Genomic DNA, 57,671 nt, shown 5'->3' on the forward strand with positions numbered 1-57,671 from the left:
GAGCCTTTATTTCCGCTGCAGAGTTTTTAAATTTCTGAGCAATAACGAAGTCGCAGCCAATTTCTTTGAGAGCAAATAGGTTCTCAGCGCAATTCAAACCACGGTCAGCAACCACAATCAGCTGTTTGAGATGATAGGTATTTTTTATTTTCTTAATCAACGGCACCATCGTCTCGAATTCACTGGTGTTGCCTGCAAAGAGTTCATAGTCAATGGGGATGCCGTTCTCATCCATAACAAGTCCAAGCACGACCTGAACCTCGTTAACCTTATGATCTTTGCTTAGACCGAAATCCTTGTATTCAGAGACACTGCGGCTCTCAAAACTGTAGGTGGTCACATCGTAAAAGGCAGCCGTGACAGTCCTTTTTGTTCTTTTCTGGATTTCTTTATTTAAATGTCTGACGATGGTTTTCTTATCTTCTTGAAGCACATCGAGAACTTTATACAAATCTTCAAGATGATCGACTTGGCCGTGATCAATGATGCTATGAGCACGGTTATTAAAGCTTTTCAACTTACTTGAGGGATTTAAGAACCTCTGCTCAGTCAGAAGGTAAGCAGTCTGGTCATAGGGATATTGGATTTTTCTGCCTTTTTGAAGATGGCGGAACATCTCCGGCATTTTTAAATCTAACCACACCTTCCTTATAAGAGCCGAGCCAACATTGAGGCTCTTGAAATTGCCCGGTTTCTCGTTAAGACCTTTAGCAGAATCAGCCAACTTATCCATTCTTCTTTTGGCTTGATTTTCAAGTTCCAGAGATTTGTTCTGAGCTTCTAGAGCATTCTCCTTAGCAATGCGTTCTTTGAGTCTTTCCACATACTGAGGATCTTTTTCTAAAGCGGCATCAAGTCTGCCGTGGTTTTCAATTATTCGAGAACGAGGTTGTCCTTTTTCATTTCGATAACTCGAATAGACACGGATGTATTGATGATTTTTAACTTTAACCACTGAAACATGCAAAGGCATTTTTCCGACTCCGACTACTGTAAGGATATTATACCTGAATTTTTTAAAACACGCTACTTTTACGCTACAAAGACGGTAAATTTTTTGCAGAGGAACCCAGAGCGCGTCTGGTCTCATCTGCAAAAATAGGTGTCAAACTCGGGAAAAAGCAAAATTTTTGCCCGATGATGTCCCAGACTTCTTAAGAAGCCTGAGTGTGATAGATGTCACAAGCCGGAAATCAGAAAACAATCAATTCTTTTATTGGTAAGGTTCCCATGGCTCGATAAGAGCCGTGGATTTTCCGGCATTAGCTCTCTGCTTGCAATTGTTTGTAGGTAGACGGAAGCCATGGCTTGAGGTCGTAATCTTCCAGTCCGTGCTTGAAGTCCAAGGAACCTATCTTCTTGGTTTTATCGTGTCCGTCTTTTAACGCTTCCGTCCAAGCCTTATCGAGGACGTGACCATAGACGCTCCGACAGTACTTTTTCAAATATTCCACTGGGGCTATGCCGTTGAGTTCGAGCGTCTTAAAGATAGAGTAGATGTCGCACATATCCACCGCATACTCAACCGATTGTTTATACCAAATGTTTTTCCTCAGAACTGTCACCGGCCTCAAGCGGCTTTCTACCAGATTAGAGTCAGTCGGTACTTTGAAGTCATCGATAAAGACCTTAAATTCATTGCGCAAATTCATATAGTAAGCGCATGCCGCTGAGTACAACCCGCCTCCGACTCCTTTCTTATATAAACCCGATTGAGTTTTTATACAGATTTTGTCGGCTTGATAGGACATTATTTTGTCTACCGCCGTTAATAAAGAGTCCTGGCGCCTGCGGTATTCCTCCTGCTTCCTCTGCGAGACTTCCTTCGATATTGCCTCTTGCAGGTTATACAGCTTTGATAGTGCCTCAACACAGATAAGCACGCAGCTGCCCGGCTCAGCCTGTTGGACTCTTATCTTCATCTGCTTGAGCTTTTCTTTTTCACCGAGCGCTGATTGATGAAGTTCTTTTAAAAGACTGCTGCTTAACAGAGCACTGAGAAGTTTGCGCCGGTAGTGGATTAAACAGCTTTGATGCTTTCTTTCCCCGCCTAGTGCCTGAAGAACTGTTTCATAGGCGCTATAGCCATCGGTTACTAAAGTATTGAACTGGAAGTCTGATGTGATTTGTGAGCCAATTGCTTGAGCGCTTCGGCTTGGTAAATACTTAAGGATAAATATTTGTTCAGGCGCTGAAGCTGCTGTTGTCAGAGCCAGAAGATAATTCTGTTTGCGCAGCTTAGACTCATTCATGCGCTCCTTGGCACACTTTCCTCTTCCCTGAGCTTCAAGCACCGGAAATACAGTTTCATCTGCGATTAGTACATCGGCTTTCTTTAAAGAGGATTCATAAAGCAGAGCAAGAGGATGCAGGTAAAAGCGGGCTAAATCATGCAAGTTGTACGAGACGGTGTCATGGCCCAAGCAAAGCTTTTGCTGCAGCTCCTTAATCTGTCTGTGCAGCGGTATTCCGCTGTAAAGTCCCATAGCTAGCTCAACTAGCATCGATGTACCGACTGTGCGTGCGCAGTTAACCGGATGCTCTGCATCGACCGGGAGCCTGACATGTGCTTGTCCGCATTTGGGACATACATAAACATCTTGCCGCTGAGAGAGCGCCTCAAGATTATCCAGTTTCGGCAGTGTCTTTCTTCTTATTGTTTCTACAAAGCTAGAGAGCTTTATCATCTCTTCCGTGCAGCCTTTACAGTGAGGAACTTTGTCGGAAGCAGGAACAACGGTGCGCTTCCTTACCTTTGGATTTACCTTTTGGCGCCCAAGGCTCGGTTTCTTTTCTAAAGCGGCAATCGAAGCAGCAGGCTCATTGACGATGCTTTTAAATTCTCCGGCTAACGGAGTGTTTTCCGGCAACGATTTAACGACTTGATCGACGATGCGTGTGGCCTCTATCAGTTCTTTGCTGCCGTTAACCCACGAGCCTTTGTTTTCTTTGAGTTCTTTATCAACCTCAGCCCTGCCAATTTTTTCCGATCCTTTTCCCAGTAACGCTTGAAATTGACTCGAACTATTTTCAGCCAAGACTCTGAGCGATTCAAGCATATGGCTGATCTGCTGTTCAATGGCTAGCCCCATCCATTTATCTTCGGCAATCAGATATTTGTCGGCTAATAAGGCCACTTCTTTACAGTTGTGAAATGCGTTGATGACAATTGTGGAGAGCCCGCGAAATCGCGCCTGTATTTCTTCTTTTTCTTTTTCCGTTTTAAGCACAAGCTCAATGAGTTCTTCTTGTGACAAATTTTTGAGCTGCTTCTTGTTGAACACTTTGCTCTCCGGTTGGGAATGCCGAACACTGTTCAATTATGAAGCAACTGAAAGCAGATTAAAACCGGCCTTCGCAGTCCCCTCCAAAGCTCTCAAATACCATGGCTAAAAGCCTTGGTGATCAAGGTTTATAGGATGGATTTTTTTAACGCTGGTTATCAAACAAAGTGTTACAACTTATTGTTCCTTAAAGTAGTTTTTGCGGGCTCCTTCAATGCGTTTTCCATTTAAAAAGGATACGAGCTGTTCAGCTGTTAGGCTTCTTTTAGCCGGGCTGTCAAGAAGACTCATTAGCTGTTGGAAGCTCCCATGATGCAGCCGTCTGGTTATCAAAGTCATTCCCGACTGGTCAGCTGCGATAATCTTGGCCAGCGCCCGTGTACGAGATAAAAACACAACACAATGATTGCCCGAGCAGATGTCTATATTAAGAGTGCTTCTAGCAAAGGCTTCCAGTCTAAAGTAACCGGCTCGTAGATCAGTGGCAGTGGTGACGACCGTAATCTTGCAGCCTTTAAAGTTCAGAAAACTCATGACTGCACTCCGAGAAGCATCTTTATCAAACCTCTGGCTTCAAGGCTAGGATCCGCCGTTTCATAGCTCACAGTAACCTCCGATCTTACAGAAACGGTAATTTGCTTCGAGGCTGGTCCTAATTCTGCCGGCTTTTCTACTGCGGCCGGCTCGATTTCAAATATCTCAACCTCGTCTTCTTGCATATCTTGCTCGGCTGCCTCAAGTTCGTCGGGGACAACTGTTGGGCTCGGATTGGCTTCCACTGTAACGGATGGAAAGGAAAGAACGTAGTCGGCTTGGCTCATGTAAAACTCCTCTCGGTTGTTCAATAAGCCAATTTTTCACCTTCGCTAGAAAATATTCATCACAGTCATGGGAACCTTACTTTTATTGGGACTTAATTCCAAAGAAAATAAGATTAACTTTGGAAGCCATAGGAATTAAAGAACCTCCCTGGTTTATCACCTAGGAGGTCCGGAATTCAGGTTCCAAGCCCTGACCAATATAGAAAAGCTGAGATAAATCAAAAATTTTTTTGGTCTAAATACTTACAAGTACAACAATTTGTCGAAAAAGATTTTCATCTCTAATCAATAAAGAATTTCTTAGGTACGGCGAAATCCGGTGCTGACTGCCCATCCATTGCTGAGAGGAAGTGCATTTGCTTTCCTCCTTTGTCAATATGGAAAAAATTCTTTGTCTGATTAAAGTGCCTCTGACGGCAAATTCCTCCAAAATGCGTCTGGAGCATCCTTGTGGGTACATTTCAAGCTATTGGCGGGTAAGGTGGACAGCACTACGTTCTCTATCGTGAAGAAGAGATGTTTTGCTTAGACTGTACCTTTGTTCTCTGTGAATGTATTTTCAGAAGCAACACCTGCTCGGCCAACAATGCTATCTATTTCTCTCTTTCCAGTGACTATCACCGGAAAGAGAGCTTTTTAGAGCTGACAAAACCCCAAAGACGGCAGCTTATGTGACGCTTATTTTTAGAATGTATATTTGACGCCGACTTTACCAAAAACTTCCTTGTAGTTATCGTTTCCTCTAGCTCCACCAAAAGATAAGCCGACACTCAAGTTGTCTTTAGATACTTCCAGGCCCACACGACCTCGGCCAACGTTCTTAGACCAGACATCCAGGTTAGTAGCCATCTTAGCTGCCCCTACGCCTGTATCCGTCCTAACGTTGGTGTCCCCAAAGGTGCGGACGTAAGCAACATCAGCAACGGGCTTAACTTGCCAGCCGGATGTTGTTGCAATATTTCCTTTTACTGCAACGCCAATTGGAAGATTGCCAAGATTTTGGCTAACCTTATCAACCTTGAAGCCCTTCTTCGTTGAATAACCGTCTGTGTGAACACGTAAGTAGTTCATGCCAACATAAGGAATGACTGTCACATTGTCTGACACAGCAAGGCCCATTTCACCTCGACCTCCTACTGTGAAGACATTAACGTCCATCTTGGCTGAATCTCCCATGTAGTGTTTCACATCATTCTTGGATAACATCCAACCGGCTTGACCAACAAGATTGAACATACCGAGACGTTTCGCGGCATAAGCTTGCAAGCCGTAGAAATCGACATTGTTTTTAACTCCGGCGTTATTACCGTGACCTTTGACATTACCGGTGCCAAGATTCAGGAGCCCACCAAATGTCCAATCATTTGTGGTGTACTCACCGCCGGCAGCCAAACCGCCAAGTTTGGTCTTTGTCTCTGCCATTCCCGAACCGCTCCCAAGCTCAATCTGAGTGCCGGTAATTTCTGCAAAGCCGGTCCAGCCGTCAACAAAAGTATTTGTCAGAGCTGCCCGTTTAGATACTTGTTCCAGACCAAGCATAATTCCTTCGATACCCGCTGTCTGTGCTCCTCCGGCTGTAGCCAGATTAAATGCTGCATTCAACTGAGCGTGACGATGAGCACTACTGCTAATCATCGGATTCTGCTGGTCAAGCAGTGACTGAATATGTTTCGAAGCTTCATCGTTTTGGAACTCAATAAGGTCGAAGGCATACGGATTAAAACCATCTACACCCAAATCTTTAAGCTTGGACTCATCCTTAATATGAGCAAACGTAAACGTATTGTCATTGTTGATTGCTTCGTAACGGACGTTGTCAACAGCGATGTTATTGTCTAAGTCAAACCCATTAAGACTGTCCGATCCAAACACAACCTTCTTGTTGTCTTTGCTTGCATCAGCAACATTAATAAAATACAGACCGCTTGTTTTGGTTCCGGAGATAGATCCGTTTGTCACCGCTGTATCTGCTCCGGCATCGGCCATCACTGACCCGTTGCTGCCAATCACTACACCTGATATCTCATTAGCTGCGCGGGTCACAACATTAGCTTCTGGAGCATTTCCAATCACTGCATTGACGTTAGTTAAGTCAACGTTTCCGGCCAGATACAAACCGGGGATGGCATTAAAGGTAGAGAGCTTCTGAGCGGATGATTTAGCGTTGGCCTTATCTCCTAACGCCAGGACTCCATTAGCAGCATGGAACATAATGTCAGCAGCGGGGGCTTTAGTAAGGGCAACGATCCCGGAATCAGCAATCGTCAGCTTAGAAGGAGTTTGAGCTTTTAATTCTGCAATATCGAAAACACCAGCAAATGTAGCCTCATTCTTTTCGCCAAAATCAAATGTTAGATTATCTACGTGACCAGCCGTCTCAACTTTATTAAAACCTTTAACAGTAACGTTGCTTAAATCGAACTCCTCAGCCCCAAGAGTAAGAATCGCATCTCCAACGACTCCGGCGGCATCAATGTTCTTGCCTTTGAATACGTCGTCCTTCAATAAAGTCACATGGGAGGTTTCGACGATCGAAGAAGCCTCATTCCGATTAATATCTTTTTCCGAACTAATAACTCTTCCGCCTGCATAGATGTCTCCATTTACCGTACCGCTGGCGATAACAATATTGACTGAACCAACTTTTGACTGAGCGTTATTGTAATAAGGAGCATTACGATACATACCATCTAATGCAATACCACCCCCATAGATATCGCCGTTGATGACGGGCCCTTCAGAAGAATTGTCCCCAATTTGAATATTTACGGTTCCTACTGTAGACAGTGCGCCTTCAGTCGCAAGGCCTCCGCCATAAATATTCGCGCGGTAATTGTCATCATCTGCACCGACTACAGTATTACCGGCTATCGTAATATTGACTGTATTGACATGAGATCCGCCCTGAGGTTCGGCCTCATTACGCAGACCCGAAGCGATGCCACCGCCGATAATACCAGCCTGCCCGTTGATCATGGCATAGGTCATCGAATCGAGATAATCTCTAAAGCCAGGCTGAGTTTTCTCGAATGGTGGCATTTGATTATTGCCAAAAGCTACATCAAACGCTAAGCGCCCGACTTTTCCGGAAGTTGCTGTAATGTTGATGGTATCTACTATCGAGCTAGCGTTCTTGGCTGCCTGCGGTTGATTGTTGACTACCGGATTTGTATCGTCGACGGAATAACCTCCACCAATAATTCCATCAACAGAACCGCCTTGAACATTCAAGTTAACCGTACCGACGTTGGCGACGGCACTAGTACCGAAATTCATATCACCGCTGCCAGTCGCAACCGCAATTCCGCCACCCATCGCTCCAATAGTCTCACCGCCCTTGAAATTAACTGTTAGGGTCCTTACCTCTGTTTTAGCCAACTCTGCTTTGGGTTTCTCTGCGACAGAACCAGCCGCATCTCCAGAAGCAGCTGCAAAACCGCCTCCAAAAATTCCAACTGTATAACCGCTCAGCACATCAATAGTAACGTCGCCCGTCGCGGCAGTTGCGTTAGGAGCAGAAACTGCAGTCGATTCTCCCGACACCTTGTTACGAGACCAAGCCAGAGCCATTCCTCCGCCTAAGACACCGACATTAACCCCTGGTTCAGAGGCCAACGTTGTGATTAGATGTTGAGCGGTAGCTTCTGCTTTATCTTTAAAATTATCTTTGTTTAGGGCCTGTAGACTCGTTATAGATTCTTTGAGACCTTTGAGATATTTGGCTTTATCTCCGTTAGAAGGAAAAACAGGCTCGGCACCTTCTTCTCCGATCAAAATGTTAACGTTGCCGGTCTTAGCAGTAGCACTCGTAGGTTCAGTTGCATCGTCATACTGATATGCTGCAGCAAAACCTCCACCAAAGACTAAAGCATTCGATGTGTTCTTAGCTAAATTTAATTGAATGTTTTGAGATGTGGCTGTTGCAGTTCCACCTTTTTGAAAAGCGTCCTTATTAAGCTCGATATTGTCTTTGTAAGAATCTGGAATTAAACCTTCAACATTTTCCTTCGGAAACTGAACTGAAGCAGCCAACCCTCCGCCAAACACAGCTAAATTCACACCAGATTTGACGTCCACGAGAGTATCTTTACCAATCTCAGAAGTGCCGATTCCGCCAAAGGCGCTAACAGCCAATCCGCCGCCCATCGCACCCACAGTGACGCCTTCAAAACCCTCCTCCTTTGTTATTGTGTTGACTAACAACTTAGTTTGTCCGGTTATTGTAGATGCAGCACTTCCACCTAAGGCTATAGCCGAGCCTCCTGCCATTGTCCCAATAGATGAAGAAGAACCTAATAAACTAACGGAGGAGTTACCATCGAGATTGACAGAAGTAAGATCGGCAGAGATCGAAACTTGGAGAAAGCCTGCTTTAGCTTTTGCGATATCTCCAACATTTATAGCCGAACTACCGCCAGTCATAAGAAGGCTATTTCCTGAATTCATCACAATAGATGAATTTCCTTTTCGAATAACGGTTCTTTTCACCCCTTCTGAAGAAGCGAGGCCTAAATTTACTAATCTATCACCACCAACGGAGGAGAGAATGAGAGGATTTGCAGAGGTCCCTCCGACTGTTATCGCTGTATCTTTTTCAAGTAAAAGAGCTTCTTCCGACTTAACAGCCGTAAATTGTTTTTTGATTATTTCTGAGATTGGTTTAATGGCGGGTTTAACATATGCAGCAAGGGAAAGGAGGCTCTGAGTGCTCCCATCTATAAAATTCGTTCCCCCAGCAAGACCAACCATCGTTGCGTTCTTGCCGTCGTATCCAAGAGCTGAGCGAATATTTCCGAGATCTTTGCTGAGTAACGCCTTTAGGAGATTTCTTGCGCTACCGTTTGTTTGAGCGTTTACAATCTGTCCATTACCAGAATGGAATTTTGTTGTGCCTATTTGGGCGAGGTTGTCATTATTAATATCAAATGTTGATTCTAAGTCAGCCGCAAATAGTTTACCCCCCCCCTAATGTACAGGCCAGAATGCCCGCTAAGCTAATTACCAACATTTTCTTAGAAGCTTTCGTAGATTTTCCGCGACTCATCTTAGTCTCTGAGGAAACAACGAAAGTTCTTCTTGCATCATTCCAAAGAACTTTAAAAGCTTTATTCATACTTATTACTCCACGGGATATACATCAAGCAATTTAACTCCCAGCGCAAGTTTATCATCAAATTCTTAAAATGCATACCCTCCGCAACGTTAATAACCATATCTGGCTAGCCACCTAAGGGATATTTCTAAGAGTCTTTTAACTAAGATTTTTCGTTCGTTTGCTTTTTAAGTCAAAACATTTTTTGTGATGTCGTTAGTTAATTATATTTTGCCTTATCCTCTTCAAGGTAAAAAAATCACAAATAATCAATGCGATACACGGACGGTTCTATCCTAACTCTGTGTCATCCCTAATTAACAACAGACCGAAAACTCTTCGCATCATTCAAGCGAACAAGGTTTCTTCAGAGATACTCCATCAATATCTCTGAGATCTATATATTCGGGTCGTTTTTTTAAATTGGAAGATTTTTCCGTCTTTAGTAACTTTTGATAAATTTTGGTTACATCACTGAAAAAGACTTCAAGTTTGGTAGACAACGCCTATCTGCGAAACTAATATCAAACACAGGACGATCTCAGAATCTGGATATTTTTTCAATGTCACCACAATGGCATGAAATTCCCCCGTTCTCCTCCTCTTCTCTCTACTATTTCAGAAGAAATAAGAATGAAAGAGAGTGGAAGGTACCGCCGTGTTCATGGAGTTATTCACCAATGTAGATTTGTTTTTGAGCCATATGCACGAGACCTATGGCCTGTGGTTGTATGTGGTTCTTGGTCTTATCTTCTTCTTAGAATCGGGTGTGTTTTTTACCGGTCCTTTCCTTCCAGGAGATTCTCTGCTATTCGTCGCCGGTGCAACAGCCGCTGCCGGCGTTCTTGATCCCTGGGCTGTCATTCTCGGCTCAACGGTAGGTGCGCTTTTTGGAAATATTGTCGGATTTCTCTTTGGAGCTTGGATTGGTAAAAGACTTTTCACCCACGAATCCAGCAAATGGTTTAATCAAGAAAATCTTCAAAAGGCCAAGCTCTTTTTTGACAAGCACGGCGGCAATGCAGTAGCCCTCGCTCGCTTCATTCCTCTTATTCGCTCTCTTATCCCTGTCGTAGCCGGTTCCTCAAAGATGAACTTTATGCTTTTTAACATTTACAGCGCTTTGAGTGCCTTGGCATGGACCTGTATTTCAACCGCTCTCGGCTACTGGCTCGGCTCAATTCCTTTTATCAAGGACAATCTTTCCTGGTTGGTAGTCGGAAGCATTCTGATTGTTATTGTAGGGATTCTTGGGTCTGCCGTTTACAAGAAAAGGAAAGAGAAATAGACCAAACACCTTACGGAAAAGCCCGGCATGACACCGGGCTTTTCAATGACTTGAAAAAACTAAAGATTAGTTCTTAGAGCGGTCGATGTGCTTGTGAGCGGAGATGAAAGGCATCATCTTGCGCAGACGGCTGCCGACCTGTTCGAGCTGGTGAGCAGCTGTTTGATTGCGAATAGCACCAAGCTTCGGAGCACCAACCTTGTTTTCCAACAAGAATTCCTTAGCGTATGTACCGTCTTGGATCTCTTTAAGAGCCTTTCTCATAGCGTTGCGGGCAACGTCAGTAATGACCTTAGGTCCTGTTACATATCCGCCGAATTCAGCGTTGTTGGAAATAGAGTAGTTCATATCAGCCAAGCCGCCTTCGTAGATCAAGTCAACGATAAGCTTGAGCTCATGGCAGCATTCGAAGTAAGCCATTTCAGGAGCGTAACCGGCTTCAACCAATGTTTCGAAACCAGTCTTGATAAGTTCGGCCAAACCGCCGCAAAGAACGCACTGTTCACCGAACAAGTCAGTTTCTGTTTCTTCTTTGAAAGTTGTCTGAATAATGCCTGCTTTACCTGCGCCGTTAGCTGCAGCATAAGACATAGCAACGTCACGTGCTTTGCCGGACTTATCGGCATAAACAGCGATCAACTGAGGAACGCCTGAACCTTCTGTGTAAGTTCTGCGGACTGTGTGGCCCGGAGCCTTTGGAGCTACCATCCAAACATCCAAATCAGCACGCGGTTTAACTTGGCCATAGTGAACGTTAAAGCCGTGAGCGAAGGCCAAAGCAGCACCTTCTTTGAGGTTCGGTTCAATCTGCTTCTTATAAACTTCAGCAATGTGTTCGTCCGGAAGAAGGATCATGACAACGTCAGCGCCTTTTGTTGCGTCTTCGATAGAAGCAACTTTCAAGCCTGCTGCTTCAGCTTTTTTCCAAGAAGCTCCGCCTTCTCTTACGCCGACAACAACATCCACGCCGGAATCATGAAGGTTCAAAGCGTGTGCATGGCCTTGGGAACCATAACCGATGATCGCAACCTTTTTGCCTTTGATCAAAGAGAGGTCAGCGTCTTTATCGTAATAAACTTGCATTTAATAATTCCTTTTTAATAAAAGTAGTTATAAGAAACAAAAAATTAAACTCTTAACACGCGGTCGCCGCGGCTGATGCCGCACGCACCGGTCCTCACCATTTCAAGTACGCTTGCCGGATCAATGGCTTTGAGGAATGCGTCAAGCTTGCCTGTGTCCCCGGTTAGCTCAATGGTGTATGTTTTATCTGTAACGTCAATGATTCGTCCGCGGAAAATATCGCTTAAGCGCTTCATTTCTTCTCTTTCTTTTCCGACGGCGTGAACCTTGACGAGCATTAATTCTCTTTCGGAATGTTCGCCTTCGGTCAGATCGACCACCTTAATGACTTCAATCAGACGATTCAGATGCTTAGTAATCTGTTCAATAAGTTCATCATTACCGAGGCTGATAATCGTCATTCTTGAAATGGACGGATCTTCTGTAGGAGCAACGGTCAAAGACTCGATGTTATAGCCGCGGGCAGAAAATAAGCCCACAACACGAGAGAGCGCTCCTGGTTCATTCTCTAAAAGAACGGAAATCACATGTCTATTCATTTAAATTTTCTCCGAGCCAAGAAGCATCTCTGTAAGACCTTTGCCGGCCTTAACCATCGGCCAAACATTTTCAGTAGGATCGACGCAAATGTCGAGAAGCACTAATTCATCCTTGTATTTTCCGAAAGCATCTTTCAACGCCCCTTCCAATTCACTTGGATGTTCAACAACGATTCCGACATGACCGTAAGCCTCAGCCAATACTTTGAAATCCGGAGTCGGTGTCATGTGAGAGTGAGAATAGCGCCCGGAATACTCGAGTTCCTGCCACTGACGAACCATTCCTAAGTAATTATTATTGAGAATAATAATCTTCGGATTGATGCCTAACTGCTTAGCAGTTGCCAGCTCTTGAATATTCATTTGAATAGAGCCGTCTCCGGTAATGCAGACAACTTGCTTATCGGGATTTGCAACGCAGGCCCCGATTGCATAAGGCAGACCGACTCCCATGGTGCCAAGACCGCCCGAACTCAGCCAATGTCTTGGTTTAGTGAAGTTCAGGAACTGAGCGCACCACATCTGATGCTGACCGACATCACTAGCCACGATTAAATCTGGGCCGGCAACTTCTTGTAATTTCTCCAGCACTTCCTGCGGCTTAATAACCTTGTCGCTCTTCTCATAATGCAGACAGTCAATTTTGCGCCATTCATCGATCTTGTTCTGCCATGCAGCCATCTTTTCAGCATCCGGACGTTCCGGAATTTCATCAAGAAGGTTCAGCATGTCTGCCAAAACGACTTTCACATCTCCGACGATTGGAATATCAACTTTCACACGCTTAGAGATTGTTGACGGATCCACGTCGATATGAATAATCTTTCTGCCGGGCTGAGCAAAATTACTCGGCAAACCGACAACTCTATCGTCAAATCGTGCGCCGATAGCAACCAAGCAATCGCAGTTCTGCATTGCCATATTGGCTTCATATGTTCCGTGCATTCCAACCATGCCGAGGAATTTTTTGTCACCGGACTTAATAGAGCCTAAGCCCATCAAAGTGGAATTGACCGGAACACCAAGTTCACTGGCAAAGCGCTGGAGCAGTTCGCTGGCATTTGCAGAGATTACGCCGCCCCCAACAAGAATAAGCGGTCTTTCTGCATTGATTAATTGTTGAAGAGCTTTCTTAATTTGCCCTAAGTGGCCTTTTGAAATCGGTCTGTAAGAGCGAATATCAATGTCTTTTGGATAAGAGTATTCGCATTTTGCGGCTGTAATATCCTTCGGAAGATCAATCACAACAGGACCGGGACGGCCGCTCTTGGCGATATAGAAAGCCTTTTTAATTGTTTCGGCGAGATTTCGAACATCCTTAACCAAGAAATTGTGCTTAACACAAGGTCTGGTAATGCCGATGGTATCCACTTCTTGGAAAGCGTCTTGACCAATTGCACCAGTATTGACCTGACCTGTAAAGACGACAAGCGGAATGCTGTCAGCATAAGCCGTGGCAATTCCCGTGATGGCATTCGTTGCTCCCGGACCGCTGGTTACTAGAGCAACGCCGACTTTGTTGCTGGAACGTGAATAGGCATCTGCTGCGTGGACGGCACCTTGTTCGTGCCTGACAAGGATGTGCTTGAATTTATCTTGTTTGAAAATAGCGTCAAAGACGTTTAAGACGCTCCCACCCGGATAGCCGAAGACGTGCTTTACACCCTCTTCAGCTAAAGCTCGGACCAGTATTTCTGATCCGTTTAATACTTCTGCGTTTTTTTCCGCACCGTTCTGATTCATTAAAAATCCTTTCAAAGTCCTTGGGAAATTGATCGGACGGCTCACTATCTTTTTTTGAAAGACGACGAGCTATTCGATTAGTGCTTCGATCCATCTAATTTTGGTAAAAACTCAGACTGTCGAATTGGGCCTTTTTGGTTAAAAGAGTGCATTTAGAATAGCTCAAATCTAACCTTTGTCAGAAAAAACAGAATAGTATTTGTACTAAGTGTGCTTCGTATTCAAAAGCCTTGAAATAGCTTTATTGATTTCGTTCGGTGAAACAGGTTTTTGAAGAATTGTCGGCAAATCAGTTAGGTCAGTACCGTATTCGCTGAAATTTAAACCTTCCGTCTCTTCTTCATAATGTCTCATGACCTCCTCTCTCGGAGTCGCACTCATGACAATGGCAGGAATCCTCTTACCGACAGCGCTTCTTATACGCAGTGTTGCCTGAAGCCCTGTCAAATGTCCGGGCCCTAAGTTAAAGTCAGTCAATATCAGATCCAATGGATTAGAAACCACGATTTCCGCTGCAAGCTGAGCATCATAGTGTTCCGCAACTTTAACCTTTGCACCCCAAGCTTCTAATAAAGCCTGAACACTCCGGCGGATTAAAGGATCATCTTCGATAATCAATATTCTCTTGCCTTTCAGCGAGAAGAAAGATTTAGAGTGCTCCGGTTTATTAAGTAATTTGACCTGATGCAAATCTCTCGAAAGAGGCACAACGACACGGAAGACTGTACCTGAACCTTTCTTGGACCGGAAAGAAATAGAGAAGTCCAGCAAATCACAAATCTTTTTGACAATAGAAAGTCCTAAGCCATAACCCTCTTTTGCCTGGTATCCGGATTTTCCTCGGTAATATTCTTTGAAGAGATCCTGCTTTTCAGACTTATCGATGCCATTGCCGGTATCAGCAACGATAATAACCAAAGTATCTTTCAACCCGCATCTTGCTCTTAAAACCACTTTTCCCGATGAGGTGTATCTGAAAGCGTTCGAAAGCAAATTTCTAATAACTCGTTCAAGAAGCTGGGCATCGGTGCAGATAGTCGCAGAAATGGGATCAAGAACAAATTGGATCCCCTTGGTTTCAGCGACGGATGAGAACTCGATCTTCATTTCCTCAAACACTTCATCCAAAGAGAAGGTTGTGGGATTGATTTTGATGCTTCTGGAATCCAATTTTGAGAGGATCAAAATTTGATCCACCAAAGTTGCTACCTGATTACATGCTTGGGATAGATTATCGACCAAAGGCTTACTGTCAGGCGGGACTTGAGCTTCCAGCACAGAAATAAAAATGCCCATGGCCTGCAAAGGCTGTCTTAAGTCATGATTGGCCGCAGCAAAAAACTTAGTTTTAGACACAATGGCCATTTCTGCGGCTTCTTTTGCCAGTTCAGCGGCCTGGCGCTGCTGGACTAACTCTTCTACCAGATACTCTTTCTCAAAATTTCTGAATAGAGACAGAGAGTAAATCTCATTGAGGCGCGTTGAGAAGTACCAGAGGATAAGAAGGATAATTCCAACCCAAAAGGCAGCCACTCCAAAAGAGATGTTATAAATCATCGCCAGCTTGACCATCGTCGGCAGCAGTACTGTCGGGAGGAACGCCCAGAATGCAGGAAGCCAACATGCATAAAGAGACATGCTTCCGAAAGAAACACCAATAATTAAGGCGATAACAAGCATTTGAACTTCAGTATTGCCCGGAATCATGAAATAGAAACCGGCAAAACCGAATGACAATCCGGAAACAAAAACCATTTGAAGAGAACGGTTTTTCCAGAACTTGAACTGCTTCTCAACGTCGGGGCACTCAAAAAAATCATCTGTCGATTTAATCCCGGCAAGACTGTGCATCAGTACAAAGCCAACCCATAGTGCCATTACTCCCCCGCCTATCGAATCCCAAGTCAGACATGCGAAGAGCACACAAAAAATAAACCGGGTAAGAATTGAAGCGGAGGAATGATGCTTCATTTGCGCTAATTGGCTTAATTGAAGCTTCTTTTTAAGGTCGGGCGCAGTCAGGCCCAAGTCTCGAGGATCATAACTTCTAGGACCTGGTTCGAAAATAGTTCGAAATTTCTTGTAAAGATCTTTTAAATTCATAACTAGAAGTTCGGAGCATCCGGAATCGTTAATGTGCAATGTCTAGAGTTTACGCTAAGACAGCACGGAGCCCCAATCACTAGTGTGCAAAGATCATCAACATGCCCGAAAGGGAGCCCTTCGATTACCGGAACCTTGATTGTCTTTCGCAAGATTTCTTTTGCATCCTCGATGGAGTATCCAAAGTCGTGTGCAGAATTTCTTATATGAGAGAAGTGTCCCAAAACGATTGCTTGCTGCTTTTGTAGAACTCCCGCTTGAGCTAATTGAAGTAAATTTCTTTCGATTTTGTAGGCAGGTTCAGCCAAATCCTCCAGAAACAAAACTCCTCCCTCAATATCGGGAAAATACGGTGTCCCTAGAGCCGAGACAAGGACGGATAAATTTCCTCCCCAAAGAGTGCCTGAAACCTTTAAATTTGCAGCATCTGTTTCAAACTCAATGGCATATTGTTTTGAAGATAAAGCCGTCCGAAAAGATTCAATACTAAAGGCAGAAACGGAAGATTTTCCTAACACACTTGCTGTCGGACAATGCAAACTTTTGCCTTGATACTTAGCAAGATATGCCAAAGAAAACAACGTGATATCCGAGAACCCTCCGACCCACACTCCTCTCTTATGAATCTCTTCAAAATCAATTGTGGGAAGGATGCGGTTTAAACCGTAACCTCCCCGCGCGGCTAGAACAAAATCACACTTGCCGCATAGCCGATTGAAATCTTCGGCACGCGCCTCGTCACTGACACCTCCGAATCGTTGAAAAGAAGTCAGGACAGACTTACCGAGCTTCACTTCCCAACCGTCTTCTTCTAAAAGCTTAGCAGCTTTCTTTACGTCTTCAAGATTTAATACATTACCGCTAGGGGCTGCAATGCCTGCAATTTTCTTCTTCAATTGCTGCTCTCCTTTTTTCTCTTCTTTTCGAAGAAATCTCGCAGCAATTTAAGGCAGTCTTGACTGCAAATCCCGGATGTAGTCTTTGTATGATGGTTAAGTGTAGGGTAACTGAAGAGTTTGCACACATTATCAACGACACCCGCCTTTTCATCGGAGGCTCCGTAGACCAAACGGCTAAAGCGAGAATTCATAATAGCGCCGGCACACATTGGGCACGGTTCAAGCGTCACATAAAGCGTGCAATTTTCCAGACGGTAATTCTTTTTGACTTTTGCGGCTTGTCTAATGGCCATGATTTCCGCATGGGCGGTAGGATCGGCGTCTCCGATTACTTTATTAAATCCTCGGCCGATAATTACACCTTTCTCGTCAACCACTACTGCACCCACAGGGACTTCACCGCTCTCTTCTGCTGCCCGTGCACAATCCATGGCTTCCTTCATGTACTTAATATCATCATCTTTGTTGATTTTTTTCTCTTCATTTTCTTTTTCTTTTTGAAGAGCAAAAAGTCTTCTTTTTTCCCGCTCGTCCTTTCTGCGTTTCTCAACTCTTTCGAAAAGATGATTCAAGTTGATATGAGCAAAAAGCGGCGGCCGAACCAAATTAGCGGCCTGCACCAACTCATCCGGAGTCAGGCTCAACCAGCTTCCGGCTGTCTGCAAAAAGATCTGAGCCTCAAATACAGTAGGACTTAAAGGATTTTTTGAGGTCGCCTGAAAGATCATCAAAACGCATGACAAGTTTTCAGGAACTTTGCTAAGAGCTTCAATTGTGGATCCGACACGAATCGAAAGATTCACAAACTTATCAACTATATCCATCCACCCTCCTCCTCATGGAAATGAAACCATGCTGATTTTTGAATTTGTGATTACTCTCCTCTTACTTTACGGCAGATGAGTTGCTTAATCAAGAGTCCATCCTTCAACTCCTTTAATCACCGAGTCTTCAAACAATTTTCGACAAGACGGATTGTCTACAGATCTCGTGAGAAATAGCATCAAGGCAAAAGAAGACAAAATAATAGAGATAGCATTTTGGAACTCTTAATACAAATTTGTCCAAGCGTACTCATTCTTTAAAGTCGCCAGCAACTATGAAAAGACAGATCCTTGTACTTTTTAGAGGACCTATGAGACTCTGTTTGAAGCCGGATGAATTCTTGACAATTCCAATTACAGAACTTCTCTGCCGGAACTTTTTCATTTTATTAGGAAAAATCCTGATTAATTAAAAGCAATTATGAGATTAATATTTGCATATTAACTAAACCGGCTAGACGGTATAGTTTATGAGAAAGAAAATGCTAGTTACTTACTGCGCTCTTGATGTGTTGTCGTCAAATCTCCACAAGGAAAACGCGCATAGCTAACTTGGCTAACGCTTTACCAAAGCGTCTGAATGTCCTTCTCAAGTACTCTTATAAACCTCTGCAACTCAAACTAAGGAGATTTTGCAATGATCAAAAAACTTCTTCCTGCCGCCCTTCTGGCCGCATTGTCGTTCAATGCAATGGCAGCCTCTAATGTCACGCTCTACGGAGTAATTGACGAAGCAGTCACCGTCACCAAACACAAAGGTGAGAGTGCCGTCGTGAAATTGGATAATGGTATTTACGCCGGAAGCAGATTCGGCTTGAGAGGCGTCGAGGATCTGGGCAACGGCAACTCCGTCGGCTTTATTCTCGAACAAGGATTCAACGCTGATGACGGAAGCGAAGCTTATGGAGGCAAAGCATTCAGCCGCGAAGCTCTTTTGCAGGTTAAAGGCAACTGGGGCGAATTCGCTTTTGGCCGAGCCGGCGGTTTGTCGTCTGACTGCGGCACCTACACTATTCTGCACGGCGGTGCTCTTTGGACGTCTTACTACACAGACGGCAATATGGCAAGTGCTTTTATCAATACAGACCGCATGGACAATCTTGTAATCTACAAGAGCCCTTCCTTTAGCGGCGCAACAATCACTGCTATGTACTCCAACGGTACCGGTTTAAACACCACAGGTGAAGACGACAAGAAATGGTCTAAGAATTCTCACTATTACGGTATCGGCTTAGATTATGCCCATAACGACACTGTGTTTAGTGCAATGTGGGAAATGCTCGACAACAAAGACATTGCTGCAAAATCAACTCAGCTCTTCACCTTGGGCGGTCAGCAAGGCTTTGGCAATTGGACGGTTTGGGCTGCCTACCAGTATGCACATAACAGCCAGATGCTTCCCGGATGGAATTATGCAAATCAAGGAACTAAAGGCGTATCTCAGCATGCTGTCACTGCAGCTATTGGCTATAAGATCGCCAGTGGGGAATGGAAACTTGAAGGCAACTACGCCCACGGAAAGTCTAATTCCACAAACGAAAAATACAACATTTGGTCCGCCGGAACTGCATATGAGTATCCTTTGAGCAACCGTACCTTAGTTTATCTCTACGGTGGTTATGGCAAAGCCAACAAACTTCTCAATACCGGCTCTTATCACTCAACATTTAACTCATGGACTCTGTGCAGCGGTATTAGCCACAGTTTCTAATAAACCAACGGCTGGAATGATTCATCTTTAATAAGCTGAAAATCATCTTTCCATTAGGTTTTCCGAGGCGCACTTCTAACGAAGGCGCCTCTTTTGCTGTACTAGAAATCTGCAGATCGCAGCTCTTAGTCCCTCCGCTCGAAGACTAAGCGAACTGAGAGGTGTACGCAGCGACAGTAATATGAAAATCTGCCCAGAAAAGTTTTCCTTAACCAATTGAAACCGACTCATAGGTAATTTCTTGGCACGTGTGTAAGTTAGCTCGTAGTCGTCTTGACAACATTCAGGCAAATCATCAGAAATCTCGTTGACCAATCTGAAAATTCAACAGGACCTCTCCTCTTTACCGGCTAAAAGCGCCAGTGAGCTTCAAGCCGCAAGGTATGGTCAGCCTTGCCTTTGGAACCTCCTGTAAAACCGTACAGAAATCCGAGGGGGGCACCACCTTTATCAGCTTGAACACCCAAATTCACATTCGTCCCGAAGTTTCCTGCAAATTCACCGCTTATGCGATCAGAAATGCCGTTTACATCTGTCAATGTTGTCCGCTGATTAGAGCTTCCTGCCTGCGGAATGAAAGTGAGGTCAGCTTGCGGACAAATATTCCAGCCGTTACCGGTCGCGATATCGCCGCGAAGTGCAACACCAGTCGGGAACTGAATGGCGTGATTTGCTTTGGTCTTGTTTGACCAGATCTTCTTTCCATCAACCTTGGTATCGTACTTCCCGCTCTTAGCGTACACATAGGGAATTCCTGCATGAGGAACAACACTTGAACTTCTAGCTTTCAAGGTTGTTTCCACACGAATGCCTGCTGCAAGCAAATTGGTCTTGACATCAGCATCGGCATTTCCAAAACCTGCGGCATTTATATACTGGGTAATATCAGAGGAACTTCTAAGATAGGTCAACGTTCCGACAACGTTTAAGTTAGAACTAGGACTGTAAGCACCGTAGGCGTGAATTCCGTAAGAATTGTATTTATTTTTCGTTTTAGACAGATCTCCGGTTGAATCCTGCGAGCCTCGGTTGAAACTGGAAGCCGCACCTACAATTGAAGTTACTGTCATCTTGTCGTCAAAGCCCAGGGTAAAACTGAACGCGCCAGTCTTATAGCCTGCTTTACCGATTCCCGTTGCTGCAAACCTCTTGTATTTCTGTTTTTCGCTAATCAAATCAATCCACAGATTGTTTCCATGCGGCCAATCACGCATCAAGCCTTCTTCTGTGAAAGATTCACCTTTCATTGAAACTTGATTCTCTACGGAATCCAAAGCAGTTGTAAGATCATTGAAGCCTACAGAAAGAGTGCCACCAGCAAAACTTATATTTGCCGCAGAATTAACAATTGCTGTCTTCTCAGCTGCAGACAAGTCCTTGCGCCTTAAAACGCCGTATGTGAAAGCATCTTTCTGAGCATGACGAAGTTCATCATTGGCAATGTTTGGAACCGCAATATCCGGATACATAGAAAGAACATCATTAAGGATGGCACTTACCCACACCCTGGATGCATCGTTATGCAGTTCCAGTTCCCAATTAATGCCGGTTCCGTCTTGGGCTAAAGCATAAAGCTTGTCTCCTATCCAACCACCCCTCCAGCCATTGCCGAAAACGTTGTCTGCAGTATCAAAGCCTCTCACAACGGTATAGTCACCGGCTTCATCGATATTTCCAAGAATAAGAGTTGCCGTTGGTGCTACCGTCAATGATGCGTCTTGCCCATTAGTAGAGAAGGCGCCCGTACCATCTTTGAGAAGTGAGCAATCTACTAACGTCGTTGTTCCATCCCCGAAAACGAGGCTTGTTGTACCGGATGCATCTTGCGCAGCCGGATGGGTATTATCCGAACTCTCCCAGACAAAATCTCCATCTTATCGGGCAGGTTGTTTCAAGCGTCGATACCTTCTCCGGGAAAAGCAACTTTAATCTTTAAAAGAAATATTTCAAATCCCTAAAACCAATCCAGCTCGTTAGAACTGCTTAATTGAGTGATTTAAAACCTTGATTTTCGCATCTGTGATGTCTAGCAGTTTAGCCTTCATGGGAGAAATAGGAACCATGATAAGAACAAGAACCATGACCTAAAAAGTCATGGTTTCTAAAATTTTAACTTAAAAAACCATGAAATAAACCATGAATTTGAATATGGTACATGGCTAAACAGTGAGAAACATCAGTAAACGTTTAGAAAATCTAAGTACGTCTAATTTGTTGATTTTTAACATTAAAAAAGGGTGTTTTTTGAAACACCCTAGAACATTGATAAACGTACTAAAACGCTATATTGCTATTCCCACTCGATTGTTGCTGGTGGCTTACCAGACACATCGTAGCAAACTCTATTGATACCCTTGACTTCATTAATGATACGGTTGGAAACCTTACCAAGAAGCTCATACGGCAAGTGAGCCCACTTGGCAGTCATAAAGTCAGATGTCTGAACCGCTCTTAAAGAAACAACCCAGTCATAAGTTCTGCCATCGCCCATTACGCCTACGCTCTTAACAGGAAGGAATACAACGAAAGCCTGACTGACCTTATCGTACCAATCAGCATTTCTAAGTTCTTCGATAAAGATTGCATCCGCTTGACGGAGAAGGTTTGCATACTCTTTCTTAACTTCCCCAAGAATTCTGACGCCTAAACCTGGACCTGGGAATGGATGTCTGTAAACCATTTCAGCCGGCAAACCTAATTCACATCCAAGCTCTCTGACTTCATCCTTGAAGAGTTCACGAAGTGGTTCCAAGAGTTTGAGGTGAAGTGTTTCAGGTAATCCCCCAACGTTATGATGAGACTTAATTGTCTTAGCTTTCTTTGTATTAGCGGCAGCGCTTTCGATAACGTCAGGATAAATCGTGCCCTGAGCAAGCCACTTAGCATTAGGAAGCTTGGCGGCTTCTTCTTGGAAAACTTCAACAAACAAACGGCCGATAATTTTTCTCTTAGCTTCAGGATCAGTAACGCCTTTGAGTTCGTGCATAAAGCGTTCGCTTGCATCAACGACTACAAGCTTCATTCCCATATTCTTGCGGAAAGTTTCTTCAACTTGTTTGCGTTCATGCAAACGCAAAAGGCCGTTGTCAACGAAAACACATGTCAGCTGGTCACCGATAGCTTTATGAATCAAAGCAGCGGCTACTGAGGAATCAACACCGCCGGAAAGTCCGAGAATAACTTCATCTTTGCCGACTTGTTCTTTGATCTTCTGAACGGATTCCTCAGCAAAGCTACCCATAATCCAGTCAGGTTTGGCTTTACAGATGTCCAACACAAAAGTATTGAGGATTTCTTTACCCTTCACCGTATGAGTAACTTCCGGGTGAAACTGAACGGCATAGAAACCTCTCTTTTCGTCAGCCATACCGGCGATCGGACAACTCGGTGTAGAGCACATGAGTTTGAAGCCTTCAGGCATCTTGGTGACCTTGTCACCATGGCTCATCCAAACTTTTAAGAAGCTCTGACCATCTTCATTTGTAAAATCAGAGATTTTCTCTAACAATTTTGTATGGCCGTGTTCACGGACTTCAGCGTAACCAAATTCTCTCTGGGCTCCGCTTTCAACCTTACCTCCGAGCTGTTCTGCCATGGTCTGCATACCGTAACAGATGCCGAGAACAGGAACTCCGAGTTCAAAAACGGCTGCTGGTGCAACATCAGTAGATTCTTCATAGGCACTCATATGAGATCCGGAAAGAATGATGCCTTTCGGATTGAAATCTCTGATGAAGTCATTAGTCACCTCACAGGAATGTACTTCGCAGTAAACATGAGCTTCCCGCACTCTGCGGGCGATCAGCTGAGTGACCTGGCTTCCAAAATCCAGAATTAAAATTCGATCGTGTTTCATTAGCTTTACTCTTCAAATAACAAAAGGGACCGTTTTGGTAATCCGCCACGGTCCTTCGTCTACCTCATGTGAGTTTAATGCTCTAAACGATAATTTGGAGCTTCTTTTGTAATCTTCACATCGTGGACATGAGATTCTCTCATACCTGCTGAAGTAATTTCAACGAACTGAGCTCTTGTTCTCATTTCATCGATTGTTGCGCATCCGCAGTAGCCCATTGAAGATCTCAGACCGCCAGCCATTTGATAGATGATAGCTAAGACGCTGCCTTTATAAGGGACCATACCTTCGATACCTTCTGGTACAAATTTGTCAACGTTTCCGTTGTTATTGTCCTGGAAGTAACGATCGGCTGAACCTCTCTTCATAGCACCGAGGGAACCCATGCCGCGGTAGCTCTTGTAGGAACGGCCCTGGTAAAGAATGATTTCGCCCGGAGCCTCGTCAGTACCTGCAAACATACCGCCCATCATTACGCAGTTAGCACCGGCAGCAATGGCTTTAGCAAGGTCGCCGGAGAAACGGATACCGCCATCGGCAATTAATGGAACGCCGGAATTTGCAAGAGCTTCGGCAACATTGGAAATAGCTGTGATTTGAGGAACACCAACACCGGCAACAACGCGAGTTGTACAAATAGAGCCTGGTCCGATACCGACTTTAACAGCATCTGCACCGTACTCAACGAGAGCTAACGCAGCAGCGGCTGTTGCAACGTTGCCGCCAATTACCTGAATCTGCGGATAGTGCTTCTTCACCCAAGCAACTCTGTCCAAAACTCCCTGAGAATGTCCGTGAGCTGTATCAACACAGATAACGTCCACACCGGCTTCAACTAGAAGCTCGACTCTTTCTTCTGTACCTGCTCCAACACCAACAGCAGCGCCGACTAAAAGTTTGCCGTGAGAATCTTTGGCTGCGTATGGATGTTCTGTAGCTTTAGTAATGTCTTTAACTGTCATCAAACCTTTAAGGTTAAAGTCGTCGTCAACAACTAAAACTCTTTCCAGTCTGTGTTTGTGCATGAGGTTTTTGGCTTCTTCGAGAGTGCCGCCTTCTTTGATGGTGACAAGTCTCTCGGCAGGAGTCATGATTTCACTGATCTTGGCGTCCAGTCTTTCTTCAAATCTTAAGTCACGGTTGGTAACCATACCTAAAACTTTACCTTCTAAGACGACCGGAAGGCCGGAAATGTGATGTTCTCTTGTCAGTCTGAGAACGTCTGCAACAATCATGTCAGGGCCAATTGTAATTGGATCAGCAACCATGCCTGCTTCATGTCTCTTGACCTTGGCAACTTCAGCAGCTTGTGCCTTAGCGGTCATATTTTTGTGAATAATACCGATGCCGCCTTCTTGAGCAAGTGCGATAGCCAACTTGGATTCAGTAACTGTATCCATAGCCGCAGAGCAAAGCGGAAGATTTAATCGGATATTACGTGTGAACTGAGTAGAAAGGACGGTTTCTCTTGGAAGAACGTTTGAGTAAGCCGGAACGAGAAGCACGTCATCAAAAGTGAGTGCCTTTTGAAGGAGTCGCATACTATACCTCTAAACACAAAAAGCGATTATACCTAGACAGAGAACTCAAAATCGAAATTCACTTTTCTAACAAGTTATGGTTTACGATTACCGGCATGCCTTCTTTTACTGACATGGGACTGTCTTTTGATTTCGGCCCTCTTCATTCTTGCAATCTTTGGATCCACAAGAAGCGGGCCGCAGACTTCTACCCTATCGCCGTCCTTTAACTCGTAACCGTCACTGCGGTTTTCGTCCCAGACGCTGACATTCCATCCTTCCTTTAATGGAGAAATGTACTGTTCCTTGAATTCGGAAAGATGAAGTCTGTCCGGACAAACAGTTTCTTTTTTTATTAATCCGTTGTCTGATTGATTAACTAAGAAAATGCGCACGAATACCTCGGAAAGAAAAGTAATTGGAAGAAATATCTTGTGCAAAACTTTTGATATTTCCAATAGTCGCTTTGGATTTTAGCTCATTCTCCGAAAAGCCTCCGCCCAAAAGAACGGGCAAATGTAGTTGCCTTTCGAAAGTGTGTTCCGATCTGATTACTATGAACTAGAGGTGAGCATACGATTCTGCCGGCGATTTAAACATTTTCAAGTTGATTTATTACACCGCCACTGCCCACCTTTGCTAATTAGCCTAGGATAAGTTCTCGATTTTGTTAAAATTCGACTGTAATTTTTCGACATGAGGCACAATTTTGCGCCGTCATGGATTCATAAGAGGTTTAAAAGTGGCACTTATTCAAAATAAAAAAGCTCGCTTTGATTACACCATTGAAGATAAGTATGAAGCAGGACTTGTGCTTCAAGGTTGGGAAGTCAAATCCATTAGAGAGGGTCGAGCACAAATCACAGAGGCTCATATCTTCGTTCGCGAAGGTGAACTTTTTCTTTTAAATGCTCAGGTAGTTCCCCTTGGTACTGCCAGTACACATGAAAAACCCCAGCCGACACGCACAAGAAAACTGCTGATGCATAAAAAAGAAATCATGCGCATTATCGGCTTGATTGAAAGATCCGGCTACACCTTGGTTCCTTTAGACATGCACTTCAAGGGCGGTAAAGTTAAATTAACTATCGGGCTGGCCAAGGGCAAGAGAAAGTTCGAGAAAAGAGCTGAGGAAAGCAAACGCGACTGGAAGCGCGAACAACAAAGATTAATGAAAAAGAAGATGAGAAATTAAAAGCCTGCGAGCTTTGAACTGCGCAGGCCTCTCTCAAGATTATAGAAATTAACGCATTAACTCAAAAATCTTGAGAATGTCTTCGGAATGAAGTTTCTTGAAGTTACCTAAGGTTCCGGGAATCTTGACTGCTTTCTCTGCTAATTCCTGAGGATCCAGCTTTTCAGCATGGAGCTCTGCTAATGTTACCGGAGCTCCCATTTCTTTGAAGAAGTTCTTTAACGCTGCAATGCCGGCCAATACCGTCTTTTCTTCAGTATCTTCTTTAACTCCCATTACATTCTGAGCGAACTGGACAAAGCGGGACGGATTCTCCTTCCAAACATATGTCATCCAAGCTGGTGTCACTACAGCCAGTCCTTCGCCGTGCGTAATTGTTTCGTCCCAAGCACTGATCTCATGCTCAATTCCGTGGCATGCCCAGTCTTCCTTCTGTCCCAAGCCGTAGAAACCATTATGCGCAAAGGAACCCGCTAAACCGATCTGGCTCCAAGCCTCGTAATTTTGAGAATCTTTTCTCACAATAAGGCCGTTCTTCATGATGCTTCTCAAGGCAGCTTCCGCTTGTCCGGAAATAAAATCCGTATTAGGAGTTTGAGTGAAGTATCTTTCCATGATATGGCTCATCATGTCTATAACGCCGGCTCTAACCTGTTTTGGAGGCAATGTAAAGAAGAACTCAGGATTGATAATGCTGGCAAAAGGTCTGACAATGTCACTGCCGGTTCCGAGCTTTCTACCTTGGTGAGAAATAACAATGCGCTTGCTCTGTTCGCTGCCGGCTGCCGGAAGTGTCAAGACACAAGCCACTGGAAGTGCTTTTTTAGGAACAACTCCTTTTTCAAAGAAATCCCAACCCTCGCCTTCGTATGGAACACAAATTGCAATGGCTTTAGCGGTATCAATAACACTGCCTCCTCCGACAGCTACGATTGCTTGAATGTTCTTTTCACGAGCCAGAACTACGCCTTCTTTTACTTTTTCATAAGTCGGATTGGGACGCACGTCGCCGAGCTCGACAAAGTTGATTCCGCTCGCTTTCAAACTGGAAGTGACTTTATCAAGAAGTCCGCTCTTTTTTGCGCTTTGACCGCCGTAAACAACTAAAACCTGTGAGTCAGTTCCAACTTTTTCAACTAAAAGAGAACCGATTCTTGTTTCTTGACCACGGCCGAAAAACAATTTTGTTGGGTTATAGAACTCAAAATTTTCCATTTTCTTCTCTTTAAAAGTTATAAAGGAGCGCCGGTGTAAAGCATTGCCCATGCCTCAATAAACTGAGAGGCATAAGGCGGGAGCTCCTCGGGATAGGTAGAAAAATTTCCTTCGGCTAAAAAGCCGGAAATAGCGCCTTGAGCTTGATCTTTAAACAACTTGGAAATGCTGTAGATAACTTCTTCATCATCTCCGATAAGCAAGTCCTTGGCTTGAGGGAGGTGTGCTAAGTTTTCTCTTAAAAATGCCGCCAGACCGTTCGGATTCCAATTTTCAGGACCAATTTCAAAGTGAGGGTTCTTTCCGGTAAATGTATCTCCGAGCCACTGTGCTAAAAAAGCATCTTTTTCCAGCATTTTCTCAGTATCGAGTTCCCCCTGGGCATTGGAAATATGCCGTCTCATCATGTTAATGACGGCTTGGCTGAAAATTGATCTGACAACCTCCAGGTTTACTAAAGAAGGACTTTGAGGAGCCTTTGAACTATGGTCGGGTCTGCATGATCCGCATGTGCCGCATCCTGCCATTTACTGTCTCTCCAAAATAGAACTCCAGCGTTCTAAAAGATCATTCAGAGCTTTAGCTCCATTGGTTTCAATATTGTCCGGATCTTTGGACAATTCATTGATTAATTGGTGTACTTCATTGGTGAAAATATAGCTGGCAATTTGGAACAAAGCCGTCCTATCTTCCAGGTCTTTCTCACTAAATCCGGTCTTTTTAAGTTCATCAGCCAATCCGCCACGGATATTTCTTTCAAACTTTTCGGGAGTGTTGACGACAGGCTTTTCAAACGCGGGGTTCAGCCCCAATAATGTTGAGGCCATTAATGCCGCTGCCTTCTTATCAATTTCTACAACCTCACTGCGCGCAACATTTTTCCTCTGCGCTTCACTCAATCTATTGGCAATAGCATGCGCCTGTGATTGAAAAAGGGCTTTTAATGTCTTTGAGTCATCCAAGCTAGGCAAACTCGCCTGCTCGGGAGAAAGTTTTTCTTCCATAGCTACGCTCTAATTAGAACAAGACGGTTAGGTAATATCTTCCATATCTTGTATTGACCGGGAGTTAGAGATTCTCCCGAGGTATATGCAATTTCTGCTTCCCAAACTTTGCCGTCAAACTGCACTTTAGCAAAGCGGTTATCCATCCACTCATGAACCACAACTTTCTTGCCAATCTGCCGCTTTAATCGTTCTGAAGCCGGAACCTCATTTCTATCTAAGGAGTTAACTGTCAGCAGAATTGCAAAGAAAAGGCCTGAGGACAAAATCAGGATGGCCAATTGGACGAAGACGGAGGTAAAAAACAGACTTGAGAAACCTGCAATGAAACAGGATGCAGAAATAATCAAAAACAGGATGTTAACGAAATAGAGATCCAACATTCCAATAATCGCTGCTGCAACAAACCAAAAAAATGTCAGACTCATAAATCTCTTCTCATATGCTAAACGGCTGCCGAGCATTCGCTGACAGCCGTTTAAGTATATCTAAATTAGCTTAACTAGAAATATTATTTCTTAGCGGCAGCTAACTTTCTCCAGGTGTTGACCACTGTGTCAGGGTTCAAGGAGATAGATTCAATGCCTTCTTCCATAAGCCACTGAGCCAAATCCGGATGGTCGGAAGGACCTTGACCGCAAATACCTACGTAAGCACCTTTTTCACGGCAAGCTTTGATTGCCATCGAAAGAAGCTTCTTAACGGCAGGATCGCGTTCATCAAAGAAGTGAGCAATCAAGCCAGAGTCGCGGTCCAAGCCAAGTGTAAGCTGAGTTAAGTCGTTGGAGCCGATGGAGAATCCATCGAAGTATTCCAAGAACTGATCAGCCAAAACAGCGTTGCTTGGGATTTCACACATCATGTTCAGACGCAAACCGTTCTTACCGCGCTTAAGTCCGTGCTCTTCCAATCTGTCGTTAACTTCTTTAGCTTCTCTGAGAGTTCTGACAAACGGGATCATGATTTCAACATTAGTCAGACCCATTTCATCGCGAACCTTCTTCAATGCTTCGCATTCCATTGCGAAACATTCTTTGAAGTCGTCAGAAACATAACGGCTTGCACCGCGGAAGCCAAGCATTGGGTTTTCTTCTTCCGGTTCATACTGCTTGCCGCCGACTAACTTACGGTATTCATTGCTCTTGAAGTCAGACATTCTGACGATGACTTTCTTCGGCCAGAATGCAGCTCCGATAGTAGCAACACCTTCAGCAAGTTTTTCCTTGAAGAATTCACGCGGACTTGCATAGCCTGCGCTGGCTTCTTCCACTGCTTTCTTCAAGTCTTCAGGAAGATTCGGATAATCTAAACAGGCCTTCGGGTGAATTCCGATATTGTTATTGATGATGAACTCTAAACGAGCCAAACCGACGCCCTTGTTAGGAATGCTCTGGAATTCGAAAGCAAGCTGTGGATTACCCACGTTCATCATGATCTTGACAGGACATTCCGGCAGTTCGCCCTGCTTAACTTCTTTAATTTCGTACGGAACCAAACCGTTGTAGATGTAACCGGTGTCGCCTTCTGCGCAAGAAACGGTAACTTCTTGTTCATCTTTCAGAATTTCAGTGGCGTTGCCGCATCCGACTACGGCTGCGATACCCAATTCACGAGCAATAATAGCTGCGTGGCAAGTACGGCCCCCGCGGTTTGTAACGATAGCAGAAGCCTTCTTCATGACCGGTTCCCAGTTAGGGTCAGTCATGTCAGTAACAAGGATGTCTCCCTCTTGAACCAAATGCATCTGTTCAGGACCGTCAACAATCTTGACTTTGCCGGAGCCAATCTTCTGACCAATAGCACGTCCGGTTACTAAGACTTCGCCTTTTCCAAGGAGGACAAATTTTTCCTGAACGTCTTGGGATTTCTGACGGGACTTAACTGTTTCCGGGCGCGCTTGAAGAATATAGAGTTTGCCGTCGATGCCGTCTTTGCCCCATTCGATATCCATCGGGCGTCCATAATGCTTTTCAATGATTCTTGCGTACTTGGCAAGTTCAATGATTTCGCTGTCATTCAAAGCAAACTTCTTGCGTTCGGCTTCGGGAACGTCAACGACTTTAACGGATCTTCCGGAGGCTTTATCTGTATCGAAGACCATTTCAATCTTCTTGCTTCCAAGTACCTTACGGATAATCGGGAAATTGCCTTGTTCAAGCATCGGCTTATGAACAAAGTATTCGTCCGGATTAACGGCACCCTGAACCACTGTTTCGCCTAAACCGTAGCTAGCGGTAATAAAGACAACCTGATCAAAGCCGCTTTCTGTATCCATTGTGAACATAACGCCGGCGCAGCCTTTGTCAGAGCGGACCATTCTTTGAACGCCTGCGGACAATGCAACTACGGAGTGATCAAAACCTTTGTGAACACGATATGAAATAGCTCTGTCGTTATAAAGAGAAGCAAAAACTTCTTTCATACGGGCAAAGACTTGGTCGATTCCGACGACGTTGAGGAATGTTTCCTGCTGACCGGCAAAAGAAGCATCCGGCAAGTCCTCAGCTGTAGCGGAGGAACGAACGGCAACGGAAATCTGTTCTTGATCGCCTTTGAGCCATTCATAATGTTCACGAATTTCTTTCTCTAACTGTGCAGGGAAAGGAGCCTCTTCAATCCATTGGCGGATTTCAGCGCCGGCTTTTGCCAATTCCTTGACATCATCAACATCTAAAGTCTTTAATCTTTCTTCGATTCGCTTATCTAATCCGCCTTCTTTAAGAAATACTCTGAAAGCCTCAGCTGTGGTAGCAAAACCATCAGGAACACGAATACCTGCCTCTGTAAGCTGACTTAAAAGTTCGCCTAAAGACGCATTCTTTCCACCGACGATTTCAACGTCGGACATACGTAATTTGCTAAAGGGGATGACAAAACGTCCTTGTTGCATTTTTACCTCTAAAAGGTTTAGGAAAATTTGGTAAATTTTAACTTTATTTCCTTATCTTTGTGGAAATTCCTTGTAAACACAAATTGGGCTGAAAATGACAACCGAAGAAACACCTTCTCAAAATAGTGAGCACATTAGAACCGTCTTTTTTGTTTCAGACGCTACGGCTATTACGGCAGAAACTTTAGCTAATTCCGTCTTAGCTCAGTTTCACGGTTTGAAATATTCCCGTTACCGCATGCCCTTTATCAATACAGTGGATAAAGCCAAAGAGGCAGCCTTAAAAATCAATGAAGTAGGTAAAGAAACCGGTATTCGTCCTCTCGTTTTTTCTACATTGGTGGCCAGAGAATTGGCTTCAACATTTAACGAGTACTGCAATGCATTTGTCATTGAATTATTTAGATCTTTCGTTGGCCCTTTAGAAAGAGAACTGGGTATTCCAAGCGACCATTCCGTCGGAAAGAGTCATGAAATCGGTGACCAAGAACGATACAACCGTAGAATTGATGCAATCAATTACACTTTAGCTCATGACGATGGTCAGACAAACAATGGCTTAGATCAAGCCGATGTCATCCTTGTCGGTGTATCCCGAAGCGGTAAGACTCCAACATCTCTTTACCTGGCCATGCAGTACGGAATCAAAGCTGCAAACTATCCTTTAATCCCTGAAGATTTTGAGCGCGGCGTCCTGCCTCCCGCTTTAGAGGCTCACAAGAACAAGGTATTCGGATTATCAATTTCACCGCAAAGATTGTCTCAAATTAGAAACGAAAGAAGGCCTGACTCTAAATATGCCTCTCTGGAAAATTGCCAATATGAAACTAGAGAAGCGGAACAGATGATGTGGAGAGAAGGAATTCCTTTCCTTTCTTCTACATCTAAGTCTATTGAAGAAATCTCTGCCACAATTTTATTAAAACTTAAGATCAAAGCAGATCCGCATATGGGAATGTAAATTTAGGATTTTCGACGAGCCTCATTTTCGAGGCTCTTTTGTTTTGTCTAGGAAAATTAAGCCTCACGTCGTCTCTTTTGTTCAAAAAGACACACTGTTGCAGCCATCGCAACGTTAAGAGACTCCACTGCCGGATTCAAAGGAATAATCAGACGTTTGTCAGAGAGCTTTAGGGTGTCCTCACTGACGCCTTGGCCTTCATTTCCAAATACCCAAATGGTTCTCTGACCGTTCTCACCCCATAAGCTGTTAAACAAAGACTGTCCGCCTCGTGCATCTGCTACTAAGCAAACATTCTTCGTCTGTTCTTTGATATCTTCTAGGAATAGAGAGGTAAAAATCCTCATTCGAAAATGAGCACCCATCCCGGCTCTCAGCACTTTTGGCGACCATGGATAGGCACTGTTTTTACTTACTGCCAAATTAGAAACATCGGAGGCAAGAGAACTTCTGGCAATTGTTCCAACATTGCCCGGATCCTGCACGTCATCAAGAAATACCCAATCGGAATCCTGAGGTATCTCCGGCTCAGAAGGAATTCGAATCAGACAAAGAATCCCTGCGCTCTCTTCTACAGGACAGACTTTATTAAAAACGCTCTGACTAAACTCATAGTGCTTTATAGAGGAAGCATGCAATTGAGACAAAATCTCTGAAATTTCGTTCTTCTCCCCCGCCCCTTCTTTGATGACTACTGCCTTGATAAGATCTTGACGATGAATTAGTTCTTTGGCCAAATGGACCCCCTCGGCAATCGTCAAACCTTCCTTCTTACAAAAACGATTTGACTGATTCAGTCTTTTGAGTTGTTTCACTAATTCATTATTTTCAGATGTGATTAACTGCATTCTGCCACTCCTTTGCCATTTGAGCGGGTTAGTACATTGGTTACCGGACGGAACGTCCTTCGATGAATCTCACAGGCGCCGAACTTTTCCAAAGCCTCTAAATGTTCTTTTGTTCCGTAACCCATATGATGCTCAAAACCATATTGAGGATATTTCTCGGCGTACTCAAGCATTAACCGATCACGATAAGTCTTAGCCAAAATTGAGGCTGCAGAAATCTCAGGAATAATGTCATCCCCGCCGATAATCGGTTCGCTTCGGTAATTCCAGTGGGGAAGCCGGTTTCCGTCAACAAGAACAAGATCCGGCTGCGGATTCAGTCCTTCAACAGCCCTTTTCATTGCTAAGAAAGTAGCTTGCAGAATGTTGAGAGAGTCGATTTCTTTCATGGAAGCAGTCCCGATTGCCCAGCATAGAGCTTCTTTTTTAATTTTGACTTCGAGCTCATTTCTTTGATGTTCGTTCAGCTTTTTAGAGTCTCGAACATGTTCTATAGGATGGTCTTTTTTAAAGATAACGGCAGCCGCTACCACAGGACCGGCCAAAGGTCCTCTTCCCGCTTCGTCTACTCCGCAGAGTAAGTCTTCCTCAAAAGAATCAAAAAGATAGCCCATTAGCTTTTGTGCAAAACATTTGCAATAGCTTCGGAAGCAAGTTTAGGTGTATCCCGAAGCAGAGAATGATGCATTTCAGTAAAAACATCACGAAGCATTTCAGCTCTTGACGGCTCAAGTGCATGCAAGATATGAGATGCCAAGATATCAGGATTGCAGAACATCTGCACGCACTCGGGAACCAAAGTCTTTTGCGCAAGAATATTTGGGAGGCTGATCCACTTCGTCTGGCCCTTTGAAAGAATAAGCATAGCCGAAAGAGCAGGCATGGCATAACCGACAACTAAAGGCTTTTTGTAGAGAGCTGCTTCCAGCGTTGCCGTACCGCTTGCCACTAGAATGGCGTCAGACGATTCCATTGCCTTATGAGAATTTCCTAAGGTCAATACCGTTGCCTCTTTGACTTTCGGGAAAGTATCCAAAATTTTGGAAATTTCCGCCTTTCTTGCCTCATCAGCGGCCGGAACAATAAATTTAACCGACGGATCTGATTTCAGGATCACATCGCAGGCGCCAAAAAATTGAGGACCGCACCATTTGATTTCATCCTTTCGGCTCCCGGGAAGAACTGCCACTACAGGGCCCTGAACAGGAAGCCCCAGCTCTCTTCTTGCTTCTTCCGTCTTAGGCTCTAACGGAATCAGACGTGCCAGAGGGTGGCCGATATAAGTACTGGGAATGTCTGCCTTATCAAAAATCTCTTTTTCAAAAGGGAAGATCAGTAAAAGATGATCAACAGCTCGTTTGATTTGGTGAATACGATTAGGACGCCATGCCCATACTGCAGGCGCAACCATATGAATTACAGGAACTCCCTTTGATTTAGCTCTTTCTTCAATAGCTAAATTAAAGTCAGGTGCATCTACTCCAATAAAGGCGTTAGGAGGCATTTTGCTCACACGCTTCAACATCTGAGAACGAATCTTTAAGATTCTCGGCAGATGCTTGATGACTTCGATATAACCTCTAACTGAAAGGTCTTTTGCGTGAAACCAAGGAGTAAGACCGGACTGAATCATCCGGTCTCCGCCGATGCCGTCCATTTCAATTTCAGGAAATTCCTGCATCACGGACGGCAGTACTTCGGATGCCAGGAAATCTCCGCTATTTTCCCCGGCTGACCAAATAATGTTGGGTGCAGGAAGTTTCTCCATTACCTTGCCAAACCTCTGGGAGAAGTTTCCATAAATTCTCTCATTGTGTCAGCAACCATGACCGACTGCGGGTCTGTTATTTCAGCGCATAAAGTCTTAATAGCTTCAGATGCCTCTGAAACGTTCAAATTGCTTCTGAAGATCAATTTATAGACCTCTCTTGCAGTATGGATAGCGTCACGAGAGTAGCCATGGCGTTTCATGCCTTCAATATTGACGCCGAACGGAGCTCCAGGATAGCCTTGATAATTACAGAAAGGCAAAACATCTTGTCTCATCATGCTGCCGCCGCTGAGCATCGCTCCGCGGCCAATGCGCACGAACTGATGAATACCCGACTGGCCGCCTATGATGGCATCGTCACATACCACTACGTGGCCGGCTAAACCGACGTTGTTAGCAATAATCGTGTTGTTTCCGACTCTGCAGTCGTGGGCAATGTGCACGTTTGCCATCAGCAGATTGTTGCTGCCGACTTCCGTCAGACCTTTGTCCTGGACAGTACCAACGGAAAGTGTGCAGTGTTCACGGATAACGTTGTTGTCTCCAATTACCAAGCGGGTGTCTTCGCCTTTGTATTTTTTATCCTGGGGCTCAATACCTACAGCAGCAAATGCATAGAACTTATTATTAGAGCCGATAGTGGTCTTGCCGGTTACGACAATATGACTCTGAAACCAGCAGCCATCGCCGATTTTGACTTCCGGACCGATAGTACAAAACGGACCCACATAGACAGAATCTGCAAGTTCTGCACGCGGATCAACAATAGAAGTCGGATGAATTTGCGCCATAGAGATTTTCCAAAAAATTATCTTGAGGCCTTATAAGAGCACATCATGTCAGCACAAGCTGCTAAAACGCCGTCAACTGTAGCATCGCAGTGCATTTTGATCATACCCGCTTTCTCTCTAAGGAAAGTGCATTCAAAACGGAGCTGATCGCCGGGGATGACGACACGTTTGAATCTGGCGTTATCGATAGCTGCGAAATAGAAGAGCTTGTTCGGATCTCTTTCGCCGCCCATGCGTGCAAAAGCCAGCATTGCGCAGGCTTGAGCCATCGCTTCAATGATTAAGACACCAGGCATTACAGGCACGCCCGGGAAGTGGCCGGTAAACTGGGGTTCGTTGACAGTAACGTTCTTAATTGCAATTAACTTGTCTACACCGTTTGTTTCTAAAACTCTGTCAACCAGAAGGAACGGATAACGGTGAGGCAGAAGCCTCATAATGTCATTGATATCTTGCATTGCTTACTCAGTTTTATTTAATGAATCTAACTTTGCTTCAACTCGCTTGAGGGATCTTCTCATTTCCGGCAAACGTTTGATAACAGAAAGAATGTTAAAGAATTCTTTATGGGGCAAAGCAGGCATGTATCCTGCGTAGTATCCCGGGGCGTCAATTGTACCTGGAACTCCGGCACCGCCTCCGATAATTGTGCCTGCAGGAACGGACAAATGACCTGCAAATCCGGCGCCGCCTCCGGCTTGACAGTTATCGCCAATCGTAGTGCTTCCTGCCATCCCTACTCTTCCGGAAAGAACAACGTTATTGCCGACTTTACAGTTGTGGCCAATCATAACCAAGTCATCAATCTTGGTACCGTTTCCGATAGTAGTATTGTTCAAAGCACCGCGGTCAATACAAGTGTTAGCGCCGATTTCAACATCGTCTCCTGTCACAACTGTGCCAACCTGCGGAATCTTTACATACATCTTATCCAACGGAGCAAATCCAAATCCGTCAGCCCCGATAACTGCCCCGGAATGGATAACGTTTCTGCGTCCAATCTTGCATCCGTAGTAGATGTTGACGTTCGGATAAAGATGTGTTCCTTCACCAATTTCAACGCCTTCGGAAATGACGGAATTTGCGCCGATCCAAGCTTTTGCACCAATCTTTGCACCGGCTTTGATAACTACACCCGGCTCAACGGTAGCCGTCGGATCAACGACAGCGCCGTCTTCAATAGTAGCTTTTGGGCTGATTCCCGGTTCAGGCTTGACTTCAGGAAGCATGACTTGGAGAGCGTAGGCAAACCAAGCGTAAGGATTTTTTGTAATAACGGTGATTCTTTCCGGGTCTTTATCGCCCCAAATAGCGTGCTTGTCTTCTTCAGTCAGAACAAGAGCCGTAGCTTTGCAGTTCTTTGCCTCTTCTCTGTACTTCGGAGAAGCCAAGAAAGCAACGTCTCCGTGGCCTGCGGTCTCCAAAGGAGCAATCATATTGATTTTTTCATTCTGGCCATTAGCAGAGATGGTACTAAGCAACGTATCGTTGCTTAACTCTTTAATACGATCGACTAAGTCAATCAGAGTAATTGGCCCTGTTTTATGAATCATGATTTAGAACCTCTAAAAAGAATCTTTTGCATTCAACTTAATGTCGTGCAAAGTTGAAACATCCGTTACTGAAAGACATAAGCCGAGGGAAGCCCCCGGCTTTATACACAATTGGCAGACAAGAGTCTGCCAATTGGTGAGAATTACTTGAGTTCTTTAAGAACTTCGTCCGTTATATCAATCTTCGGATTAACGTAGATAGCTTCTTGAAGAATTAAGTCATATTTTTCACGCTGAGCGATGTTCTTAATGACTGTATTAGCTTGACGCAAAAGCTTCTGGAGTTCTTCGTTGCGTCTCTGATTAAAGTCTTCTCTGAGCTCTCTTTGACGTCTCTGGAAGTCTCTGTCACGTTCGCCGAGGTCTCTCTGCTTACGGATTCTTTCCTGCTCGGTCATTGTGGAAGCGTTCTTTTCGAATCTTTCGATATCGCTCTTAAGTCTCTGACCGGCTGCATTAATGTCTTTGTCGCGTTTAGAGAATTCTTGCTCTAACTTCTTGCTGGCTGCTTGGGCAGCAGGAGAGTCACGAAGAATAACTTCTGTATTTACAACACCAATCTTCATTTCAGCAGCTTGGACGGCTGTTGCGCCAACTGCAAAAAGTGAAGAAACCAATGCGAGTGTTAACAATTTTTTTTGCATGAATATTATCTCCAACACAATTATTGAATTGTGCCATAAATATTAGAAGCCTGTTCCGATTTGGAACTGGAATCTTTCAAGTTCGTCGTTATCTTTCTTGTTAAGAGGTATTGCGAAACTCAACTTAAGCGGACCCATCGGTGAAATCCAAGCTAGACCAAAACCTACGGAGTATCTTAAATCACCGAAGTCTAGCTTATCCTTCTTGTATCTGACAGTACGATTAGCACCGGAGCCAATATACTCGGCTTTACGGCCCCAAACCCATCCGCCGTCCAAGAAGGTAAACATTCTCAAAGTTCTATCAGCACCCGGTATCGGCGTCAAGAGTTCGAGCGAGAAGTTGAACTTTCTATTACCACCGGAAGCATCACCGTCAGAATCTCTAGGTCCGAGAGATGAGGATTCAAAGCCTCTGACAGAACCGATCCCTCCGCCGTAGAAGTTCTTGAAGAACGGATATGGTTTGCCGGCATATCCATCTCCATAGCCGATTTCAGTATTAAAGGCAAAAGTAATGGACTTAGTAACTGGAACGAATTGCTGGAATTGATAGGTCGCACGGTAGTACTTCAGGTCTAAAACCGGCAGTGAGACTTCACCGAACAATCTCTGGTAACGGCCTCTGGTCGGAGCCAACACATTGTCTCGACTATCTCTTGACCATCCTAATGTAGCAGCAACAGATTTTGGTTTGTCTCCATAATCACGCACATATTCCCAATATCTTTGAGGAGCTCTGCTTCCGACCTTAACATCGGTCATTTCAACTTTGCCGCCTAAGAAAATTTGGTCATTTTCCGTAATTGGAATACCGTATGTAACACCAGCACCGTAAGTCTCGTACTTAACGTCGTCAGTAATTTCCAGTTCATCCAGGTCCATACGTCTGTCGTAAATTTCGAAAGACTGGCTGATGCCGGAAGTAGTAATGTACGGCTGAGTAAAAGTCGCAGCGTAAGTGCGGGTACTCTTGGACGTATTGACTTCAACGGATAAAGAATTACCAGTACCGAAAATATTATTTTGAGCAAAACCTCCGCTCAAAATAATACCTTCTGAAGTAGAGTAACCGGCACCTAAAGAAATATTACCAGTCGGTCTTTCTTTAACTTTCACTTCCAAATCAACTTCGTCCGGAGATCCGGTTACAGGATGAGGCTCGGCTGTAACGGTTTCGAAGAAACCTAGTCTGTCGATTCTGTCTCTTGAAACTGCAACCTTATCGCTGTCAAACCAGCTGGATTCATACTGTCTGACTTCACGGCGAATAACTTCATCGCGGGTTCTGGTGTTGCCGGTAATATTGACTTTACGAACATATACGCGACGACCCGGATCGATGGTATAAACCAAGGAAACCTCATCGCTGTTAGCACCCTCTGTCAACGGCTCCGGAGTAGCACGCGCAAAGGCATAACCTAACGTAGAAAGCTTGTCGATGAACTTTTTGCTCAGTTCATTAACTTCAGAAGCGTTGTAAACACTTCCCGGCTTGATATCAATTAAAGATTCAAATTCCGGTTCCAACCCGAGCATATCGCCAGTTAAGCGCACGTCTTTGATTTTGTATTTCTTTCCTTCAGATACATTAATGGTGACGTAAATGCTGGATTTATCTGGACTGACGGAAACTTGAGTGGAGTCAATTCTGAAATCTAGGTACCCGTTGTTGTTGTACAAAGCACGAATTGCGTCTAAGTCAGCCTGCAATTTTTCTCTGGAGAACTGATCTCGTTTGGTATACCAAGAGAACCAGTTAGGCGTGCCTAACTGCATTTCATCACTCAAATCGCCTTCGTCGTAAACAGTGTTGCCGACAAAGCGGATTTGCTGAATCTTCGAAACGTTTCCTTCATCAACGTCAATATTGACACGAACCCTGTTTCTTTCTAACGGAGTGACGGTAGTCTTGATTTCAACTGCATAACGACCGCGGGCCAAATATTGTCTTCTCAATTCCTGAGTGGCTCTCTCTAGAGTGGAGCGGTCAAAAATCATGCCTTCAGCAAGTCCGACGTCTCTCAACGATTTTTCAACGCCTTTTTTATCGAATTCCGAAATGCCGGTTGTAGCAATACCCGCAACAGTAGGACGTTCCTGAATACGAACAACTAACACATTGCCGTCCATATCCAGCTCGATGTCGCGGAACATCCCGGAAGCATAGAGAGAACGCAAAGCCTCAGCACCTAATTCCGGTGTGTAGGTATCGCCTACTCTAATCGGCAAGTGAGAAAACACGGTACCTGCTTCTGTACGTGAAATTCCTTCTAGTCTTATGTCTTTAATCACATGTCCTTGAGCAAAAGGCGAAGACATCGCCAGAGAGACCAGACAAGCGCAGACTGTTTTTTGAGGTATTCTCATCATGTTAAAAGAATTATTAAATTTTTAGTTTGTAAATCAAGGCATTAAACGATTTAAGTCGTTGAATAAAGCTAAAAACATTAAACCGCATAACACCGCGATTCCAACCTTCTGGGCCGCCATTTGTACTCTTTCAGAGACCGGGCGCCCCGTCACTATTTCAACGGAATAATACAGGAGATGGCCGCCGTCTAACATAGGAATAGGTAGCAGATTTAATATTCCTAAGCTAATAGAGACAAGCGCCAAAAACGAAATAAACGGCTCCAACCCTAGGCGGGCTGTCTGTCCGGCGTAATCCGCAATGGTAACCGGGCCGGAAATATTTTTTACGGATACTTCACCGGTCAGCATTTTCCAAATCATTTCAACGGAAAATACCGCCGTATCCCAAGTTTTCTTAGCTCCTTCCCAAACGCTTCTAAAAAGGCCGTACGAAACGGTAGTCTTGGGCAGATCCACTCCGAAAACCGCTCCGATCCTGCCGATTTGTTTCCCGTTTTCATCTTCAACGGCCAAGGGAGTGAAAGTTACATCTTGTTTCTTCCCGTCCGCAGACAAAACAGTAAATGTAGCTTCTCTATTCGGATACTCTCTAATGAGGTTTACCAGCTGTTTGATATCGGTGATCTTTTTTCCATCAATGGCAAGAACGGTGTCCCCCTTCTTTAAACCGGCTTTTTCAGCAACTGATCCGGAAACGAAATCTCGAATGTAAGGATCTCCAACTTTTAACTCAACACCTAAATCAGCAAAAGAATCTTTACCCGGTTCATCTTCTTCGAGCTTCAATCCTGCAAGGTCAATTCTTTTTCCCCGGACGTTTCCATCGGACGATTCGACCTCAAGATCAATTACCTGTCCGGCATGCTTAAGCATTTCCAAACGCATATCACTGAAAGTACTGACAGGTTTTCCGTCAACAGCGAGAATTTTGTCACCGTCCTCAATAGCTGCATAAGCAGCCGGAGTTCCCGGCAAAGGTGCCTTAACAATCGGAAGAAGATCGGTAGTACCGGCAAAGAAAATGATCGAGTAAAGGAGAATAGCTAAAAGCAAGTTAGATGCAGGCCCGGCGGCAACAATGGCAAATTTTTGCCATACATTTTTTGAGTTGAAAGTTCTTTTAGCGTCTTCAGACTTGATAGGCAGGCACGACTCATCTCTCTCATCAAGCATGCGGACGTATCCGCCGAGAGGAATGGCAGATACTCTCCACTCGACTTGATCTGGGTCTTTGGGATTCTTCCAAACAAAAAGAGGTTTTCCAAAACCTATGGAGAAATTAAGGACTTTTACGCCGCACTTTCGAGCGACCCAATAATGCCCAAACTCATGAATGACAACTAAAATTCCTAAAGTAACGGCAAACGCAAGAAGCGTTGTCAACAAATTCAACTTCTACTCTCCTGTATAACCACTGATGTATTCTTGAGTCAGAATTCTTGCCTCTTTGTCAGCCTCCAAAACATCCTCTAATGACTTCGGAGCATGTTCAGAAGCACTCAGCATCATGACTTCACAGATTTTAGGAATGTCTATAAACCGTATCTTCCCTTTCAAGAAATTCTCAACGGCAATCTCATTTACGGCATTGAGCATGATGCAGCTGCAGCCTCCTCGTCTAAGCGCTTCATAGGCATACGCTAATTGCGGGAATCTCTTGGTATCAGGTTTCTCAAAGGTCAGCCCATGAATGGAGGAAAAATCCAAAGGTTTTACGCCAGCATTTAAGCGTTCCGGATAGCCGAGGCAATATGCAATCGTATTGCGCATATCCGGCGCTCCCAACTGGGCCAAAACCACCCCATCCTCGTACTGAACCATGGAATGAATAATACTTTGGGGATGAACCACGACATCTATCCGATCTTCAGGAGTATCGAAAAGCCACCTTGCTTCAATAACCTCTAAACCCTTGTTCATCAATGTAGCACTGTCGACGGTAATCTTTTTGCCCATAGACCAATTTGGATGATGGGTTGCCTCTTCGACCGTCACCGTAGAAAGATCCATGCGTTTGCGGAAGGGGCCTCCTGAAGCAGTCAAAATAATACGGTGGCTTTGGCGCATTTTTTCAGAGGCGCTTTCCAAACATTGAAAAACCGCATTATGTTCGCTGTCAACGGGAAGCAGTTGAGCTCCGTGCGCTTTGATGGTGTCCATCAATAGCCGGCCTCCGCACACTACGCTTTCTTTATTGGCTAAAAGAAGACGTTTCCCTGCCTTTGCAGAAGCAAAGGTTGAGGCAATACCTGCTGCCCCGACAATTGCACCGACAACAATTTCTGCATCGGGATCGGCAGCCTCTTCTACGATAGCTTTTTCTCCGGCTTTAGCTATGGTCTTTAATTGACGAGCATTAAGGGCTTCCTGAAGTTCCCCAAATAATTTAGCGTCACCGATGACAGCAACTTCTGCATTTGTTTTTTTAGCCGCATCGGCTAATTTCTGGACATTGGAATAAGCTGTAACTGCTCTAACAGCAAACTTTTCGGGATACCTATTTAAAACATCAATGGTGCTGGTGCCTATGGAACCGGTTGCTCCAAGAATTGAGACTTTTTTCATCTAATTACAAACCTTGGATAAAAAGCAAAATAAAGACGGCTAAAGGAAGTACGGCAAACTGGGCATCCAATCTGTCGTAAACACCTCCGTGTCCGGGAAGCAAATTGCTCGAGTCTTTTACTCCGGCAGTACGTTTTACTGCGCTTTCAAAGAGGTCTCCGGCAATAGAGAAAAGAACGGTAATGAACAAAATGGCAGCGGAAGCAAACACAGTCAGCTTAGAAATAATAGTGTTTGTCCAGAACGGGGCTTGCGGAGCAACCGCATACAAAACGTAGCTCAGAACAAGAACACAAATAACTGCGGTGAGAGCTCCAGACCATGTTTTCTTGGGACTAATTCCGGTAGCCATCTTAGGGCCCTGTAAGGCGCGTCCGCCAAAGTATGCTGTAATGTCAGCAACCCAGACGATAGCCAAAACGGAAATCATATAGACGGCACCGTACTCGCGGTATAAGAACATTAGCGAGAACCAAGCGCAAGGAACAAAAATTAAAGCCGAAAGCCATGCCAAAGGATTCGGAACGTTCCAGCCAGACATTCTCTTAAAGAAAACTACACAGGTTATAACCGTCCAAATGACAGTACCGACAGAAGAAATAATAAGCAGACCGTTTCCCGACTGAAGCACATTCACATCAATCGGCTGGAACATTTCGAGCCAGTAGAAAAATACAGCGGCTGCGAAACCGATCAGAAGGCACAGAGCGTTATTCCATTTTGCCAAACGCAGCCACTCCCAGAGACAGGCTCCCATGGCGATAGCCGCAACTGCCGTAAAAGCCCATAGGCCCATCCACAGGGCCGCGATGATGACGATAAATAAAATAACAGCCGTAATTATTCTTTGCCTAAGCATGTTATTATCTCCTATTTATTGGCATTTTTCTCCGAGATTTGCTCTGAGGTCTTACCAAAGCGCCTTTCTCTTGATGCGTACCACAATAATGCTTCTTTAAATTCTCTTTTACCAAAATCCGGCCATAAAACGGAGGTAAAGTAGAGCTCACTATAGGCAAGCTCCCACAAGAGAAAATTACTAATGCGGCTTTCAGAGCTGGTTCGGATAAAAAGGTCTACGTCTCCTGAGTCTCCGATTTGAAGATTTCTTGCAAAAAGTTCTTCAGTGACATCTTCAGAAGCAACTCCTTTCTTCATCATTGCTTTGCAAGCTTCAATGATTTCCCATCTGCCGCCGTAATTGACACAAATATTGAGCGTCAAACCAGTATTGTTTTCTGTCAGCTTATGCGATTCCGCAATTTTTTTCTGCAGCTCATCCGGAAAACGAGAGAGGTCGCCGACCATACGAATACGGACATTAGCCTTGTGCAGAGCAGAGGTTTCTTTTGCCAAAGACGTCAGAAACAAGTTCATGAGAGCAGAGACCTCATCTGCTGGCCGATTCCAGTTCTCACTAGAAAAAGCAAACAAAGAAAGATGCCGGACACCTGATTCAGCGGCCGCTTGAATAACGGCTCGGACGGAATCCACTCCTTTTTTATGACCTGCTACGCGAGGAAGAAAACGTTTTTTTGCCCATCTTCCGTTGCCATCCATGACAACAGCCACGTGACGCGGGATCGCTTCACGTGGCTGAGCGGATAATTCTTTTATATCCATAATCGAAAGAAATTAAACAGTCATAATTTCTTTTTCTTTTTCAGCAACTAACTTATCAACTTCAGTGATGTATTTGTCAGTTAACTTTTGAATTTCTGTTTCAGCTCTTCTCTGTTCATCTTCAGAGATTTCTTTTTCTTTAACTAAGGCAGCAATCTTGTTGTTAGCGTCTCTTCTAAGATTTCTAACGGCAACCTTCGCTTCTTCACCTTCTCCGCGGACGACTTTAGTAAGGTCGCGTCTTCTTTCTTCAGTAAGAGGAGGCATCGGAACGCGAATGATGTCACCGGAAGTAGCAGGATTCAAGCCGAGATCGGAGTTACGAATAGCTTTTTCAACCACTGCAACCATTTTCTTTTCCCACGGCTGAACGGTAATTGTTCTGGCATCGGCCAAACCGAGCTGAGCTACCTGAGAAATTGGTGTGGGTGAACCGTAATAGTCAACAGTGATATGTTCAAGAAGACCTGTGTGAGCACGGCCGGTGCGAATCTTCATGAAGTTTTCTTTGAGCGTAACAATAGTACGCTGCATATGATGTTCAGATTGAGAATAAATATCTTTTGTGGACATAGTTAACCCATTAAAAATCTTGTTGTTTCCCTTGAAGGAATCTGCATTTTAAAAAATGAAAGCTAATTTTTTAAGTTTACCACGAGAGAGAAATAACCATTCCGAAAAAATTGCACTAAAACATTTGATTACGGGCACCTTGCAGAAAAGCTTTGTTCACAAGCAGATTCCGTCCACCGTTCTTTCTTTTTTCGAAGCACTTCATCAAAATTTCCGGAGAAGGAGTTCTGTTTTGGAAGAGGCAAAAATTTTGGAGCTCTTCTTTCCTGCCTGCAAGGCATTGAAATAAGAACTCCGAAATTGAAAAAGGCCTTGAAAAAATCAAAGCCTCAAAGTTTTTTAGACGTGAACTAAAGTTCCTTCATCTTCTCCGAGAACAACGCGTTTTAATGCTCCCGGATTGTGAAGATTGAAGACTCTAATCGGCATCTTTTGGTCGCGGCATAAAGTAAATGCCGTTGCGTCTAAGATCTTTAACTTCTTCTGAATAGCTTCATCAAAAGTCAGGCTCTTAAACATCTTAGCCGTCGGATCTTTCTTCGGATCAGCCGTAAAGACACCATCTACCTGAGTAGCTTTCAAAACAACTTCAGCACCGATTTCAATACTGCGCAAGGCAGCAGCCGTATCGGTTGTAAAGAACGGGTTGCCGGTACCAGCCGCGAAAATCACCACCCTACCCTTTCTCAAGTGGCTGAGAGCTTTGCCGCGAATGTACGGTTCGGCAACCTGATCAATGTCCAAAGCACATTGAACACGTGTTTCAACGCCTTCATTTCTGAGGCAGTCTTGAAGAGCCATTGCATTCATACAAGTGGCCAGCATACCCATGTAGTCGCCTGTAGCGCGATCCATACCGGTACTGCCGAGAGCAACCCCACGGAAGATGTTGCCCCCGCCGACGACGATGGCTAGTTCCACACCCAAATCAACGATGCTCTTCACCTCTCCGACAATAGCTCTAAGCGTATCACGATTGATACCGAAAGCCGCGTTGCCCATCAAGGCCTCGCCGGAAAGTTTGAGAAGGATTCTCTTATATTTAGGTGTTTCGTTTTCAGCCATCATAGTCTCCTAAAAATTAAGCACGTGCAGCGGCGGCCTGAGCAGCAACTTCAGCAGCGAAGTCGTTAGAACGCTTTTCCATACCTTCGCCAACAACGAACAAAGCGAATGCAGCAACTTCAGCTTTGTGTTCCTTAAGAAGCTGGCTGACAGTCTTCTTGTCATCCTTAACGAACGGTTGAGACATAAGTGTAACTTCTTTGAGGAACTTGTTGACAGAGCCTTCTGCAATACGTGCAATCATTTCTTCAGGCTTGCCGTTTTCGCGGGCCTTTTCAGAAGCAACGCGGCGTTCTTTTTCAATCAATTCAGGATCAACGCCTTCAGCATTTAATGCTTTTGGCTTGGAAGCAGCAATGTGCATTGCAACATCATGAGCAACTTCGTCGTCACCGCCAACGATATCAACGATAGCGCCGATCTTGGCACCGCCGTGGATGTAGTTGTGGAGTTTGCCCTTAGCTGTGAGAAGCTGGAAGCGGCGGATAGAAATGTTTTCGCCAATCTTGCCGATAAGAGCTTTACGAATAGCTTCTACTGTAGAACCGTTGAGCGGGAGTTCAGACAAGGCAGCCAAATCAGCCGGCTTAGCTTCAGCAATCAACTTAGCGATATCATTTGCGAAAGCGATGAAGTCAGCGTTCTTGGCAACGAAGTCTGTTTCAGAGTTCAGTTCAACGATAGCACCGGTAGTCTTTGGCTCGTCGATATAGATAGCAACTACGCCGTCAGCTGTTACACGGGAAGCAGCCTTAGTAGCTTTGTTGCCAAGCTTAACGCGAAGAATTTCTTCGGCTCTGGCCATATCGCCTTCAGCCTCTGTAAGAGCTTTTTTGCACTCCATCATCGGGGCATCAGTCTTTTCACGGAGTTCTTTAACCATTGCGGCACTAATAGCAGCCATTATGTTTATCCTTTAAGTAAAAGTTTTAAAAGAAAGGGGCTGAATACGCCCCCTCCTAGTTAGATTGCTAAGATTGATTACTGAGCAGGAGCCTCTTCAACTTGAACTTCTTCAACGAAGTCTTCGTCTTTACCGGCAGCCTTAACTGTTTCGTCAAGTCTCTTGTTCTTGCCTTCCAAAATGGCGTCTGCAAAACCCTTGGCATAGAGCTTAACAGCACGTGCGCTGTCGTCGTTGCCAGGAATGATGTACTGAACACCAGCTGGGTTGTGGTTTGTATCAACAACGCCAACGACTGGAATACCGAGCTTGTTAGCTTCTTGAATAGCAATCTTGTGATAGCCGACGTCAACGATAACCAAAGCGTCAGGAACAACAGTCATTTCCTTGATACCGCCCATTGCTTTGTTGAGCTTTTCAAGTTCACGAGTGAAGTCAAGAGCTTCTTTCTTAGTCATCTTGTCGAGACCACCATCAGCAACAGTCTGTTCCATTTCTTTGAGACGCTTCAAAGAAACCTTAACTGTTTTGAAGTTGGTGAGCATGCCGCCCAACCAGCGCTGATCAACGTAAGGCATACCGGCGCGCTTAGCTTCTTCAACGATAGCTTCGCGAGATGTGCGCTTTGTGCCTACGAAAAGGATAGTACCGCCGTTAGCAGCTAAATCTGTCAAAAACTTAGCGGCGTCATTGAAGCCTTCAACTGTTTTTTCGAGATTGATGATGTGAATCTTGTTGCGGGAACCGAAAATGTACTGTGCCATTTTTGGAGACCAGAAACGTGTCTGATGGCCGAAGTGTGCGCCTGCTTCAAGAAGTTCACGCATGCTCAAAGTTGTCATGTTTTTTTCCTTTAGGGTTTAATTCCAACACCTCTTCCCTCGTCCGAACGGAACCCTAGTAGAGGAGGTGCGCTATTTAAAAATATTCTTGGCTTATGCCAATTGGGGCAGAATTCTATCAGAAACAAGACACTAGAATCGACGGTTTTATAAAGAATTGTAATCCTCGGCGCTCACCTTAATTCATTGACTCTCTTTGGGTCGTGAGCCGCTTTTTGAGCCTTTCATCGTCTGACCTCGGCCTTAGTCGTTATAAATATTTACGAGCTCTTAAGAAAATTATGCACAATTTGCAAACAAATCACTTTTTTCTTTCTTAGGATGACTAAAATTCAGAAAACTTGGAATGAAAAATGTCACTTAAAAAAATCGTTATTAAAACTCCTGAAGAAATTGAAGGAATGAGAGCTGCCTGCAGAGACGCTGCTCTGGTATTGGATTTCATTGAACCTTATGTTAAGGCGGGCGTCACCACTGAAGAGCTCGACGATCTCATGCTCAAATACATGACCGAAGAACTCAAGGACATCTCTGCCTGTCTTGGATATTCATCCGGCGGTGAAACTCCTTATCCTAAAGCCACCTGCATCTCTGTCAATCATCAGATTTGCCACGGAATTCCTGACCAAAAAGTTCTTAAAAAAGGCGACATTCTCAATATCGACGTCACCGTAATCAAGAACGGATTCCATGGCGACACGAGCAGAATGTTCAAAGTAGAACCTGTATCTATCGCCGCATCGCGCCTTTGCGAGATCACATTCAATGCGATGTGGAAAGGCATTTGCATGGTTAAGCCCGGTGCTCATTTCGGCGACATCGGCTACGCCATTCAGCAGTATGTTGGCCCTACAGGCTGCTCTATCGTTAGAGAATTCGGTGGTCACGGCGTGGGAAGAGGTTTCCACGAAGAACCTTTTGTCGCACACGTTGGGAAGATGGGAGAAGGTCCTGAAATGAAGCCGGGAATGATTTTTACCATTGAACCAATGATCAACGCCGGCAAACACGCCTTGAAAATTATGCCTAATGGCTGGACCGCCGTGACCAAAGACAGAAGCCTCTCCGCACAATGGGAGCACACGGTTTTGGTTACTGAGACCGGTTATGAAGTCTTAACTGTTTCTCCTGGATGTCCGCAGCCTCCTAGCTGGGTTAAGTAATTTTCCACGAGCCTCCGAAAACGGAGGCTTTTTTTATACCCGATTTCATATGCTAGTGAGAATGCTAAATATTGCTGCCAATACAATGAGCTAGAGGATAAAAACTTTGAAAAATACCTAACATTTAACGTAGAGGCTCCGGCACATGTTTTACAACATTATTGTTAACGATATAGCTCCGATTTTTGTGATCATGATGTTGGGATACGCCGGGGCAAAAATTCATGCTTTTACTCCGGACCAAACTCAGGCTTTCAACAAGGTCGTCCTTGATATTGCTTTGCCCGCGGCACTTTTTGCCTCTATTACGAAAGCTAACCGTGAACTAATTTTCGGAGATTTGCTTCTCACAGTCATCTCATTTGCAGGTCAAGTGGGAATGTTTCTTCTGTGCTTTTATATCTGCAGGAAGTTTTGGAAGCACTCCATCCAGCAAGCTGCGGTATGTGCGCTGATTACCGGAGCTCCGACGGTTGGTTTCCTAGGATTTGCCGTTTTAGATCCGGTCTTCGGCACCTCCACTCAAACGGGCTTAGTCGTAGCCATTGAAGCCATCCTTTCGAATGCAGTGTTGATTCCAATCGGATTCTTTTTAATGAATATGGGGCAATCGGCAGGTGCGGACGGTCAGAAAGCCAACTCAAGTATTAAGGCTATCATCAACTCCCTTAAGCAGCCGGTGGTTTGGGCCCCGATGCTCGCCGTCGCTATTGTTCTGTGCGGCATTCGTATGCCCGATGCTTTATATCCTTCTTTAGATTTGATTGCAAAAGCGAATTCCGGCGTTGCTGTGTTTGCAGCCGGTTTAGCCCTAGCTACAGTTAAATTCAGCGTAGGGCCTGAAATTATTTGGAATGTTTTCTTCAGAAACTTTTTAAGCCCTTTGGTCGTTTGTCTTGCAGGCGCTTTCTATCACCTTCCTCTTGAAAGCCTTTCTATGATGGTTCTCGCTTGCGCCCTTCCTCCTGCCTTCTCAGGTTTGATCATCAGCAGCAGATACAACATTTACGTCAAAGACGGAGCATCTACTTTGGCCGTCAGCACCTTGGTGTTTGCCTTTTCTGCTCCCTTCTGGCTCTGGGTTACGCCTATTGTCGGAAAATGTTTTTAGTGCGAAGTCATGTTTTAAGAAACTCAGCCAGATTCCTACCGGCAAATGACGACTTGATTTGCTTCTCTCTTCCGAGATGTTCTTACCTCAACAAGCAAAACTATCTTTCAGTTAAAACAGAAAGCCGGAAATGTAGAATCAAAGAAAGAAAACTTTGGAAGTCAAAAAATGAACCAACAAGCCGTCACTGACTTTACTAACGAACGACAAATTCTTGCCAAAGAATTCAAAGAACATTCCGATCCTTTTGAGTATCTTCTTAAGCACACCCATGCAGCGGACGAAGCCATCGAGACCATCTGCACGGACAACAATCTTTCTCCCAGAATTGCGGTTGTTGCCGTGGGCGGTTACGGCCGTTGTGAACTGTTTCCATTTTCTGACTTAGACCTTTTATTTCTCCTGCCGGAAGATGTCAAAGACTCAGAGCTAAAAGTCATTGAACAAGTCTTAAACGATCTATGGTCACTTGGCCTTACGGTTGGTCATTCCGTCAGAACTATCGACGAATGTATATCTCAAGCCGAAGAAGATATCACCGCCCAGACAGCCATGTTGGAATCACGTTTTCTCATGGGCGACGCCGACCTATACAAGAAATACACCGAAAGAATGGAAGTTCAGCTGAATTTCGTTGACTTCTTCAGAGCCAAATTCATCGAGCAGCAGCAAAGACATCTGCGTTTCCAAGAAACAACCTATGCGCTCGAACCGAATATCAAAGAATCTCCGGGAGGTTTGCGTGATCTTCACATCGTAACGTGGATTCTTAAAGCCGCCTACCTTGATGCCGCTAAAAAGAATAAAGAAATACCGAGTCTGCTCACTAATTATGAGCAAACAAAAATTCATGAAGACATGAAGACTCTCTTTTGGCTGCGAATTCATGTGCATCTTCTTGTAAACCGTCACGAGGACAGACTTCTTTTTGAAATTCAAGAGTCTTTAGCTAAAGAGCTTGGATTCAAAGCGGACGCCGACAGAAGAGCCAGCGAAAAACTGATGCAGCAGTACTACGCCGTTGCTTCATCGATTGAACTGTTAAATGACGTCATTCTTCAGGCACTAAAAGAACACTTCGTCTCAGTCACGAAACAAAAAGGAGTCAGCATCGGTAACGGTTTTCTGGTTAAAGGCGATGTTCTTGACACTGAAAATGAAAACTTCTACCAAAACGATCCGGCCATGCTCTTAATGCCTTTTGTTTTGGCTACCGAACATCGAGAAATCAACAAGTTTTCTACGACTATTCATCGAGCATACGGAAACTTGGACAAGCGTATTCCCGACAACTTTGCTTCGCTTGATGAAGTTAAGTCCAGCTTCCTCAAAATTCTAAAAGCTAAAAAAGGTGTTTACCACTGCTTAAAAGAGATGAACAAACTCGGGATCCTTTCCAAGCTGATTCCTCCATTCGGCCGCATTGTGGGACAGCTCCAGCATGATTTATTCCATGCCTACACCGTTGACCAACATACGATTTTAGCCATTAGTTATTTGAGACGTTTCACAAAAAGCGAGAACGCTCATGAGATGCCGCTTATGACTGAACTGATGATGTCATTGGAAGACAATTGGCGTCTCGTAGCAGCCCTTCTCTTCCATGATATCGGCAAAGGCCGCGGCGGGGACCATAGCCGCATAGGCGCAGAAGAAGTAAAGATTTTTGCTAAAAGCTATAACTTAACTCCCGAAGAAACGGACTATATTGAATTTCTCGTAAGAGAACATTTGACAATGAGCAGAGTTGCGCAAAAACAAGACATCTCTGACCCCGAAGTTATTAAGAAATTCGCTGAGAAAGTCGTTTCATTAGACCGCCTCACAGGGCTCTACTTGATTACCGTTGCCGATATCCGTGCAACAGGTCCGAAAGTCTGGAACAGCTGGAAAGCCAAATTGTTGGAAGAACTGTTCTACGCCACCGCCAATTTCTTGCAAGGAAAATCTTTGTCTAAAACAATGTTGGTCAATAACCGACGGGAAGATGTCCTCAAAGCCGGGAACTTCAACGCCAAAGAAAAAGAAAAGCTTGAGCAATTCTGGGAGGATTTTGACGTTGGCTATTTCATGCGCCATTCCGTCGACAACATTCTTTGGCAGTCAAAAGAACTTTTGGAGCACATGGACAGAAAGAGTTCCTATGTAATTTACAGACCGGTCAAAGGCCTTCCGAATGCCTATGAGGTTGTCGTTTTGACGGAAGACCGGAACGAGCTGTTTGCCCGCATCGTTTCCACTTTTCAGAGCTACCGTCTTTCAATTCTAGAAGCAAGAATTTATACCGGTAAGACCGGACGAGTCTTAGACCATTTCGTGGTCATTGACAATAACCTAAACTCTTCAAGCGAGGAAAAATTTGAAGAGCTGAAAGCCGATTTAATTAATAGGCTTGATAATCAGCTGCCTTTGCAGCCTCCGATAAAAGGACGTCTGTCCAGACATTCTAAGAACTTCCCGATTACGCCTGAGGTTCAGCTTAGAGTCGATGCCGGCGGAAGCCACTATTTGTTATCGGTTGCAGCCACAGACAGACTGGGCATTCTGGCCACAATCGCCCGCGTCTTTATCGAGTTTAAGATTAACCTTATCACCGCAAGAATTGCTACATTGGGAGAAAGAATCGAAGACGTTTTCGTAATCAAAAATCCTCGGCTTGCGGATCCTCAGTTTGCCGCAGAATTTGAAACGGCGTTGCTAAAAATTTTAGAACTGAGGCCGTCTTAAGACACGGTACTTCTTGGGAATCATTAGAAAGCGCAAAGGCCCTGTGGCCTCTTCCGGAGGGGCCTATTTTTAAAGCGTTAAAAGCTTTCAAAAGCCTTTAGTGCTATCTTGAGACTCTTCTTGGTCGCTTCGTCACTCACATCTGAAAAGGCCTTCATGTCAATCTTAGAAGACGAAAGGCCGATTCCGGCAGCGGGATTGACGATTTGGCAGATAGCAGCGTAATTCAGTCCTAACTCTCTGGCCAAACAAGCTTCTGGCATCAAAGTCATACCGACATAATGAGCACCGTCCTGAGCAAGTTTCTTGATTTCTGCTGCAGTTTCGAGTCTCGGACCTTGTCGAACCGCATATGTTCCGCCGTCTATAACCGGTGTTAAAAGATCATCTGCCGCATCTAAAAGTTTTTCCCGAAGGTGTTCACTGAAAGGTTCGGTGAAATCGATAAAAGTAATGGTCTCTGAGTCACCTTTGTTATAGGAAGTTTCTCTCCCCCAGGTATAGTCGATGATTTGGTCCGGAACGGCAATAGAACCTGGCTTGTCCTCTTCCACAATCCCACCAACCGAACAAAGGGCAACCACCGCTTTTGGTGCTAATTGTGCGATCGCCCACATATTTGCACGGTAATTGATTAGATGCGGAGGCTTCCGGCAGACTCGGCCATGCCTGGGAAGGACAATAATTTCTTTATCTTCTACTTCAGTAAATTCAAAGGGCGCTGAAGGCTCGCCCCACGGAGTAGGAATAGCTTGAGTTCGAGTTATCTTCAACTCTTCCTGAGAAAGCTTTACGCTTCCTTCAATAATCACAAACCTCTCCATTATTCTTCTTTTCCTTGGACCAACATAACCATAAACTGCTCTTCGCTAATAATCGGAACGGATAAAGCCTGCGCTTTGACAAGCTTGCTTCCGGCGGCTTCCCCCGCAAGAACATAACTTGTTTTTTTAGAAACGGAGCCGCTGACTTTTCCTCCGGCTTTACGGATCATATCGCTGGCTTCATCTCTGGAAAGAGTCGGCAATGTACCGGTCAATACAAATGTCATGCCGGAAAATACCAATTCAGAGGCGTCAACTTCTCCTTTTTCTTCCCAATGAACGCCAAGATCCTGTAGTTCTTGGATAACCTGCAGGTTTTTGGGCTCTGCAAAGAAGTGGAGAATTTTCTCAGCGGTGGACATTCCGACATCGTCAACCTCTAAAAGCTGTTCCAATCCCGCGTCTTCACAAGCTTTTAACGTTCTAAAGTGATTTGCTAGGGTTCTAGCAGTAGATTCTCCGACATCAGGAATACTGATGGCATATAGAAATTTTTCTAAGGTAGTACTCTTCGATTTCTCAATGGAAGCTAGAAGATTATCTGCTGACTTTTCTCCCATTCTTTCTAAAGAGACAAATTGTTCCTTAGTCAAACGGTAAATATCCGAAATATTTTTTACCCAGCCCTTCTCAACTAATTGTTCCGCCAATTTCTCTCCAATTCCGTCTATACCCATGGCTTTACGAGAAACAAAGTGAAGAATGGACTGGACACATTGAGCTTGACAGAATAAACCTCCCGTACACTTCCTATCTTTTTCCCCCTCTTCTTTGTATGCGTGAGAACCGCAGACGGGACAAAACTCCGGCATAACGAAGTCCCGGGCATTATCCGGACGAAGCTCTTTAATGACTCTGACAATTTCCGGAATGACATCTCCGGCGCGTCTTACAACGACCGTATCTCCAATCTTCACGCCCATGTTTTGGAGGAACTCTTCATTGTGAAGAGAAGCGTTGCTGATAGTCGTTCCTCCGACAAAGACCGGTTTTAAACGGGCAACCGGCGTGAGCTTGCCGGTCCTGCCGACTTGAATGGTTATGTCTTGAACCACTGTTTGAACCTCTTGGGGAGGATACTTATGCGCACACGCCCAGCGAGGTTCACGAGATACAAAGCCTAAAGATCTTTGCAAAGCAAAGCTGTTGACTTTGTAAACCACTCCGTCAATATCAAAAGGCAAATCATCCCTGATTTTTTCTACTCTTACATGGAAGTTTTGAAGTTCTTCCGGCCCATATGCCAGAACTCTTGTGTCAGCAACCGGGAATCCTTTGGATTTCAAGTAGTCCAAAAGTTCTGAGTGCTTATTGGCCACTGTTTCAGAAACCTCTCCATAGCCATAGGCATAGAAAGATAGGTTTCTTCTGGCGGTAACCGAAGGATCAAGCTGTCTTAAGCAGCCTGCCGCCGCATTACGGGGATTGGCAAAAAGCTTTTGCCCTTCTGCTTTCTGCTCTTCGTTAATTCTCTTAAATTCTGACTTATGGAGAATAACTTCGCCTCTTACCTCAAAAATATCGGGAAAGTTTTCAACTTTCAGCGGAAGGGTCTTGATGGTACGAACGTTGGCTGTGACATCTTCTCCCTCATATCCGTCCCCGCGGGTGGTTGCTTGGACCAAAATGCCTTTTTCATAACGAATATTGACAGCCAAACCGTCAAATTTAAGCTCGCAGTCGTATTCAACAGGAGGATCTTGCGGCGTCAATTCGAGCTCTCTTCTTACGCGGCCGTCAAAGTCGTAAGCCCCCTGGGCCGTGTAATCAGTTTCCGTATGAATGGAAAGCAGAGGAATCTTATGTTTGACCTTGACTGCTTCGGTTCTTGCGGCAGCTCCAACTCTTTCCGTCGGAGAAAATAAGGTCTTAAATTGGGGATATTGCTGTTCAAGCCTAACTAATTCCTGAAAGAGAGAATCATAAAGTTCATCAGAAATAGTGGGATTGTTATCGACGTAATAAGCCTGATTATGCTTATTAATTTCATCGGCCAGCTGCTCCATCCGCTTCTGAATTTCTAAATCCTTTGCTGAGTCTTTTTTGGCGCTCATATTCATTCCCAAAAATCTATCTGCCTAACAAAAGAAGCCTTCAACTTCGAATGAGTGAGGCTTCTTCTATGTATGGTTTAAATTTTTTCAATAATCCGCTACGCCAGTAATTTATGCGCAGTCGGACTTCCCGGTTCAAGGCCCTTGTCCCTCATTTGTTGGTAGAAATTATCAATCTCTTTTTTGACCGTAGTAAGAATCTGGCCATTTATTGGGTAACCCTGATTATCCACGATTTCTGCTTCAAAAGGAGCCGCGAAAGCATTTGCGGCGATCATCAAAGAGCGAAGCGGCTGAGATTCCGGAGTCATCAAAGCGACGAATAAGGAAATAACGACGTAGCTCGGAGAAACCCAAGCTGCTGCAATCGCACCTTTTCTGTTATGGCTTCTCTTTCCGTCAGCTGTCTGCACTAACTCCCCTACTTTTTCATACAGTTTGGAATTAATACGTTTCATACCTAAATCGCTTGCCACTTTTTCAAACTCATCCAAGCTGACTTCATTGCGGGAGCGTAAAGTAACGGAAATCTGAGCCCCAAATTGCTGAAGCAAATGAGTAAGATTTTTTGATTTATTTGAAATCAAAGACTGTTCCACTTCATCACTGCTTCCGTCAAACATCATTTCCAAACGCTGCTTTATCTGCAGAACGGATGAAATGGAAACTTCACTTACCACCCCTCTGGAGGAAGCCAACTGAACGAAGATGATAATGGAAGAATAGAGGCCAATCGCTTCCGGCACGTACCAACTCTTGGTGTAAGAATCGTACCCGTAAACCCAATAATTGCCTTTCGGCTGAAGGTTTTTCAGCGGAAGAAGCTCATTTAAAAGCGCACTGCCGGTAACCGGGTTCTTAAACTGGATTTTGAAAGAAACCTCCAGCATCGGATTATGAGAAGGACAGCCGTTTTTTTCAACGTCTTCGAATCTCAAGACTTCATCAAACGGAAGACTGTTTTGCTGAAAATCTAACGCGGAACCGGATATATCCGTCCTCGCTGCAGCCTGAGCCTGCATTTGTTGTTGTTTCGATTCTTCAAGGGCTTTTGCTGTTTTTTCAAAAGAATAGACCTCAGGGACTTTATCCGCAGCTGGTTTTGCTTCAGGTTTAGCCGGCTTAACAGGTGCAGAAGAAGGAGTAGCCTGCATCGGGACCGTGGGTTTCTGAACAGCATCTTTCACGGGAGTCTGGGAGGAAGAAGGGTTCACCGCTTCCGAAGATTGACGTACCGACTGAATCTCTTTTTCTTTCTCAGAACGTAAGAAAGGCTCTTTTTTGTTTCCCGCCAGAGGAGACTTATCCTGCTTAATTTTTTTCGGGGCTTCTTTAATTTTCAACCAATACCAGATGCCACCTCCCGCGCAGCCAATAAGCAAAATAGCGGTCAATGTCATCCCAAGAACAAAGCTCATCCGATTTCCCTTCTCTTTAAATCTTATGCATTACTGGATCGGATATTTTATTGTTTAAAGGAGCTGTTGTGGTAATGAATTTCAGAATTAATTAGATAAATTTTCCTAATATCGGAAAAATTGTCAGTATCCGGCTGAAAATACAGAACTTACCTCAGAAAATCTCTGACTGAGGGATTGGCCGGAAATGAGCATATAGAAGATTTTCAGTTGTCTGGAAAGTCACAGAAAGCCTCGTTTGGAGGATCAAATAATTTTGAAGCCGGCTATCAGGAATTCCTGCTCAATTGAACTCCTTCTTCCAACTTCTTACTCATTTTTCTCAGTCTTTTGGGCACTAATAGAAAATTCGCTTAGACTTAAAGGTTTAATAGTTTGTTGCTTGTAGCCTCTTTATTTGAAAGGCTCCGAGCTGTTTATAGGAGTGTTCCTTTAATGCCTACTCAACCTAGTAAAACACTAGAAACTTTTGATAACCCTCAGCCGAACAGAGATTACCTCATTCACATTGAGATTCCTGAATTTACATCTCTCTGTCCTTTGACAGGGCAGCCTGATTTTGCAACGCTTTTTCTTGACTACATTCCTGATAAGAAAAACGTTGAATTGAAAGCCCTAAAGCTTTACATCTGGAGCTTCCGTGAAGAAGGAGCTTTCCATGAAGCCATTACCAACAAAATTCTTGATGATTTAGTTGAAGCTCTTCAGCCCCGCTACATGAGACTGAAAGCCAAATGGTGGGTCAGAGGCGGAATCTATACCACGGTTGTTGCTGAACACCGCAAACCCGG

Annotated in this window: 49 protein-coding genes (2 of these 49 cut by a window edge); 9 read left to right on the forward strand and 40 right to left on the reverse strand. The window is 44.5% G+C overall.

All coding sequences use genetic code 11. The features are described from left to right. The 5 genes from ADH67_RS05580 to ADH67_RS05600 form a co-directional block, all read right to left on the reverse strand. On the reverse strand, positions 1-973 hold the 5' portion of the coding sequence (locus tag ADH67_RS05580) for an IS1634 family transposase (protein ID WP_066592893.1). The gene continues 827 nt to the left of window position 1, outside the view; only the first 973 of its 1,800 coding nucleotides appear in the window; it begins with the start codon at positions 971-973; its stop codon lies beyond the left edge, outside the window. Positions 974-1,262: 289 nt separating this feature from the next. Next, positions 1,263-3,284 (reverse strand): IS66 family transposase, encoded by a 2,022-nt coding sequence (locus tag ADH67_RS05585; RefSeq protein WP_066592895.1) that lies wholly within the window; start codon positions 3,282-3,284, stop codon positions 1,263-1,265. A gap of 177 nt (positions 3,285-3,461) precedes the next feature. Next, positions 3,462-3,818: an IS66 family insertion sequence element accessory protein TnpB gene (tnpB, locus tag ADH67_RS05590; protein WP_066591535.1), complete on the reverse strand. Its 357-nt coding sequence runs from the start codon at positions 3,816-3,818 to the stop codon at positions 3,462-3,464. Further along, a complete protein-coding gene (locus tag ADH67_RS05595) occupies positions 3,815-4,105 on the reverse strand; it encodes a hypothetical protein (protein WP_066591529.1) in 291 nt (96 codons plus the stop codon). Before ADH67_RS05595 ends, tnpB begins: the two co-directional genes overlap by 4 nt. 684 nt (positions 4,106-4,789) lie before the next feature. Next, positions 4,790-8,308: an autotransporter family protein gene (locus tag ADH67_RS05600; protein ID WP_158212628.1), complete on the reverse strand. Its 3,519-nt coding sequence runs from the start codon at positions 8,306-8,308 to the stop codon at positions 4,790-4,792. Here ADH67_RS05600 and ADH67_RS13255 point away from each other — a divergent pair. After that, positions 8,298-8,810 (forward strand): hypothetical protein, encoded by a 513-nt coding sequence (locus ADH67_RS13255; RefSeq protein WP_158212629.1) that lies wholly within the window; start codon positions 8,298-8,300, stop codon positions 8,808-8,810. The two genes, ADH67_RS05600 and ADH67_RS13255, sit on opposite strands and share 11 nt — an antisense overlap. 249 nt (positions 8,811-9,059) lie before the next feature. Here ADH67_RS13255 and ADH67_RS05605 read toward each other — a convergent pair whose 3' ends face one another. Further along, on the reverse strand, positions 9,060-9,218 hold the full coding sequence (locus ADH67_RS05605; protein WP_084081472.1) for an ESPR-type extended signal peptide-containing protein: 159 nt from the start codon (positions 9,216-9,218) through the stop codon (positions 9,060-9,062). Positions 9,219-9,840: 622 nt separating this feature from the next. On the opposite strand from ADH67_RS05605, the gene ADH67_RS05610 reads away from it, so the two are divergent. Further along, on the forward strand, positions 9,841-10,485 hold the full coding sequence (locus tag ADH67_RS05610) for a DedA family protein (protein WP_084081473.1): 645 nt from the start codon (positions 9,841-9,843) through the stop codon (positions 10,483-10,485). A 66-nt stretch (positions 10,486-10,551) separates the two neighbouring features. Here the strand turns inward: ADH67_RS05610 and ilvC are convergent, their stop codons facing one another. The 6 genes from ilvC to tadA all read right to left on the reverse strand — a co-directional run bounded on the left by ilvC (position 10,552) and on the right by tadA (position 17,676). Beyond that, on the reverse strand, positions 10,552-11,568 hold the full coding sequence (ilvC, locus tag ADH67_RS05615) for a ketol-acid reductoisomerase (RefSeq protein ID WP_066592902.1): 1,017 nt from the start codon (positions 11,566-11,568) through the stop codon (positions 10,552-10,554). Between the two features lie 44 nt (positions 11,569-11,612). After that, positions 11,613-12,107, reverse strand: coding sequence for an acetolactate synthase small subunit (gene ilvN, locus ADH67_RS05620; protein WP_066592903.1), 495 nt, complete (start codon positions 12,105-12,107; stop codon positions 11,613-11,615). Beyond that, positions 12,108-13,850: a biosynthetic-type acetolactate synthase large subunit gene (gene ilvB / locus ADH67_RS05625; RefSeq protein ID WP_066592905.1), complete on the reverse strand. Its 1,743-nt coding sequence runs from the start codon at positions 13,848-13,850 to the stop codon at positions 12,108-12,110. Between the two features lie 204 nt (positions 13,851-14,054). Continuing rightward, the gene (locus ADH67_RS05630) at positions 14,055-15,728 is read right to left on the reverse strand and encodes an ATP-binding response regulator (RefSeq protein WP_158212630.1); all 1,674 of its coding nucleotides are present in this window, start codon (positions 15,726-15,728) and stop codon (positions 14,055-14,057) included. A gap of 227 nt (positions 15,729-15,955) precedes the next feature. After that, positions 15,956-16,849, reverse strand: a complete 894-nt coding sequence (locus ADH67_RS05635) for a S66 peptidase family protein (RefSeq protein ID WP_066592920.1) — start codon at positions 16,847-16,849, stop codon at positions 15,956-15,958. After that, positions 16,846-17,676 carry a tRNA adenosine(34) deaminase TadA gene (gene tadA, locus ADH67_RS13190; RefSeq protein WP_066592922.1) on the reverse strand — a complete coding sequence of 277 codons (831 nt, stop codon included), beginning with the start codon at positions 17,674-17,676 and terminating at the stop codon, positions 16,846-16,848. The genes ADH67_RS05635 and tadA overlap by 4 nt, the downstream gene beginning before the upstream one ends. 637 nt (positions 17,677-18,313) lie before the next feature. Between tadA and ADH67_RS05645 the strand changes: the two genes are divergently transcribed. Further along, entirely contained in the window at positions 18,314-19,387 is a 1,074-nt protein-coding gene (locus ADH67_RS05645; protein ID WP_066592924.1) for a porin, read from the forward strand. Positions 19,388-19,737: 350 nt separating this feature from the next. Here the strand turns inward: ADH67_RS05645 and ADH67_RS05650 are convergent, their stop codons facing one another. The 4 genes from ADH67_RS05650 to ADH67_RS05665 form a co-directional block, all read right to left on the reverse strand. Further along, positions 19,738-21,096 carry an autotransporter outer membrane beta-barrel domain-containing protein gene (locus ADH67_RS05650; RefSeq protein WP_066592925.1) on the reverse strand — a complete coding sequence of 453 codons (1,359 nt, stop codon included), beginning with the start codon at positions 21,094-21,096 and terminating at the stop codon, positions 19,738-19,740. A 581-nt stretch (positions 21,097-21,677) separates the two neighbouring features. Next, positions 21,678-23,243, reverse strand: coding sequence for a glutamine-hydrolyzing GMP synthase (guaA, locus tag ADH67_RS05655; RefSeq protein WP_066592930.1), 1,566 nt, complete (start codon positions 23,241-23,243; stop codon positions 21,678-21,680). Between the two features lie 74 nt (positions 23,244-23,317). Further along, entirely contained in the window at positions 23,318-24,784 is a 1,467-nt protein-coding gene (gene guaB / locus ADH67_RS05660) for an IMP dehydrogenase (protein ID WP_066592932.1), read from the reverse strand. Positions 24,785-24,858: 74 nt separating this feature from the next. Then, positions 24,859-25,158 (reverse strand): RnfH family protein, encoded by a 300-nt coding sequence (locus ADH67_RS05665; protein ID WP_089275730.1) that lies wholly within the window; start codon positions 25,156-25,158, stop codon positions 24,859-24,861. A 347-nt stretch (positions 25,159-25,505) separates the two neighbouring features. On the opposite strand from ADH67_RS05665, the gene smpB reads away from it, so the two are divergent. Further along, positions 25,506-25,958 (forward strand): SsrA-binding protein SmpB, encoded by a 453-nt coding sequence (gene smpB, locus ADH67_RS05670; RefSeq protein WP_066592937.1) that lies wholly within the window; start codon positions 25,506-25,508, stop codon positions 25,956-25,958. A 48-nt stretch (positions 25,959-26,006) separates the two neighbouring features. Here smpB and ADH67_RS05675 read toward each other — a convergent pair whose 3' ends face one another. From ADH67_RS05675 to ppsA, 5 genes are all read right to left on the reverse strand, one after another. Next, the gene (locus ADH67_RS05675; RefSeq protein ID WP_066592939.1) at positions 26,007-27,173 is read right to left on the reverse strand and encodes an iron-containing alcohol dehydrogenase; all 1,167 of its coding nucleotides are present in this window, start codon (positions 27,171-27,173) and stop codon (positions 26,007-26,009) included. 17 nt (positions 27,174-27,190) lie between these two features. Continuing rightward, positions 27,191-27,700 carry a hypothetical protein gene (locus ADH67_RS05680; protein WP_066592941.1) on the reverse strand — a complete coding sequence of 170 codons (510 nt, stop codon included), beginning with the start codon at positions 27,698-27,700 and terminating at the stop codon, positions 27,191-27,193. Next, a complete protein-coding gene (locus ADH67_RS05685; RefSeq protein ID WP_066592943.1) occupies positions 27,701-28,177 on the reverse strand; it encodes a hypothetical protein in 477 nt (158 codons plus the stop codon). Between the two features lie 2 nt (positions 28,178-28,179). Then, positions 28,180-28,605, reverse strand: a complete 426-nt coding sequence (locus tag ADH67_RS05690) for an NfeD family protein (RefSeq protein WP_066592946.1) — start codon at positions 28,603-28,605, stop codon at positions 28,180-28,182. 83 nt (positions 28,606-28,688) lie between these two features. Next, positions 28,689-31,067: a phosphoenolpyruvate synthase gene (gene ppsA, locus ADH67_RS05695; protein WP_066592950.1), complete on the reverse strand. Its 2,379-nt coding sequence runs from the start codon at positions 31,065-31,067 to the stop codon at positions 28,689-28,691. Between the two features lie 94 nt (positions 31,068-31,161). Between ppsA and ppsR the strand changes: the two genes are divergently transcribed. Then, positions 31,162-32,028, forward strand: coding sequence for a posphoenolpyruvate synthetase regulatory kinase/phosphorylase PpsR (gene ppsR, locus ADH67_RS05700; protein ID WP_066592953.1), 867 nt, complete (start codon positions 31,162-31,164; stop codon positions 32,026-32,028). A gap of 56 nt (positions 32,029-32,084) precedes the next feature. On the opposite strand, the gene ADH67_RS05705 is transcribed toward ppsR, so the two are convergent. The 16 genes from ADH67_RS05705 to rpsB form a co-directional block, all read right to left on the reverse strand. Continuing rightward, positions 32,085-32,876 (reverse strand): TrmH family RNA methyltransferase, encoded by a 792-nt coding sequence (locus tag ADH67_RS05705; RefSeq protein ID WP_066592958.1) that lies wholly within the window; start codon positions 32,874-32,876, stop codon positions 32,085-32,087. Then, positions 32,867-33,490 (reverse strand): ribonuclease HII, encoded by a 624-nt coding sequence (gene rnhB, locus ADH67_RS05710; protein ID WP_066592961.1) that lies wholly within the window; start codon positions 33,488-33,490, stop codon positions 32,867-32,869. The genes ADH67_RS05705 and rnhB overlap by 10 nt, the downstream gene beginning before the upstream one ends. After that, positions 33,490-34,644 (reverse strand): lipid-A-disaccharide synthase, encoded by a 1,155-nt coding sequence (gene lpxB / locus ADH67_RS05715; RefSeq protein ID WP_066592963.1) that lies wholly within the window; start codon positions 34,642-34,644, stop codon positions 33,490-33,492. Before lpxB ends, rnhB begins: the two co-directional genes overlap by 1 nt. Further along, positions 34,644-35,438 carry an acyl-ACP--UDP-N-acetylglucosamine O-acyltransferase gene (gene lpxA / locus ADH67_RS05720; RefSeq protein ID WP_066592966.1) on the reverse strand — a complete coding sequence of 265 codons (795 nt, stop codon included), beginning with the start codon at positions 35,436-35,438 and terminating at the stop codon, positions 34,644-34,646. The genes lpxB and lpxA overlap by 1 nt, the downstream gene beginning before the upstream one ends. A gap of 17 nt (positions 35,439-35,455) precedes the next feature. After that, complete coding sequence (gene fabZ, locus ADH67_RS05725) at positions 35,456-35,896, reverse strand: 3-hydroxyacyl-ACP dehydratase FabZ (RefSeq protein ID WP_066592968.1); 441 nt, start codon at positions 35,894-35,896, stop codon at positions 35,456-35,458. Between the two features lie 3 nt (positions 35,897-35,899). Beyond that, complete coding sequence (gene lpxD / locus ADH67_RS05730) at positions 35,900-36,991, reverse strand: UDP-3-O-(3-hydroxymyristoyl)glucosamine N-acyltransferase (protein WP_066592970.1); 1,092 nt, start codon at positions 36,989-36,991, stop codon at positions 35,900-35,902. 143 nt (positions 36,992-37,134) lie between these two features. Beyond that, positions 37,135-37,635 carry an OmpH/Skp family outer membrane protein gene (locus ADH67_RS05735; protein WP_066592972.1) on the reverse strand — a complete coding sequence of 167 codons (501 nt, stop codon included), beginning with the start codon at positions 37,633-37,635 and terminating at the stop codon, positions 37,135-37,137. A 42-nt stretch (positions 37,636-37,677) separates the two neighbouring features. Then, on the reverse strand, positions 37,678-40,005 hold the full coding sequence (gene bamA / locus ADH67_RS05740; protein ID WP_084081608.1) for an outer membrane protein assembly factor BamA: 2,328 nt from the start codon (positions 40,003-40,005) through the stop codon (positions 37,678-37,680). 36 nt (positions 40,006-40,041) lie between these two features. Continuing rightward, positions 40,042-41,403 (reverse strand): RIP metalloprotease RseP, encoded by a 1,362-nt coding sequence (gene rseP, locus ADH67_RS05745; protein WP_084081474.1) that lies wholly within the window; start codon positions 41,401-41,403, stop codon positions 40,042-40,044. Between the two features lie 3 nt (positions 41,404-41,406). Continuing rightward, on the reverse strand, positions 41,407-42,576 hold the full coding sequence (locus ADH67_RS05750) for a 1-deoxy-D-xylulose-5-phosphate reductoisomerase (protein WP_066592974.1): 1,170 nt from the start codon (positions 42,574-42,576) through the stop codon (positions 41,407-41,409). Between the two features lie 4 nt (positions 42,577-42,580). Further along, entirely contained in the window at positions 42,581-43,435 is an 855-nt protein-coding gene (locus tag ADH67_RS05755; RefSeq protein WP_066592978.1) for a phosphatidate cytidylyltransferase, read from the reverse strand. A gap of 11 nt (positions 43,436-43,446) precedes the next feature. After that, entirely contained in the window at positions 43,447-44,199 is a 753-nt protein-coding gene (uppS, locus tag ADH67_RS05760; RefSeq protein ID WP_066592979.1) for a polyprenyl diphosphate synthase, read from the reverse strand. Positions 44,200-44,211: 12 nt separating this feature from the next. Continuing rightward, complete coding sequence (frr, locus tag ADH67_RS05765; RefSeq protein WP_066592983.1) at positions 44,212-44,772, reverse strand: ribosome recycling factor; 561 nt, start codon at positions 44,770-44,772, stop codon at positions 44,212-44,214. A 339-nt stretch (positions 44,773-45,111) separates the two neighbouring features. After that, a complete protein-coding gene (pyrH, locus tag ADH67_RS05775) occupies positions 45,112-45,837 on the reverse strand; it encodes a UMP kinase (RefSeq protein ID WP_066592990.1) in 726 nt (241 codons plus the stop codon). 16 nt (positions 45,838-45,853) lie between these two features. After that, positions 45,854-46,741, reverse strand: coding sequence for a translation elongation factor Ts (gene tsf / locus ADH67_RS05780; protein WP_066592992.1), 888 nt, complete (start codon positions 46,739-46,741; stop codon positions 45,854-45,856). 77 nt (positions 46,742-46,818) lie between these two features. Then, entirely contained in the window at positions 46,819-47,583 is a 765-nt protein-coding gene (rpsB, locus tag ADH67_RS05785) for a 30S ribosomal protein S2 (protein WP_066592994.1), read from the reverse strand. A 353-nt stretch (positions 47,584-47,936) separates the two neighbouring features. Between rpsB and map the strand changes: the two genes are divergently transcribed. The 3 genes from map (at position 47,937) to glnD (ending at position 52,584) form a co-directional block, all read left to right on the forward strand. After that, positions 47,937-48,746, forward strand: coding sequence for a type I methionyl aminopeptidase (gene map, locus ADH67_RS05790; protein ID WP_066592996.1), 810 nt, complete (start codon positions 47,937-47,939; stop codon positions 48,744-48,746). A gap of 145 nt (positions 48,747-48,891) precedes the next feature. Beyond that, the gene (locus ADH67_RS05795) at positions 48,892-49,857 is read left to right on the forward strand and encodes an AEC family transporter (protein ID WP_066592999.1); all 966 of its coding nucleotides are present in this window, start codon (positions 48,892-48,894) and stop codon (positions 49,855-49,857) included. A gap of 168 nt (positions 49,858-50,025) precedes the next feature. Further along, positions 50,026-52,584: a [protein-PII] uridylyltransferase gene (gene glnD, locus ADH67_RS05805; protein ID WP_066593005.1), complete on the forward strand. Its 2,559-nt coding sequence runs from the start codon at positions 50,026-50,028 to the stop codon at positions 52,582-52,584. Between the two features lie 77 nt (positions 52,585-52,661). Here the strand turns inward: glnD and ADH67_RS05810 are convergent, their stop codons facing one another. From ADH67_RS05810 to ADH67_RS05820, 3 genes are all read right to left on the reverse strand, one after another. Further along, complete coding sequence (locus ADH67_RS05810; RefSeq protein ID WP_236578514.1) at positions 52,662-53,396, reverse strand: S-methyl-5'-thioinosine phosphorylase; 735 nt, start codon at positions 53,394-53,396, stop codon at positions 52,662-52,664. An 11-nt stretch (positions 53,397-53,407) separates the two neighbouring features. Next, a complete protein-coding gene (gene ligA / locus ADH67_RS05815) occupies positions 53,408-55,462 on the reverse strand; it encodes an NAD-dependent DNA ligase LigA (protein WP_066593012.1) in 2,055 nt (684 codons plus the stop codon). Positions 55,463-55,560: 98 nt separating this feature from the next. After that, on the reverse strand, positions 55,561-56,880 hold the full coding sequence (locus tag ADH67_RS05820) for a hypothetical protein (protein ID WP_066593013.1): 1,320 nt from the start codon (positions 56,878-56,880) through the stop codon (positions 55,561-55,563). Between the two features lie 435 nt (positions 56,881-57,315). Here ADH67_RS05820 and queF point away from each other — a divergent pair, with 435 nt between their 5' ends. Next, on the forward strand, positions 57,316-57,671 hold the 5' portion of the coding sequence (gene queF / locus ADH67_RS05825) for a preQ(1) synthase (protein WP_066593018.1). The gene runs 64 nt beyond the window's last position; 356 of the gene's 420 nt are visible here — the first part of the coding sequence; it begins with the start codon at positions 57,316-57,318; the stop codon falls past the right edge of the window.

The organism is Turicimonas muris (assembly GCF_002221595.1).
In the GTDB taxonomy this organism is placed as follows: Bacteria; Pseudomonadota; Gammaproteobacteria; order Burkholderiales; family Burkholderiaceae_F; genus Turicimonas; species Turicimonas muris.

Excerpts from the sequence above, each read along its gene's own strand:
- ligA (WP_066593012.1), bottom strand. The coding sequence starts at position 55,462 with ATGAGCGCCAAAAAAGACTCAGCAAAGGATTTAGAAATTCAGAAGCGG.
- guaB (WP_066592932.1), bottom strand. The coding sequence starts at position 24,784 with ATGCGACTCCTTCAAAAGGCACTCACTTTTGATGACGTGCTTCTCGTT.
- ADH67_RS05735 (WP_066592972.1), bottom strand. The coding sequence starts at position 37,635 with ATGCAAAAAAAATTGTTAACACTCGCATTGGTTTCTTCACTTTTTGCA.
- ilvB (WP_066592905.1), bottom strand. The coding sequence starts at position 13,850 with ATGAATCAGAACGGTGCGGAAAAAAACGCAGAAGTATTAAACGGATCA.
- bamA (WP_084081608.1), bottom strand. The coding sequence starts at position 40,005 with ATGAGAATACCTCAAAAAACAGTCTGCGCTTGTCTGGTCTCTCTGGCG.
- ADH67_RS05705 (WP_066592958.1), bottom strand. The coding sequence starts at position 32,876 with ATGCAGTTAATCACATCTGAAAATAATGAATTAGTGAAACAACTCAAA.
- lpxD (WP_066592970.1), bottom strand. The coding sequence starts at position 36,991 with ATGATTCATAAAACAGGGCCAATTACTCTGATTGACTTAGTCGATCGT.
- fabZ (WP_066592968.1), bottom strand. The coding sequence starts at position 35,896 with ATGCAAGATATCAATGACATTATGAGGCTTCTGCCTCACCGTTATCCG.
- ADH67_RS05645 (WP_066592924.1), top strand. The coding sequence starts at position 18,314 with ATGATCAAAAAACTTCTTCCTGCCGCCCTTCTGGCCGCATTGTCGTTC.
- ilvN (WP_066592903.1), bottom strand. The coding sequence starts at position 12,107 with ATGAATAGACATGTGATTTCCGTTCTTTTAGAGAATGAACCAGGAGCG.
- ilvC (WP_066592902.1), bottom strand. The coding sequence starts at position 11,568 with ATGCAAGTTTATTACGATAAAGACGCTGACCTCTCTTTGATCAAAGGC.
- tadA (WP_066592922.1), bottom strand. The coding sequence starts at position 17,676 with ATGGATATAGTTGATAAGTTTGTGAATCTTTCGATTCGTGTCGGATCC.
- tnpB (WP_066591535.1), bottom strand. The coding sequence starts at position 3,818 with ATGAGTTTTCTGAACTTTAAAGGCTGCAAGATTACGGTCGTCACCACT.
- lpxB (WP_066592963.1), bottom strand. The coding sequence starts at position 34,644 with ATGGAGAAACTTCCTGCACCCAACATTATTTGGTCAGCCGGGGAAAAT.
- ADH67_RS05680 (WP_066592941.1), bottom strand. The coding sequence starts at position 27,700 with ATGGCAGGATGCGGCACATGCGGATCATGCAGACCCGACCATAGTTCA.
- tsf (WP_066592992.1), bottom strand. The coding sequence starts at position 46,741 with ATGGCTGCTATTAGTGCCGCAATGGTTAAAGAACTCCGTGAAAAGACT.
- rpsB (WP_066592994.1), bottom strand. The coding sequence starts at position 47,583 with ATGACAACTTTGAGCATGCGTGAACTTCTTGAAGCAGGCGCACACTTC.
- frr (WP_066592983.1), bottom strand. The coding sequence starts at position 44,772 with ATGTCCACAAAAGATATTTATTCTCAATCTGAACATCATATGCAGCGT.
- ADH67_RS05675 (WP_066592939.1), bottom strand. The coding sequence starts at position 27,173 with ATGGAAAATTTTGAGTTCTATAACCCAACAAAATTGTTTTTCGGCCGT.
- pyrH (WP_066592990.1), bottom strand. The coding sequence starts at position 45,837 with ATGGCTGAAAACGAAACACCTAAATATAAGAGAATCCTTCTCAAACTT.
- ADH67_RS05690 (WP_066592946.1), bottom strand. The coding sequence starts at position 28,605 with ATGAGTCTGACATTTTTTTGGTTTGTTGCAGCAGCGATTATTGGAATG.
- guaA (WP_066592930.1), bottom strand. The coding sequence starts at position 23,243 with ATGAAACACGATCGAATTTTAATTCTGGATTTTGGAAGCCAGGTCACT.
- ppsR (WP_066592953.1), top strand. The coding sequence starts at position 31,162 with ATGACAACCGAAGAAACACCTTCTCAAAATAGTGAGCACATTAGAACC.
- ADH67_RS05595 (WP_066591529.1), bottom strand. The coding sequence starts at position 4,105 with ATGAGCCAAGCCGACTACGTTCTTTCCTTTCCATCCGTTACAGTGGAA.
- glnD (WP_066593005.1), top strand. The coding sequence starts at position 50,026 with ATGAACCAACAAGCCGTCACTGACTTTACTAACGAACGACAAATTCTT.
- ADH67_RS05685 (WP_066592943.1), bottom strand. The coding sequence starts at position 28,177 with ATGGAAGAAAAACTTTCTCCCGAGCAGGCGAGTTTGCCTAGCTTGGAT.
- map (WP_066592996.1), top strand. The coding sequence starts at position 47,937 with ATGTCACTTAAAAAAATCGTTATTAAAACTCCTGAAGAAATTGAAGGA.
- ADH67_RS05605 (WP_084081472.1), bottom strand. The coding sequence starts at position 9,218 with ATGAATAAAGCTTTTAAAGTTCTTTGGAATGATGCAAGAAGAACTTTC.
- ADH67_RS05750 (WP_066592974.1), bottom strand. The coding sequence starts at position 42,576 with ATGAAAAAAGTCTCAATTCTTGGAGCAACCGGTTCCATAGGCACCAGC.
- ADH67_RS05755 (WP_066592978.1), bottom strand. The coding sequence starts at position 43,435 with ATGCTTAGGCAAAGAATAATTACGGCTGTTATTTTATTTATCGTCATC.
- ADH67_RS05820 (WP_066593013.1), bottom strand. The coding sequence starts at position 56,880 with ATGAGCTTTGTTCTTGGGATGACATTGACCGCTATTTTGCTTATTGGC.
- ADH67_RS05630 (WP_158212630.1), bottom strand. The coding sequence starts at position 15,728 with ATGGCACTATGGGTTGGCTTTGTACTGATGCACAGTCTTGCCGGGATT.
- uppS (WP_066592979.1), bottom strand. The coding sequence starts at position 44,199 with ATGGATATAAAAGAATTATCCGCTCAGCCACGTGAAGCGATCCCGCGT.
- ppsA (WP_066592950.1), bottom strand. The coding sequence starts at position 31,067 with ATGCAACAAGGACGTTTTGTCATCCCCTTTAGCAAATTACGTATGTCC.
- lpxA (WP_066592966.1), bottom strand. The coding sequence starts at position 35,438 with ATGGCGCAAATTCATCCGACTTCTATTGTTGATCCGCGTGCAGAACTT.
- ADH67_RS05795 (WP_066592999.1), top strand. The coding sequence starts at position 48,892 with ATGTTTTACAACATTATTGTTAACGATATAGCTCCGATTTTTGTGATC.
- rnhB (WP_066592961.1), bottom strand. The coding sequence starts at position 33,490 with ATGGGCTATCTTTTTGATTCTTTTGAGGAAGACTTACTCTGCGGAGTA.